Here is a 57,671-nt window from a genome sequence, read left to right as displayed (position 1 = left end):
GCATGCGATCATCCGGAAGATCGATACCTCGAAAGCGGAAAAGCTTTCGGGCGTGAAGGCGGTGATCACGGCCAAGGACCTGCCCGACCTCACCGCTGGCGATGCCGCCATGTACGACATCCTCGACAATTGCATGGCGCGCAGCAAGGCGCTCTATGACGGCCATGCGGTGGCCGCGGTCGCCGCTGTCGACGCCCGCACGGCTAGGCAGGCGCTGAAGCTGATCGAGGTCGACTACGAGCTGTTGCCGCATGTCACCGATGTCGACGAGGCGATGAAGCACTCCGCACCGCTCATCAACGACGCCATCTTCACCGAAGGCCTCGAGGAAAAGCCGGTAAAACCGTCCAACGTCACCAAGCGCAGCCAGTTCGGCCATGGCGATGTCCATCAGGGTTTCGGCCTCGCCGACTTCATCGTCGAGCGCTCCTTCAGGACCGAGCAGACGCACCAAGGCTATATCGAGCCGCATGCCTGCGTGGCGAGCGTCTCGTCCGACGGCACCGCGGATCTGTGGGTCTGCACGCAGGGCCATTTCGTCTATCGCCAGCACTGTGCGCAACTGCTCGGCATGGAAGCCTCGAAGCTGCGCGTCACCTCGTCCGAGATCGGTGGCGGCTTCGGTGGCAAGACCCATGTTTGGGCCGAGCCGGTGGCACTGGCGCTGTCGCGCAAGGCGGGACGGCCGGTGAAGCTGGTGATGACGCGCGACGAGGTTTTTCGCGCCTCGGGCCCGACCAGCGCCACCTCGATCGACGTGAAAATCGGCGCCCGCAAGGATGGCACCATCACTGCTGCCGAGGCGACGCTGCGCTACACCAGCGGCCCCTACGCCGGCTCCTGGGCCGAGGTCGGCGCCATGACGGCGTTCGCCTGCTACAGGCTGGAGAACGTCAAGACGGTCGGCTACGAAGTGCTGGTCAACCGGCCGAAGACGGCGGCCTATCGCGCGCCCTCGGCGCCGATGGCGGCGTTCGCGGTGGAAAGTGCTGTCGACGAGCTGGCCAAGGAGATCGGCATGGACCCGGTCGAGTTCCGCATCAGGAACGCCGCCCAGGAAGGCACCAGATCGTCCTATGGCCCGGTCTATGGGCCGATCGGCATCGGACCGACGCTGGAGGCTGCGAAGAATCATCCGCACATGAAGGCGCCGCTCAAGAAAAACCAGGGGCGCGGCATGGCCTGTGGCTTCTGGTTCAATTTCGGCGGCCAGACCTGCACCGACTTGAACATCGGCATGGACGGCTCGGTCTCGCTTGCCGTCGGCACTGTTGATGTCGGTGGTTCTCGCGCGTCACTGTCGCTGGTGGCGGCGGAGGAGCTCGGCATCGACTACTCGCAGGTCAAGGCCATCGTCGCCGACACGTCAAGCCTGGGTTACAACGACATGACCGACGGCAGCCGCGGCACCTTCTCGTCCTCGATGGCAACGATCTCGGCCGCCCGCAACGCGATCAAGATCCTGCGCGAGCGTGCCGCGCAGATGTGGGACATTCCCGTCGACGATGTGGTCTGGGAAAAGGGCCACGCGCTCGCCAAGGGCGAGAGGTACGGCAACCTGGCAGCACTGTCGCTGAAGGAGATCGCGGTCGAGTCGGGGAAGACCGGCGGACCGATCGCGGGCCACAGCGAGCTCGTCGCCGATGGCGCGGGCGTCTCCTTCGCCACACATATCTGCGACATCGAGGTCGACCCCGAAACCGGCGCCACCCGGGTCATCCGCTATACGGTGGTGCAGGATGCCGGCAAGGCGGTGCACCCGACCTATGTGGAGGGACAGTACCAGGGCGGTGCCGCGCAAGGCATCGGCTGGGCGCTCAACGAGGAGTATATCTACGGCAAGGACGGGCGGCTGCAGAACGCCGGTTTCCTCGACTACCGCATCCCGGTCTGCTCGGACCTGCCGATGATCGACACGCAGATCCTCGAAATCCCCAACCCCAACCATCCCTATGGGGTGCGCGGCGTCGGCGAGACCTCGATCGTGCCGCCGCTGGCGGCGATCGCCAATGCGGTGTCGAACGCAGCCGGCGTGCGCATGACCCACATCCCGATGTCGCCGCCGCGCATCCTGGCGGCGATCGAGGCGGAACGGGGAGGCTAGGGCAGGGGTTCGCGCTGATGGTCGAAGTCACGCTCTGGGGCGCGCTCGGCCAGCTCGCCGGTGGCAAGAGCAAGGTCGAGATCGAGGCCAAGGACATCAGGGAGTTGTTCAGGAAGCTGGCTGAACAGTATCCCGGACTCGAACCCTTGATCGACCGCGGCATCGCCGTCGCCATCGACGGGACGATCTATCGCGACACCTGGTCAAAGGAATTGCCAAAAGGCGCCGAAATTTTCCTGCTTCCGCGCCTTGCCGGGGGATAGTCGGACAAGCATCTCGCCGTCATCGACGGCAATGCCCGGCACTCAACGGCCTCAATGGTGGCGGCTGAATGGCTGCTATGCCAGTCGGATGCGTGAAGGCGGAACGTCTGCTTCCGGCCCAAATGCGGCCGGACAGCAAAGCGCCGCATGGCGGTCGTCGAACGGGTCACGGCGGCACGAAGAGCGGACATTCGATTCGCCGGCAACAGCCACGGCATCGACCTGTGGAGCCGCAACCCGCCGCTGTCGAACCTCCGTCAGGTCCCGTTGTCGCTCCCCGTCAACCTGCCTTGGCTCCCGCGTCTGCTGCTTCGGCAATCATGGATCCATCCGTGACGATCACTCCCCCAGCGAAGGGCGTTCCAACAAAGTACGCCGCCTTTTCGGGCATGTGGGCTGGACGATTGGAGGGCACCTATGTGGCCAAAGTCGCCGTGCAGACGATTTCTCCAAACGGCAAGGTGACGGTCACCTTTGCGTGAGGCAATCTGGGCGACAACAATCCGGGAGAGGCCGCCGTTGAAGGAAGAATTGTTGGGACTACATTGAAGCTCGGGCGCCTGCCGAATGGCGCGGACATCAGTTTGATATTGTCTAATGGGACGCTGGCCGGAACCTATATGCTCGCCGGCCAGGCCTACACGGGCGCGTTCACCAAGCAATGATCAAGGAAGGATCTGATTGTTCGCGCTTTTGAGGGTTTTCATCCGCATGATCGCACTCCACTGGCGGCAAGATCATGCCGCCGATTGGGCGCAGATGAGATCAGTAAGGACGAGGCGACCCTCGCGAATGGCGACATCAACAAAGTGCCGCCTACCCGATGGTGACCTTGGCCTCAAATCCCAACGTGGCTAGAGTTCGTGGCATGCTGAACGCCATTCATCACGTCGCGCTCATCTGCACCGACTACGACCGGTCGCGACGGTTCTACGTCGAACTCCTCGGCCTCGATCTGATCAGGGAGGTCTATCGGGAGGAGCGGCAGTCATGGAAGGCGGATCTGCGGATCGGATCCGTCCAGCTGGAATTGTTCTCGTTCCCTGCACCAGCGATCCGGCCGTCCCATCCAGAGGCTACAGGCCTGAGGCATTTGGCGTTTGCCGTGACGAACCTTGATCCCGCAATTATGCGCCTGGAAGCCGCCGGCGTTGCGGTCGAGCCAATCCGGATCGACCCATATACAGACCAACGGTTTACCTTTTTCCGCGACCCAGATGGATTGCCGCTGGAACTCTACGAAGCCCCATAAGGAACGGCTTGTCGCTTTCGCGACCACGTCATCGGAGGTGGGAACGGCAGCCGATAGATGTAATCCGCCAACTCGGTTCGTCATCGGCTCCTTGCCGCTGGCCGGGAGGCCGACCGCTCGGCGCCTCATTCTCGAGTGAAGCAAACCTAGCCGCATCTAAGGACAGACATAGGTGGAGAAATGGGATCCAACAGGAAAGGCTCGCGATCGAGTTCGATGTGGCCGTCATCTGCGGACCACGGGCGCGGAAGTTTCCGCGCGTCGATCACGCGAACCCTATCCCAATCGGCGTCAATTTCCCCCGCAGCCATCACCGGAAGGCGCGGCCGAGCGTGGCCTAGACACGAACCACTTCATGGCGTTCCGCGCGCGAGCAGCTTGAAGCCTATTCGTCCCTAACTTGGGAGGATGTGAGGGCTGTTGCGGTCGCTGGCGAGCGAGACGCCTTCACCGTGACAACGGCCAAAGGCCAGACTCACCAGGGGCGTCAAGTACGCACGCGGCGATTTCTGTTGATGCGGTAGGTCGAGAAGTTCGCCGCGAGCTATGCCGCTCAGGCACTTTCGTGCGCAGCTGCCTTTTAGCCCGCGGCGAGCCTGACCTGCGGGCTGAAGATGTTAGTCTTCACCAACCATCCTTGAAGTTGGAGTTTGCGCCTTGTCATCGCGGAGGCATTTGCTGATATCCAGATTTCCTTCCTGACCCGCGAATTGCTGCTGCTCGCCAGCGCTGTGCTGAGCTTCGAGATCTGAGTCGCGTTCTCTGATGTCCAGGCGAGATCGTCGGCTGTGAACAGAGCAACTCTTCTGTTCGCGCCGACCGAAATGACCGGAATGCATTCGACGATTTCTATGCCACTGACACGTTCGTTGCCAAAGGGACGCGTCGAGAGATAGGCAAGCGTCTGCATGGCCGTGAACGCGCCAACTCTTGTTTCGCTCGAAGCGACGAAGGAGGCGAGCGTGCCGAGGCCCGATGTGCCCGCCATGCTGCTCAGAAAACCCACCGTCCGTGTCTTTTCGGTCGGCGTGAGTTTGTCGCTCAGCAGCAATCGTTTGGTTGTGTCCGCCGGGATGTTCAGCTTTTCCAGGCGCTCGCGGTTGATCGCCGCCGTTTCATCCGGCGACATGTCGAGCGTTCGCGACGTGAGTGAATCGAGCGTTCCGAGGCCCGAAATGACGGTGCCCGCTACGCCGGGAACGAAACCCAGTCCACGGTTGACGCCGAAGGACCCAGCGGCCGAATAGGATGCAACCTTGTCGAGTTCGCTAGAGAGTGGAATGAAATGAGTATAGGGATCGACGTGCAGCGCCTCGGCCAGACGCCGCTTCTCTTTCGGCCTGTCGACAAACTTCTCAAGCAAGCTCTCGTTCTCGCGCTCCGGCTGTCGCCTCTCTGGCCTGCCGAACGTGGTGACAAACTCGCCAGCCTTGGAGAGGCCGCGCCGAACCGAGCTCACCCGCCGGGTGACGTTTCTGTATGTTCCCTGTGCGCCGCCGATCGGATCCGTCACCGTATTGACGACGCCTCGGATTGGGCTGAGGACTGCGTTGCCGGCGCCGTGCACGAATTCCCCTGACAAAGAATGTTTCTTGAGCGCGTCCAGGGCGACGAGCTCCTGAACGTGATTGCGCGCGAGATCATCGCCGGTCACCGGGTAGGTGCCGAACTCTGTGGTAAAGACGTAAGTGCTATATCTTCCGTCGCTTCCGACGTTGCTTTCTACCGTGTAACCGGGGCCTTTCTGGAGCGTCCCCAGAACGGCGGTTACGAGCTTGGCTCGCGGTTGTTCGCGCTGACCTGTCGTCCTGCCGGATGGAGGTGCAGCGGCCGCCGATGTCACCGAGGCATAGTCGAAGATCTGGCCAGGAGCGTTGCTGTGAGCACAGCCTGCGAGAAGCGTGAGCAGCGCGACCGATCCGACGCTGCCAATCCTGACACGCGCTGCGGACGCGGATGGGCGAGGGCAATCATAGTTGCCCGAGGACACGAGTTTGGACATGTGATGATCCCGTTTTTTCGATGCTAGTTGAAGGCGCGCAAAGTCACGACGTGACTGGGCCGGTTACCTGAGCTCAAGGAATTCTCGACAAGGCGGCGGTAGCTGTTCGCGTTGAGCGGTCGAGACGCCGAAGGTGGGTAAAGTGTGCTGGCGGGACAGCCATTTTGACCCCGCAATTAAGATGCATTGATGTATCTAATTATAGTTCTTGTTTCGGCGCAAGATGCGAGTATGAATCTTATCTGCTATTCGCGGATTTTTCTGTCGCGCCCATCGCTTTTGGCTGTTCCGCAACTTGCAGGGTTCGCGTCGGTGAGAACGGCAAGGGCGCGACGCACCCTTGGTCGCCGCAGCTCGGCGTCGTTACTCGGCGTAGCAACTCATGGCTTCATGCTTCGGCTTGCACGCCAATAGTGGAAAGCGGACCATGCCTTTAGCCAGCTCACGCTTATAAGCGCCCATTTCAGCGAGTTCTCGCCCCATATGACCATCAGATCGCTCAGTAGCCCGACGACGAACGATCCAGAGGCGATGCCGACGCCGTTGATGCAGAACAGGGTCACCGCTGAGGCAAAGCTTCGCGCGCTTGGATCGACGGCGGATTGGATCGCCGCGAAAGTCGGCCCAAGGTAGAAGCTGCTCAGCAACACCGTCACCGCCAGCAAGACCAGGAACAGCGTGTAGTTGCTGGATAGGAGCGCCGCGATCTGCGTTACCATTGCGATTGTGAACGCCCCGCCGAGCATCTGGAGGGCATAGCGCGGATCGCGTTCGGTCAACCAACTGCTGATGAAGCCGCCCGATAGAATGCCGACCATCGCGACAATGCCGGCTACTACGCCGAAGCTTGCGCCTGTCTCGGTTGCCGAGAGGTTGAACGTTCGCATCACATAGGCTGGTCCCCACGCATTCAGCGCGCCAGCGCTGCATCCCAGCAGCGTGCCCCCAAAGACAATGTTTCGGATCATAGGGTTCTGGAAAAGGCTCCTGACATTGCCACGGGGGAGCGATTTCGCTTCCGATTGGGGCTCACGAGCCGGCTCTCGGACTGTCGTTAGTAGGAGCATGACAAGCACCATCCCGCCGCCGCCGACGCAAAGAAAGGCCGTGCGCCACCCGAACCGATCGCCGATATAACCACCCAGCGCGAACGCCGCGAAGGCGCCGATGGCAACCCCGACCGAGTAGACCGCCAGACCTTTGGCACGGGCGGGACCTTGCAGATAGTTCGCGACGATCGAATGCGCTGCCGGCGTGAGCGCGGACTCGCCGGCTGCAACACCAATGCGGGTCAAAGCGAAGGTGCCAAATCCCTTGGTGAAGCCGGCCATGGCAGTGAACATGCTCCAGACCGCGATCGCGATGCTAATGATGGCGACACGGTTTCCGCGATCGGAGAGCCTGGCGATCGGTATCGCGCAAATCGCGTAGGTCAGCGAGAAAGCAGGGCCGGTGATCAAGCCGATCTGCGTGTCGCTCAGGCCCAAGTCTTGCTTGATCGATTCAACCATGATGAAGGGCAAACGAGAGTCGATCGAGGCGAGGACCTGGCACAGCATGAGGGCGAGAACGACGTACCAGGCATAAACTCTCGACGGCGACGTGTCGGAGTCATTCACAGCGTTACGATGAGCAATGTTCATGGCGTCACCGCACGGATAGCGGTGTTGCTCGGTCGGATAGCGTCATAGTCCGACAGGTCGAGCGCGCTGTGCACAGCTCGCTCCGTGCCCTTTTGCATGGCTGATGCCCCGACCAGGGCGAGCAGAGATGCTTTGCGCTGTTCGAGTTGCTCCGGCGTTGAAGGGATCATGCCGACCTTGCCCTGATCCACGGTTGCTTGGTTCATTTCCACGAATGGCCGAAGCTTGCTGTTATATGCAGCGAACGCGTCCCGATGATCGGCGTGCAGTGCGAGCTCGCACGCGAGCACATAAGCACCGACCAGCGCGAGGCTGGAGCCCTGTCCTGTAAGGAATGAAGGCGCATAGGCGGCGTCTCCAACCAAAGCAATCCGGCCCTTGGTCCATGCCGGCATCCGAATCTGCTGAACGGCATCGAAGTAGAGATCGTCAGCGACCTGCATCGACGCGATGAGTTCCGGCAGCTTCCAACCAGCTCCGGCAAAGGCCTTCGCCGTCAAATCGCGCTGAAATGCCGGTTCGCGCCCCTCGCGACCCAGCAGGTAGGGATGCGAAAATGCCAGGAGGGTGAAGACTGATTTTGGCTTCTCCCCGACAGCATAGAGCGCAGTCAACCGACCCGGCGCGTTGACGCAGATCGCCTCGTGACTGAGGCCGAGCATATTTGGCGTTGAGAATCCGGCGAAGCAGTATCCAATCGGCCACGCGAAGTCTGCGTCCGGGCCGAAGGCAAGCTGACGAGTGTTGGAATGCACGCCATCTGCACCCACAACGATGTCGAACATTTCCCGGCCACCGTCGGTGAATGTCACTTCGACGCCATCGGCCCGATCGCTTATCGCCGCGATTGACGTGCCGAACTGGTAAGGAATCCGGTCGCGCGTGAGCGAGACGAGCAGCGACGTCAGCGTTCCACGGGGCAGTTCAACATCGCGTCCCCGTACGGCACCATGGATCCATTCCGGCTCGACCGTCGCGATCTCGCGCCCGTCTTCATCGAGGAATGTCGCCTTCTCAGAGCGGATGTGCTCCTGGAACAACTCTGCAAGCAGGCCCATCCGCTCAGCGACCTGCATGGCGCTGCCGCGAAGATCGATTGGATACCCACCCAAGCGGATAGTCTGCGACTGCTCGACCATGGTGACGGAGAACCCGAATTCGTGCAGCCAGTAGGCGAGCGCAGGCCCGGCAATACTAGCTCCCGAAATCAGGACGCTTCGGCCGTTCCCGAAGGTTTGGGGTGAATGTTCGATTGGTGTGTTCACGAGGAGAATCCTCTTCAAGGCAACCGATCGCATCGGTCTGTTGTGAATTGCTGAAATGCCGGAGCGGCCCTCGGCGTACGCCGCGCTAGCGAATGCTGCGGGCCCACAACGTGGTCAGAAGCGGGAAGCGTCGCGATTGCAAATCACGGCAGCCGCAAACGTCGGATTTCCGAGAACGCTGCTTGCTGCGCGAAAGGCGTAGATCGTGATGACGCCAGGCTCGGCGGCGAGCATAATTGCGCCGCCAGACCGCCTGTGGAGGGGAGGCGCCTGCTTGAGGATTGAGCGAACCTCATCCATTTGTGCATTGGAAAAGCCGGTCTCGCACATTCGCTCGCTTGTCACACATTCGCTCCTGCTATAAGATGCGGTAATGCATCTATTCAGGTATAAGCGATCAGGTCAAGATGCATTAATGCATCTTATTTTAGGGCTGGTTTATGGGTGAACGACGCCGAGGAGCGGATCTGGAACAAGCGCTGCTGGAGGCGGCATGGCTTGAACTGATCGAGCATGGCTATGCCGGATTGACCATCGAGCGCGTGGCGGAAAAGGCCGGGACAAGCCGTCCGGTTATTTCCCGCCGCTGGGACGGAAAAGCCCCGCTCGCGATCGCCGCGATTCGTCATCAGATGGCGAAGCATCCGTTGGAGGTCCCGGACCGGGGAAACGTGCGGACGGAACTTCTGGAGTTTCTCGAGCGAGCGTCGGAGCGCGCCGCCGGAATTGCGGCCGCGTTCACATTGTTCATGAGCGAATATTTGTCTGAAACCTCGTCTAGTCCCGAGGCGCTGCATCTCGCCATCATCCGAGGCGAAGCGGAATCGCTTTCGGTGATCCTGAAGCGCGGTGTGGAACGTGGGGAGGTTGATCAGAAAAAACTGATCCCGCCCGTGAGCTCTCTGCTCGGCGATCTCTTCCGGCACCATGCCATCATGAACTTCTCGGCACCACCACCCGCGTTGCGGAAGGCCTGGGTCGACTCCGTGATCCTGCCGCTTATCAGAGCCGGATAGGACGTTGCTCGCAGCGTGCGTCCCCAGGCGTCCTTGTCGGCATGGGCCGCATCCAGGGCCGCCTCGATGTGCTGGGCATTCGAGCGCGCCACCTCGCACAGCAGCTGACCGTTCACCGGGGAGTGGTTCTCGAAGTAGCGGCCGGAGCGCGGTTCGGTCCATTTGCCGCCGATGAAATTGCCGTAAAGCTTGTCGAAGGGCACCTTGACTGGGCGTGAGAATTCCACCTTGTTCATGTGTCTTCCTCCTAAAGCTGACGTCGCGGGATGCGACGCTTCGGAGGAGACTTGCGATTTATGCTGCCAATGTCACCGCCGCGGAGACAGTGAGCGGGCGGAATGCGAAGCGAGCTTCGACCCAAACCATTCCTGGATATTCGAGGATACGGGGCCGACGAGCCGATCGGCGATTTCGGCCCGACCATCCTTGCTCCCGACGTTGGCGTTGACCAGAACGTCGAGAGGCGAGACTGTCGCATCTCTAATTTGCTCAAACGTCGCATTACTAAATTGCTGCTACATAGATAAGTCGCATAACATCAATTGTGGAACTTTTAAACGAACGTCTAAGTAACGGCTAATATATATGCCGTAACACATGGCTGGACTGATTTGGGTATGGCAGTCAAGAGCCCCACTTGAAATACCTTGTTAAGAAATTATATTTGCGAACGCGCTACAGCGCCGTTACTAATAACGGGGATCGCAATGAATCATTGGAGAACAAGGGTGGAAGCCGAAATCCAGTACCACAGTAAGACCAGTGCAGAGCGGCAAGCCGCATGGCGTAAGCGCCAGAAGCACAACGGTCTTGTCCAAGCGGCAGGGTGGGTGCACGAGCACCAACTACCGGCGCTGCTACAGCTGATCGAGATGCTGAGGGCAGCGCCGGGCTTGGAAGTAGGTTCGCCACGGAATACCATGTCCGGGCGACTGCATAAGTTGAGGTAGAGCGATGCTAGAACACCACCTGAGAAAACTAGTGTTTTGGATCATGGCGATCATAGTGGCGTTCGCATGGGTGGGGCAGGCCCCACCGCACTAGCACCATGGCACGAAGCGTTTTGATGAACCGCCGCCACCAAGTGAGCGGCGGTCTTTTTTTGGCTCAGGCCTTTTTTTGCACCGCAGGAGATCGTCGCGCGATTTTTTGACATCGACGGGTTTTTTACCCGGCAACGGATCAGGGTGCTTTTTTGATGGGGCCAGAGCCGAGATATTGAGCCGCGAATGGCGGCGTTTGCCACTTTCGTTAGGTGCTAAGAACCCAGCCGCTACGCGACTGGCGTGCTCCGCACGCCCCACAGCCATCCGCCTGGACATTTCTTCCCGCAGGAGATTCCGCGCGGGAAGGGCGGTTTTTGGCTTGGGAGGGGAAGAGAGGGAGAGACCTACCCTTGAAGATGCGGCGGGTAGAGATTGAACCCCGCGCCGTACACGGGACTCCAGTACTTTGCCCGGATCCGGTCGCGATACTCTTCCAGTTTTTTTTCGTCCTTTAGAAGCCATTCTATTTTTCCTTCGTAGCTACGGAGAACCCTATCGCCGTACTCATCCATGAGATCGGACGGAGGGGGCGGGCGACCATCGCCCTTGAAGCCAACGATCTGGCTTTCTTCGACCAACCGCTGATTACCTTTCGGTCCGCGCAAGATTTTGCGACGGGCATAGAGCGGAGAGCAGGCGTACATAGCCGCCCATTGGTCATTAAAGGACTGACAGAACAGGTCAGCAGCAGCAGACCCCGGACGCAGCATGTAGCGCTTGGGACTACCGTCAAAAGCTTGGACGCCCGGGAAGCTGTAGTACAGGTCAAGCGGAGCAATGCCCTGAGTGACATGGAGCCGCGCGCGCTCATGGAGCCATGAAGCGCCAAGCAGCGGCTTTTTGGACATGCGGCAGAGCGCCTGTCGTTCTGGGCCGCCGAGGTCCTTATTGAGGTACTTGCAGACGTACCGGACAGCGGCGGCAGTATCTTCGGCAGAGCGACCGAGTGGTTCCCACGTCGAGAAGCCAAGCTCCCAATGTTCTTGATTGAAGCGCACCGGATCGGCGCGCGTGGACGGCTGGTGAGCCGGAACAGGACCCTGCCAGAAGATTAAGAGATGCCAGTGAGCGCGGCCCTTGGTGGAGCCGTATTCGCCCACAGCGAAATACCGGGCAGGGAAGCCATGCTTCCGCAGCCGTTTGAAATATTTCTGGACATCAGAGTAAGTCAGCAGCGCAGCACGGAGATGATCCGAGTTGCCGTTTTCATCGCGACCATAGGTCAGCGTTACGAAAAAGGGAGCGCTGGCAAACTTACTTTCCGCAATGCATCGGCCCGTCCAGTCATCGACGGAGCGGCCAAAGCATTGCGAGCAATTGCGACACCCAACAACCGTCCCGTCAGCAAGAGTTTGAGGTGCTTTGCACATGATTGACTTTCCTGAGTTGTCGGGTGTCACTAATTGCACATGGGGACAAGAAGGTGTGTGCGGTGACGGACCCTGTTTTTAGCTACTTCGAGCAAAACAGGGTCCGCACCATCGGCCAGACTGCTAGGCCACCAAGGGTGCCAAGCCAGCAGGCCGAGTTCATCGCGCAATCATATGCGCGCGCCAGTCGGCGAGTTCCCAATGGGCAGGGTCCCAATCAAAGGCGTCATTGACGCCGGGATCATCCCCGCCCCAAACGAGCTTGAAGCCCCTTTGATGGGCGATTTCAAAGCCGATATGGCCGACTATCGACCATTGCTTTGGCGTTAGACCCCAGTGCTTGAGGCCGTGGACAATATCCGTGGCACAGCCCCAGTTATGGGCGCTGTCAGGGTACCGGACTGTTGTGACGCCCCTCACGAAGGCCGACTCCTGATCGGCCTTCGTGCGCCAGACACAGTGAGGGTACATGGGCACATCGAGCACGCGGAGCCGTCTTATAAGCAGCCGCGTGAATTCGACAATGACCGGATGCGCGCCCGTCTGGTCGGCCCGCATCTGTTGTTGGCCGTAGTGGACGGACAGGCAGTATTGCTTGTCCGCCATGCCAGCGAGTGACTGGCGTAGCCCCACCTCCGGCCACGGAGGTGGAGGAGGGTATTCGTCACCAGTAACAAGGGGAGGGGCGGGCGCTACTGCCCGCCTAACCCGATGATCCGGGCGATAGGACTGTCGCGCGCCAAGACGCGCAACAGCCTCACGAACCTTATCGGCGATACTCATTCTTCCGTCTCGCCCTGAAGCGATCCGTCACCCTCAGCGCCTGTTCCTCCTGGCGCAGCATCGCCCTGTTGATCTGCCGAACCGGCCTTGCCGGCTCCCGACTTAGGTTTTTGACGTTGCGGAGCCTCGCCGCCATGTACTCCAGACTGTCGTTCATATTCACTCCTCATCGCGGCGAGTTGACCCATCATTTCAGAGCGCAGAGCCGCCTCCATACGCTTCTGATTTTGTTCGGCTTGGAACGTGACCCACTCCAGCGCCTCATTGCGCGGCGCGCGATCATGGATAGTGGTGAAGCTTTCGCCGTCGCCGTCGAACCACATTTCCTCGCGTTCCGTGGACTGCCAGTAGACGACGCGATCCACATCATCGGCGGCGATCTCGACTTCGCCATTGGCGATGAATTCGAGCGTCTCAAGACCCGCCGGCATAGTCGCGAGGAAGCGGGCAGGGCGCTTGACGACCCTGCCATCGTCGCCGGCCGTAGCCTCGACCACGAACAGCGGAGTAGCTTCCAGACAGTTGAAATAAATGCGCACACGCCTTGAGCGATCATCCGAAGCGCGCAGGACGACAGAGCCAGCAAGCGGATGCCAGTCCGCGAGATTATCGAGCTTGATAGACATATAAGTTTCTCCTAATTAATGAGATGTCCGCCAGTGACCGAAGCCACTGGCGAAAGTGAAAGGACGAGTTACGGCTTGACGATGCGGGACTGATCGACTTCCGCCAGAACCTTGGCGTAGTCGTTTGACGCTTCGATGAGGGCAGGGCCGAACTGGGTATTGCCCTGAATGATCAAATCGCCCTGCATGACGACTTCCGCGATATCCTGATTGGTCACCGCGAACGGCTTTGTGTGGATGCTGGTACACAAATAGAAATCCGGACCAAGGGTCGGATTGATCGTCTCCGACGCCCAGAAGCGTTGACGGTCCTCATCAAACGCCGCGTTCGCCTGGGGGCGATAGAACTTCCCGCCAATGTGCGGAGCGGTCGAGTTCCACTGATAGCCCATCGGCGCATAGCCGAAGGTCTGGGTTGGCGTCGCGTGGTCAATGTCCACATAGTCACAAGGGACGACCGACACCTTTTCCGGGTCCAGATAATCGCGGATGAATTTGGGCCGGTCGTTCTCGTTGTTGGTCATATACAGAAAGGCGTCTTTCTGCCTTTCAAACAACTGCTCGGGAGTGATCTCCGCCACGATCATCAGGACGCCGCCCGTGTTGATACGCGGCACCCTGATATTGAGGTCGACGAACGTAGCGCCGTTGACGACGCTGTCGGTCAGATTGCCCGAATTCGTCGCATAGCGCTTGGCCATCCCGAAGATGGTAGACGCCTCAGCCACAAGTATCGGGTCTTTCAGCGCCTGATCGGGCACCGTGATGCCATCCATCAGGATGTTGATGATGTATTCGTCGGAATGACCGGCGTATTCCTCGCGCATGCGCGCGAAGGCTTGGGTTTTCTTGGCCAGCTCGATGTTTGACAGCGATATGCTGATACCGTTCGCCGCCATTTCGGCGAAAATCTGAGGACGGTTCGCGGCACCGATTGCACCGGCGGATTGCCCCTTGATGAAGATGCCGTTCGCGCTATTCGGCGTACCGACCGGCATATCGTTCGCAGCCGAACCCGTGTAAACAATCGACCCCGAATTCGTAAAGTTACCGGCACCGATGCCGATACCCTTGACCGGCAACTGAGTGTTGACGACATTCAGCGCCACCACGCCATCGGCCTTAGCCTGATCAAAATCCGGCACCACGTGTTTGAAATTTTCGTGGTTCCAGAAGGCCGGCGCCAAGTTCGCCTGAAGGCGGGTGCGCGGAGTCAGCGACTTGGAGCGATTGGTCGCGCGATGGTTCCAGATCAGATTATAGGCCTCAGTGTAGGCCGTATTGATCGCGCCGCCGACTTTGTAATGCTTGCCCAGATAGACCATGATGTCGTTCGACTTGTAGGCAGGGCCAACCACCGTTTCGACAAACGGGATAACGGCTCCGCCGTCGATTGCCGGCTGGCCTTCATAGGCACGGTTGAGGATGTCCATGCTCCCTTGGAAGCGGTCGAAGGCGAGCGTCGGCACAATATAAGCCTTCACATCGACGCGGACGGCATTCATCAGAATTTCAACCGTCTCCTCAAGCTCGAACGAGCACCGGAGCAAGTTGCCGGGGATGGAGTCTTCACGATGCAGGCCGCAGGCGAAGATCGGAACCATCTTGCCAGCCGGCAAGGAGGTAATGCCGCGCCCCGTCTGGACACGCATGGTACGCGGAATGTCGATTGGCACGGACTGTTTGCGAGTAGCGTTCATTTGCGTTTGCCTTTCAGGCTTTTGAGGAATTTTCGGAGTTTCGCGCGGCGGCGCGCACAAGCGCCGCAGCGCATTACGAAGGGGGCAGGATTGGCGACGATGGATACAGCCGCTTACCCGCCGAGTTTCTGGAGGTAGGACGAACCGGCCTGTATGTGCCGGTTCTCAGAGGCGGGATTTTCCAACCACCGCCGAAGCCGGGTAGAGGCACCGGAGCATTAGCTTCCAAATCCCGGTAACCAACATAAACGCCGAACGCCATGTTTGCGATTTCGCTATCGCCATAGCGATCAGCGAACGCCTGACCATCAGGGACGTTTGGATCAACGACCAAACCCGTGTCCTTCGGATAGGGATTGGTCACAGACGGCGTTTCCACCTTGGGAGTACGCGCCGACCCTGCCGATGCAGGGTTCATGCCGCCCGGAGAACGGACAACGGTTGAGCCGACCGAAGACGGCACACCGCCGATAGACGCCCGCAGCCTTTGGGCCGTATCGGCCTGTAGGTTGCGGAGCGTTTCCTGCTTGATCTTGAACTCCAGATCAGCAGTAGCTTTAGACATCGGGTCATAGCTGGACACGATGTCACCGACCTTGCCGAGCGCATCAGCGATGAACGCGCCCGACGACAGGCCGGGATGGCTGGTTGCGGTGAAGCCCGCCGAGCCACCATTGCGGATGGCGGTGAGGGGATTAAACCCCGCCGCTTCCGCGTCCTGGACCATCCGGGAGTAATCAACCCGACTGGTTGTTTCCTCTTTCTTGCCTCCGCCGAGCAGCCCGCCAAGCAGCGTGGCACCGGCGGAGATAAGTGCACCAATGAACTAGGCCGCCTCCTTTGAGTGCGATACATATCGGCCCGCGATGAGATCGCAGCCGACAAGGAAGATAGCGATCAGGCCATTGACCAACTGGTCAGCCAGATCACCGTCCAGACCCTTGGCGACAAGATAAGCGCCAAGCGCCGTTCCGAGCCGCGTGACGACAGGGACCACGACCGACCGGACAAGCATATTCTTCATGCTTTCGACTCCTTTCTTTTAAAGGACGTTCGAAAGCTCCCGGAGTTTCGATTAGGCTTCAAACGAACCGATACGAGCCGTTTGTCGCATAACATCAATTATGGAACTTGAAATTCTTATTGAATAACAATGGCTTATCAAGAAGTGCACATGGGTTGTCCAGAAGAACACATGGGAAGGATCCGCAGGTTTCATGGCGCCAAGCGTTCCAGGGTTGGAGTCTTGCCCCTGACGAGACATGGTGGAGAATGAGATGGGCCGTAGCGATGTCCTGATTGTCGGCGCCGGACCGACCGGCCTTGTCCTGGCGCTGTGGCTCGCCAGGCAGAGGGTGAAAGTCCGCATCATCGACAAGACGGATGGGCCGGGCACGACGTCACGCGCGCTCGCTGTGCAGGCGCGAACGCTCGAACTTTACCGCCAGCTCGATCTGACGGAAGAGATCCTGGCAAAAGGTCACAAGGTCCCTGGGATCAACCTGTGGGTCGAAGGCCAGAAGAAGGCACGCGTCCCCTTTGAAACCATCGCCGAGGATCTCACGCCCTATGGGCCATTCATCTATCCGCAGGATCAACATGAGCGCCTGCTCATCGAGCATCTCGAGGCGCTCGGCGTGTCGGTCGAACGAAGCACCGAGCTTCTCGGTTTCAGCGAGGCCGGCGATCACATTGTTGCAACCCTGCGCCGCCCGGACGGCCAGGAAGAACCATGCGAGGCAAACTACCTCGCCGGGTGCGACGGCGCGCGCTCCATCGTTCGGCAGACGGCGGGCATCGGCTTTCCTGGCGGCACCTACCAACAGGTGTTTTACGTCGCCGACGTCGATGCTTCAGGTCCAGCGTTGGATGGCGAGTTGCATGTCGACCTGGACGAGGCCGACTTTCTCGCGGTCTTTCCGCTGAAAGGCGAAGGTCGCGCGCGGCTGATCGGAACCGTCCGCGACGAGCGGGCAGCGCAGGCTGAAACCCTGAAGTTCGAAGATGTCAGCGATCGCGCCATCCAGCACATGAAAGTGAGGGTTCAGACAGTCAACTGGTTCTCGACCTACCGCGTCCATCACCGCGTCACGGAGCATTTCCGCAAGGGACGCGTCTTCCTCCTGGGAGACGCCGCGCATATTCACAGTCCGGCCGGCGGTCAGGGCATGAACACAGGCATTGGCGACGCCATCAATCTGGCCTGGAAATTGAAAGCCGTTCTGGCCGGCCAGGCATCGGATGCTCTCCTGGATACCTACGAAACCGAGCGCCGGGCCTTTGCGCTAAAGCTTGTGGCAACCACCGACAAGGGATTCACGCTCGCGACGGCTGAAGGATGGGCGGCGGACTTCATTCGCACGCGCATCGTCCCCATAGTCGTGCCCACGCTGTTCAAATTCGAAGCGGTTCGCGGCTATCTGTTCAGCGCGGTGTCCCAGATCGTCATCAATTACCGCGACAGCGCGATCAGCGTAGGCAGGGCCGGCGACGTCAAGGGCGGCGACCGCCTTCCCTGGGCGCCGACGCCGGGCGTCGACAATTTCGACACGTTGCGGACGATCGGCTGGCAAGTCCATGTTTATGGCACTCCAAGCGCTGAGCTGGACGACTGGTGCAAGCGTCAAGGCCTCGCCCTTCATGCGTTCGCCTGGCAGGAAGCCCACGCAAAGACGGGGCTTCTTCGCGATGCGATGTATCTGCTTCGACCCGATACATATGTTGCGCTGGCGGCCGAACAGCAGGATCCCGAGGTGCTAAGCCGCTACTTCATGGATCAAGGACTGGCGCAGGGGCAGACTTGACGCTGGTCGCTCCCTCCAGGATCGGCATCATCAGCGCAAAGAGTTCCGCTTGCGACGAAAGATTGCATTTGCTGTAAAGCTGCTTGCGAAAGACCTTCACCGTCTGTGGGCTGACACCGAGATGGAGCCCGATTGACGGCGAGGAATGTCCCTGCAGAATCAGAAGCGCCACCTCTGCCTGTCGCTTGCTCAGCAAAACGCCATGGTGCGTTCGCATGGCGGCGATGAGACCATCGGTGATCGATGTCGCGCTGATATCAGTCGCGGAAGGACTCTCGGAAGCGCCCCAGTGGGCCCTCAGCAGGGACATGATCACCGGCTCATGCGATCGCAGGCATTCTTCGGCCCGCTGCGAAAAGTCCTGACCGGAAGAACTGTCCTTGCCCATGGAGATCGTAATGGTCGCATTGTCGCCGATAGGCAGAACAACGGAAATCTCATCGGTTATGCCGATGCGCCCATAATACCATTTGAAATATCGGCTGCGCCGAAACTGATCGGGCGCCACGTCAAGAAGGCGATAAAGCCCCGGCGCTCCGCGCCTGAGATGGAAATGATAAATCGGGTCAAGCAGGTATGCCGCGGCCAGATATTGCTCGGCAAGATAACGAAAGACATCTGGTCCGTAGATCTTTCGGTAGAGCACGTTGGGAACGGCGGTGCCTGAAAAGACGATGACGATCACATTGTCATAGTCGAGGCAGCGGTGAAGGTACTCCGTTAGCGCCGGATAGAATTCTCGCTTGCCGATCGCGTCGATCGCAAGCCCAAGGCTCTCGTGGACAGCATTTGTCACCAATCATACCCCGATGGGGGTATATACCCCCGCAAAACGATACCACTAGAGTAAATCAAAAAAAACAGGGGTATGATCTTTTGTCGAAAACATCACCTCAAAGGCCGAATTGCTCAGCGTTGACGCGGGGAACCCCGCAGCGATGAGACGCCCGGTCGATCACAGCGCGATGGCCGTTTCAGGCTATACTGTTCCCTGGTACGCGCCAGCCGGAGCGCCGATTGCCCTCCATGTCTCCATATCGGAGCCGGTGCGGGATGTGCGGGTTGCGCGGTTGGATACGCCGACGCCGAGGGTTATGGACTGGGCGGTGAAGACCGTCGGCGAGCGACCCGGCAGGCGCGATTTCCATCAAGGGTCGTTTCTGAGAGTTTCCGCCGCCGAGATTGCCAAAGCCGCGGGGATCGAAGGCGTAAGCTTCGAAGTCTATCTGACACGCAACGATGGTCTCAGGGTTCTGCTGGAAACAGGGTCGCTCCGCCTCGGCCTGCGGGACGGCCTGCTGACCGTCGAACATGGAGGCCGGCAGTTTCGGATCGACGAGACATTGCCAGCAAACACCTGGCTGACCGTCGGGATGTCTTCGAACGAAGGCGGGACAGCGCTTCGCATCCGGTCGGATGACGCGCTCTCGCCCCTGGATTTTTACCGCCAATTCGACCTGCCCTGGAAAGATCTGTCAGGAGATCTGCTGTTTGGGGCCAGCGCATCAAACGATATCCGGTCATTGAACGCCAAATTCTCGTCCATTGCGCTGCAGACCGAGAATGGACCTGTTGCCTGGACATTCCCCGCGCTTCTGCCGACAGCCGCACTCGCCTCGTCGGGCGCAAGTGAGGTCCTCCTGCTGGAGGCGGTCAACCAGCCGGCCTTCTGCATGACGTCGCGGCGCTGGGATGGATCGAGTTTCGAGCCGCGGCTGGTGCCATCGCACTACGACGCGGTTCATTGCCACGACGACGATATGGGACCGTTGCAATGGCCGGCATCCCACAGCCTGGATATCCCCTCCGAGGCGGAAGCCGGCGTCTACGCCTTCGATGTCGAATATGATGGCGGATCAGAGCGCATCGTCTTCTTCATTTCCTCTGCCAGCCGGCGCTCGGCCCTGCTGTTCCTCGTCCCGACCGCCACCTATCTCGCCTATGCCGACGAATTCCTGCCGGCGCATCTCTACGAATGGCTGTGCGAGGATCGCGGTCATCGCTTCGCGATCGATAACAACCTGAAATCGCTTTACGACTATCACAGCGACCTCAGCGGCGTGTCGATCTCGTCCTACAAGAAGCCGAAAGCGACGTTGCGCGACGACTACAACTATCCGCTCTGCGGCTGCCCGCACAATCTGCCCGTCGACCTGCATTTTCTCCGGTTCTGCCACAGCAACGGCATCGCCTTCGACCTCATCACCGACCACGACCTGCACGAGCGCGGCCTCGCCGGCCTGCAAGGGTACCAGGCGGTCATTACAGGCAGTCACCCGGAATACATGTCCGTCGAAATGGAGCACGCGCTGCGCACATTCGCGGCGCAGGCAGGCAGCATCGCCTATCTCGGCGGCAATGGTTTTGCCGGCAAGGTCGCGTTCAAGGATGATCTGATGGAACTGCGGCGTTCGCCACTCGAGGCTGGCCGTACCTGGGACGGACCGATCGCCGAACAGTCGCTCTCGATCACCAACGAACCGGGGGGCCACCTTCGCGCCAGCGGGCGCGGCGAATTCTCGCTGACGGGCGTTGCCATTTCGCTGATGGGGTTCGAGGGGGCACGGCCCTTCACGCGGACACCGGAAAGCCATCTGCGGGCTGCCGAATGGCTGTTCGACGGCGTGACCAACGAAACCTTCGGCGCCGGCGGAATCGTGCTCGGAGGTGCCGCGGGCTACGAAGTCGATGCCACCGATCCGCATCTGGGGACATCTCCCGACACGATCATCATCGCGCGCGCCACGGGCTTTCCCGACGGGTTCGTGCACGATGCGACGCGCTGGTACGAAGGGGGAGCGAGCGAGCGCGCAACGCGCCGCTGCGCGGAGATGACACTGCGTCCTCTTGCTTCGGGAGGGCTGATCTTTTCGGCAAGTTCGGTCGCCTGGTGCGGCGCGCTGCCAGGCGCCGGCGACATGAACGACGTCGGGAGGATCACATTGAATTTGCTGACGCATCTGGCGGCGGCAAAGAGCCGGCCGGACCCACTTCGACAACAACAAAAAGACGGGAGCCAACCCGCAGCGACACAGGGTTCAACGGCGTAATTCGTTTCAACACTTCACCAAGGGAACAAGGATCGGAATCATGGGAATCATCAGAAATCATTTCATCGGCGCGGCCATGTTGGCCGTAGCGACCGCAATGCCCTTCGCGGCGCAACCCGCGATGGCGCAGGATCTCAAGGTCGAGCCGGGCACCTTCAAGCTCGCCATCTCGCCCTGGCTCGGCTACGGCATGTGGTACGTCGCTCAGGAGAAAGGCTTCTTCAAAGCCAACGGGCTGGAGGACGTCCAGCTGATCAATTTCGTCGAAGACAAGGACATGGGCGCTGCGATCGCAGCCGGACAGGTCGACGGCGACAATGAATCGATCCAGCAGTTGCTGGCGAAGGTGCAAGCCGGCATTCCGCTCAAGGGCATACTGCTGCTCGATGCAAGCACCAAGGCCGATGCCATCCTCGTCAACGCCGACATCAAGACGGTGGCGGACCTGAAAGGCAAGCAGGTTGCCTTCGAGAGAGGCTCGACCAGCGATCTCCTGTTGAACTACGTGCTGCAGAAAAACGGCATGACCATTGATGACGTGAACGTCCTGCCGATGCCGGCGGCGAGTGCTGGAACAGCCATCATTTCCGGCACCGTTCCGGCGGCGGTGACCTACGAGCCCTACATTTCGGCGGCCGTATCGGCCGACAAGAATATCAAGGTCCTGGCCGAGGCCGGCGAGGCGCCAGGCCTGATCAGCGACGTGCTGGCGGTGCCGGACGAAATCCTCAAGACGAAACCGGGCCAAGTGCAAGCCATGCTGAAAAGCTGGGACCAGGCTCTCGAATATTACCGGGCCCATGTCGAGGAAGGTCGGGCGATCATCGCCAAGGGAGTCGGCGCCACCCCCGCGGACCTGACGACTGCCTTCGACGGAGTTTCGTACTACTCGGTCAGTGAAAGCCAAGCCGCGCTCAACGGGGTGTTCAAGTCCGAAACCTATCCTGGCATCGTAAAGGCCGCGCAGGCAGCCAAGCTGGTCGACAAGGACATCGCCTACGAGACAGCCATCGATTCCGCCGTGGCGCATTCGAAGTAACCGCTGCCGCAACGCCGGGCGGGCCGTCGCGGCCCGCCCTTTTCACACAATCCCGCCCTTTTCACACAATCAAGGGAAGCCCAGCGTATGGCCGTTGCCGACGTTCAAGTCGCTCTGACCTTCGATTTCGACGCCTATTCGACATGGATCGGCAGCCACAATGCGACGTCGCCGAGCATGCTGTCGCGCGGAGAATTCGATCCGATCGGAGCGCGCCGCGTTCTGAAGGTGCTGGAGCAGGCCGGCATCCCGGCAACCTTCTTTGTCCCCGGCCATTCCGCTCTCGCATTCCCGCCGGTGGTCCGCGCCTTTCGCGATGCCGGCCACGAGATCGGCCATCACGGCTGGGTCCATGAAAACCCGGTCCTGCTGACGCGCGAGGAGGAGCGCACGGTCTTGCTGAGAGGCCTGGAGGCGCTGGACAAGGTCGCGGGCGTCAGGCCATGCGGATATCGTTCGCCTGCCTGGGACAACAGCCCGTCCACCATCGAACTGCTGCTCGAACTCGGCTTCGAGTATGAAAGCTCGATGATGGGGAACGACCACGAACCCTATTGGTGCCGTATCGGCGATTCGTGGTCGACCACGGAAGAATTCCGCTTTGGCATCCCGGTCGATCTTGTTGAGCTGCCCGTTGCATGGCACCTCGACGACTTCCCGCAGTTCGAGTTTCTGGCGACGGACAAGGGTTACCTGGCTGGCGGCCGCGCCCCGTCGACGGCGCTTGAGATCTGGAAGGCCGAATTCGACTTCCTGTATCAGAGGATTGGCAGCGGGGTGATGGTGGTGACCATGCACCCGCAGATCATCGGACGCGGCCATCGGCTGCTGATGCTCGAGCAATTCATCAGCCATGTCGCATCGCATGAGCGCGCCGGCTTCACCACCTGCCGGGACCATGTGCGGCAATGGCGGACGGGCCGCTCGCCGTCGCTGCCAGCCGACGCGGGCGACAACAGGCTGTCCCGATGAAGACGGCAATCCTCACCGGTGCGGCTGGCGGGATCGGCGCGGCCATCGCGACGCTGCTGGCATCAAACGGCGCCACCGTCATTGCTCTCGACAGGTCGTTCACCGGCGTCAGCGAACAGGCCACCGATGCCGGCCATATCCTGTCGACATCGTTCGATGTTTCCAGCGAAGCGGATTGGAGCAGGATCTCGCGCATGGTTGCCGAACGGTTCGGCCATATAGACGCCCTGGTCAACAATGCGGCGATCTTCAATCCGGTCCCCTTCCTGGAAGAAAGCGTGGCCGGATTCCAGGCCGTCACCGGCGTCAACCAGATCGGCACGTTCCTGGGGATGCGTGCCGCCGCGGCTCTGATGCCGGCGCAAGGCGGCGCGATCGTCAACGTCTGTTCGACAGGCGGGCTGAGAGGGTTCAGCGGTGCATTCGCCTATTCGACCTCGAAATGGGCGATACGAGGCATGACCAAGGTCGCGGCGCGTGAACTTGCCAACCGCAACATCCGTGTCAACGCCGTGCATCCCGGGTTGGTCGACACACCGATGCTTGGTGAAAACACGGCGCAAAACCTGACGAAGATGACGGCGTCAGTGCCACTGAACCGGCTCGCCAGGCCCGACGAGATCGCCAGGCTTGTCGCGTTTCTGGCCTCGCCCGGCAGTGAATACATCACCGGCTCCGAATTCACGATCGATGGCGGGCAGACGATCTAGGTCCGCCCGCGACAGAAAGCTCAGCGATGGAACGACGATTTCAGGGAAAGACCGCAATCGTGACCGGGGCCGGCAACGGCATCGGCCTCGCAACCGCCAGGCGTTTGCAGGCGGAAGGCGCCGAGGTGCTTTCCGTCGACTGGAATACGGATTATCTGGCGAATGTCGCAGATCCTACGCTGACGATCGATCTCGCCGACGACGATGCGCCGGCCCGGGTCGTGGAGGCCGCCAGGACGCATTTCAAGACCGTCGACATGCTCGTCAACAATGCCGGCGTTGCTGGTCCCAAAGCACTGGCGGAAAGCGACGACGAGCTGATCGACCACGTCATGGGCATCAACATCCGCGCGGTGATGCGCCTGACGCGCGACATGCTCCCGCATATCACGAGACCGGACGGCTGCATCGTCAATGTCTGCTCGGTGTTCGGCGAAGTCGGCTTTCCCAACACTGCCGCGTATGCGGCATCCAAGGGCGCGCTGTCGCAGCTCACGCGTCAGCTGGCGTCCGACCTGTCGGCGGATGGCATCCGCGTCAACGGCGTGGCGCCGGGCGTCATCAACACACCGATCGTCGCCGAGCGGATCGCTTCGGATGCCTGGTACCGGCGGGCGATGATCGAAACCACTCCCATCAGGCGCGTTGGAACGCCAGAGGATGTCGCCGGCGGCATCCTGTTCCTATGCAGCAACGACGCCCAATTCATCACCGGGCATATTCTCAACATCGACGGCGGCTGGCTTGCCGCACGCGTCGCCTCCTGAAGGCGATCGATCGCAACGCGAAGGATTTAGTATGTCACCTGTAGCAATTCACGAGTTGAGCAAGATGTCGTCCGATGCCCGGGTGCGATTGCTCGAGCGCACCGAGACGGATCTCGCAAGCTACATCAAGAAGGTCGAGCCCATCATCGAGGCGGTGCGGACAAAGGGCGATAGCGCCTTGACCGAATGCGCCGCGCGGTTCGATGGCGTGACCATGGACAGTTCCGCATTGAGAGTGCCCGAAAGTCAGATCGCCAATGCAGAGCAGGAACTCGATTCGGAGATCGTTGCGGCCATACGGCTTTCAGTGGCGCAGGTGACGCGCTTTCACCAGGCGCAAATGCCCGACCAGCTCTGGCTTAGCGAAGAGACCCAGGGAGCGCTGATCGGCGACCGCTGGACATCGATCGATTCCGTCGCTTGCTACGTGCCGCGCGGTAAGGGGTTCTTCCCGTCAAGCGCGATCATGACCGCGGTGCCCGCCAAGGTGGCCGGCGTCGCACGCGTGATCATCGTGACGCCGCCGGGGCCAGACGGCTCGGCCGACGCGGCAACGCGGTTTATCGCGTCCCTGATCGGGGTCGATGAAATCTATCTGTGCGGTGGCGCACAGGCGGTGGCCGCGGTCGCCTATGGCACCGAGACCGTGCCGAGATGCGCCAAGATCGTTGGGCCTGGCAGTCCCTGGGTCAGCGCCGCGCGCCAGCTTCTGTCGAACCGGATCGATCCGGGCAGCCCGGCCGGTCCAAGCGAATTGCTTGTCTATGCCGACAGTACCGTTCCGGCGGCACTTGCCGCGCTGGAACTCACCGTTGAATCGGAACATGGCCCCGATTCATCCGCCTTTGTGGTCACGGCCGACCCTGCGCTGGCGAAAGCCATCGCCGCCGCCGTGCCGGATTTCTGGTCGATGATGGGAGACTATCGCGCTGATTTTTCCCGCACCGTGCTGGGCGGCCAGAACGGCGGCATCGTGCTGGCGCCCTCGGTCGAGGCAGCCTTCGACTTCATCAACGATTATGCCGCCGAGCATCTCTCGGTGCTGTCGACCTCCGCTTTCGAGCTGCTACCAAGGATCAGGAACGCAGGTGAAATCCTGCTTGGTCCGCATTCGGCAATTCCGATTGCAAATTTCGTGCTTGGGCCGAGCCATGTCCTGCCGACCGGCGGCCGGGCCAACACCGCGTCGCCGCTGGCGGTCTTCGATTTCATGAAACGCTCGTCAATAGCCTATCTTTCCAAGGCGGCCTATGAACGGCTGGCGCCCGCTGCCCGCACTTTCGCCCGTTACGAGGGCTTTGCGGCGCATGCGAATTCGGTCTCCGAAATACGCGACCGTATCCTGTCGAACAGCAGCCCTTCCAGAGGCCCGTGAGCGAGATGACGATGACCACGCAGACAGACAAAGCGGTCCCGAAGCAGACGACGCAACATCGCGGCCGGCACAAGTCGATGCTGAACATGGCCGCGGAGATTTCCGGCCCGAGATACCTGCTTATCGCCATCTGCGCTTTCGTGCTCTTCATCGCGGCGTGGTTCCTGGCGACCGGGCTTGGCATGGCAAGGCCCATCTTCCTGCCTTCGCCTTTCGCCGTCGTCGCCAAGCTGGCGACGCTGGCCGCCGATGGCACGCTGGCAAGCGATATCGGCAACAGCGTCTACCGCATCATGGTCGGCTTTCTCATTGCGTCGGTGATGGCGCTGGCGACCGCGATCCTGATCGGCGCCTATCGTTTCTGGGAAGCGGCGATCGAGCCGTTCCTCGACTTCGTTCGCTACATGCCTGTCGTGGCGTTCGTCCCGCTGACCATCCTGTGGAGCGGCACCGGTGATACCCAGAAATTCCTGATCATCTGGATCGGCACCTATTTCCAGCAGGCGCTGATGTTCAAGGACAACATCAAGCGCGTTCCTTCCGACTTCGTCGGATTCGGACGGACCTTGGGCATGAGCGACTTGCGCGTGCTGATGCGCATTGTCGTGCCCTCGGCGATGCCGCAGATCTGGGACACGCTTCGCATCTCGCTCGGCTGGGCGTGGACCTGGGTGACGCTGGCCGAACTGGTGGCCGCGAATTCAGGGCTCGGGTACCGCATCACCGTTGCCCAGCGCTACCTGCAGACCGACATGGCCATCGGCTACATCCTGGTGCTTGGCATCCTCGGCCTCGCGACCGACCAGGTCATGCGTTTCCTTGGCCGGCATTTCTTCAAGTACGAGAGAAAGTCCTGACATGCAGACGCTGCCCAAGCTCAAGATCTCGCATCTCGACAAATCCTTCTCGGCGGGACGGTCGCGGATCAAGGTGCTCGATGACATCAATCTCGAAGTCGGCGACAACGAGTTCGTGTCGCTTGTGGGCGCATCCGGCTGCGGCAAGAGCACGCTGCTGTCGATCATCGCCGGCCTGCAGGATTTCGAGCAAGGCGAGATGCTCGTCGACGGCACGCCGATCACCGGGCCGGGCCGCGACCGTGGCGTCGTCTTCCAGTCCTACACCTTGCTGCCATGGCTGACCGCGCTGCAGAATGTCGAATTCGCGCTGCGCGAGACCGGACATGGCGCAAAGGACATCACCGAGGTGGCGCGCCAGCACCTCGACCTGGTGAAGCTTTCCCGCTTTGCCGACCGCTTTCCGAGCCAGCTCTCCGGCGGCATGAAGCAGCGGGTGGCCATCGCTCGCGCCCTGTCATACCGCCCGAAAATGCTGCTGATGGACGAGCCGTTCGGGGCGCTTGATGCCCTCACCCGCGGCCAGATGCAGGAACTGCTTATGCAGATCTGGCAGGAGCATCGCCTCACCGTGATTTTCGTCACGCACGACGTCGAGGAGGCCGTCTACCTGTCCGATCGCATTTTCGTCATGGGTCTCAACCCTGGGCGGATCAAGGAGTGCATTACCGTGCCTTCCGCCAGGCCGAGGCCGACCGGAATACAGCATGACCGCGATGTCCTGGAGCTTCAGGCAAGAGTGCTGAAGTCCATTCGCGAGGAAACCAGCCGCGTCGAGTTTGAGTGAGCGCGATAACCTTCATCAGGCAAGGTGCGGGACAGTCAGCTATCGCGTCGACGCTTGGCTGCCACCAACGATCATGGCGCTACGCGGCGATGCGTGCGAACCGCTTCCGGTACTCGGCGGGCGTGACTCCGACCTGGCGGGTGAACGCACGGCGCAGCGTATCGGCGTCGGCGAACCCGCAATGCGCGGCAACCTGTTTCGGCGGTTCATGGCCCATTTCCAGCAGCTGGCGAGCCGCGTTCACACGGACCTCCTCGACCCACGTCGCCGGCGTGATTCCGACCTCGCTTCGAAACAGCCGCGCAAAATGGCGTGGGCTTAGCTCCATCCGCTTGCCGAGGCTGGCGACGCTGTGGTCGAGCGCGGGATTGGCCGCCACCCAACGCTGAAGCTCCTGGAGTGCCGCGCGGCCCGCCGGCACGGCTTCGCCCTTGCGGCTGAACTGCATCTGTCCGCCCGGGCGCTTGAAGAACATGACGAGCTGGCTCGCGACCTTCATCGCGATCTCGTGCCCGAGATCCTCTTCCACCAGAGCCAGCGCCAGATCGAGGCCCGCTGTCACGCCCGCCGCTGTCCTGAGCTGGCCGTCGCTGACATGGATCGCGTCCTGATCGACAATGACCGTCGGGTATCTGAGCGCCAGCTGCTCCGCGACCGCCCAGTGGGTCGTCACCCTGCGGCCGTCGAGCAGGCCGGCGGCGGCCAGGAAGAACGCGCCGCTGCAAACAGATCCGAAGCGTCGCGCGGCTGGTGCCCTGCGTCGCAGCCAGTCGACAACCAAACCGTCAGCCGGCACCTCTGCCGCATTCGGGCATCCGGCAACGAGAAGCGTGTCGATCGCCTCCCCGATATCGCGGTCGATGATCCCATCAGGCATCAGCCGCACGCCTGACGAGCTTTTGATCGGCCCTGGCTCCCCCGCCGCCACCAGCAGCCGATACGTCGCATAGCCGGCCTGCACGTTTGCCTCAGCGAACACGTCAAGGGGACCGGACACGTCGAGAAGCTGCACACCGGGAAGTGCCACGATCACAACCGTCTTTGCCTCCACATTCATGTTCGCGTCCGTCTTGGCCCGGATTTGTCTGTATTCGTCGTGTTACGACAATTGCAGACAATGTAGCCCGGATTTACCGTCCTGACGAGCAAAAACCGCAGGAGAAACGCATGATAAAGATCGTCGAAACGGCCGCCATACCCGACAGCAAGCTGGCGCGCGCGATAACCGAGTATATCCGCGACACCGAAACCGACCTGCTCTTCAACCATTCGAGCCGGGTCTACCATTTCGGCGCGCTCGCTGGGGTGCACCGGGGGCTGAAATTCGACCGTGAACTGCTCTACGCCGGCGCGATGTTCCATGACATCGGCCTGATGCCGAGCCACAGCAGCCAGCACGAGCGGTTCGAGGTCGACGGCGCGCATGCCGCCCGCGATTTCCTGCGCAGCCACGGCATCCCCGAGGCGGACGCCTATACGGTCTGGACCGCGATCGCGCTGCACACCACGCCGGGCGTGCCTGTCCACATGCATCCCGTCGTCGCGCTGGTGACCGCCGGCGTCGAGATGGACGTGCTCGGTCTCACCTACAAGGACTATTCGGACGGCGAGCGCGATGCGGTGGTGAAAGCCTTCCCGCGCACGCCGCGGTTCAAGGAAGACATCATCCAGGCTTTCTACGACGGCATCAAGCACAAGCCGGACACCTCCTTCGGCAACGTCAAGGCAGACGTCATCGCCGACAAGGAGCCGCATTTCCACCGCGGCAACTTCTGCAGCGTCATCCGCTGCTCCTACTGGCACGGCTGATCCCCCCTGAACCCCAACCGCGCAGCCCGCCCGCAGGCGAGCATTTCGAGGGTCTCGTGGAGGCAGACCAAGGCTCGCAATTATGAGACGGACGGCGCCACGTCTCAACTCAGGGCGCGGTCTGGTTTGTCCCTCGTTTCCCGGACGGGGTCATTCAACCCATCCTGGGCAGGATGCCGACAAGCACCGCCGCCGCCACACGGATATCATTGTCTATCGAAACCCGGACAGCAGGGCCATTGCCTTGCTCCAGAGCAGCGACGATCTTGCTGTGCGCATCGTTCGACCGCGCGATATAGCTGTCGGCTTCCATCAGAAGCGTGAGGTAAGGCCCTGCCCTGCCCCACAGATCACGGATCAGGTTCAGCAGGATCGGCGCGCCGGCTTGCCGATAGATGATAAAATGGAAGTGCTCGTTGAGCGTCAGGTAGGCTCTGGCGTCTCCGCTCTCGACAGCCTTCCGCATGCCGGCAAGCGCCGCGCTGATCTCTGTCAGCGCGCCTTCCGTCATCCTGCTCGCGGCCATCTCGCCCGCCAGTCCTTCCACGGCAATGCGAATCCGCGTCAATTCCTCGAAGGTCGAGGCCGAGAGCAGGGGCACGATGATCGAGCGGTTGTTCTTCATCTCGAGAAGCCGCTCCGCGACAAGCCGTTGAAGCGCCTCCCGGATCGGCGTCGTGGAGGTTCCGAACGTCTCGGCCAGCTTGCGGATGACCAACACCTGGCCAGGGCTGAACCTGCCCGAAATCAGCTCCTGCTTGAGCGCGCCATAGGCCCGGTCGTTCAGGGTTTGATGCTCGAGCTTCAGCATGCGCGCGCGCTCAGGTCACCAGTTCGACAAGGCGCGATCGAGCGTCTCGGCCAGTTGCTCGGCATTGTCCCTGGCAAAGGGCAGAGGCGGCCTGATCTTCAGAACATTGCCGCGCGGACCGCACGACGAGATCAGCACGCCATCCTCGCGCATGGCTTCCACGACCGCTGACGTCTTGCTTGCGGCCAAGGCGTCATCACCCTCCGCCGTCAGTTCGACGCCGAAATAGAGGCCGTTATGCCTGACGTCACCGACCATGCCCTGCCGGGCCTGCACGGCGCGCAGCAGTTCCCCCGTATAGGCGCCCACGTCACGCGCGTTCTCGATCAGCCCCTCGCCTTCGATCACCTCGAGAACGGCGATACCGACGGCGGCAGCGACCGGATTGCCGCCGAATGTGTTGAAGTAGCCGGTGTTCGAACCGAAGGATGAAACAAGCTGCGGCCGCACGATCACGGCTCCCATCGGATGTCCGTCGCCGATCGGCTTGCCCATCGTGACGATATCGGGCTCGATGCCATAATTGGCGAAACCCCACATGCCCTGGCCAAGCCGCCCGAAGCCGGACTGGACCTCGTCGGCAATGACGATGCCGCCCGCCTTTCTGACGTGATCCGCCGCCTCGCGCATCACGGTCGCATCGGGAAAGAAGATGCCGTCGCTGGAAAAGGCCGAGTCGAGAAGCAGCGCCGCGGGACGGATATTCTGCGCGCGCATGTCCTCGATGGCGGCGGCGACATTCCCCGCGAAATCATGCGCGGCGCGGCCATGGTCGCGAAACGTGTCCGGCGCTGCCACCGTCCGATGGTGGGCGGGCACGCCCTTTGCCCCGACAGCCGCCGGCGACAGCTGCGCGGTCGCGATCGTGGCGCCGTGATAGGCGAAGTCGGTGATGATCACGCCGGTGCCGCCGCTGGAATGCTGGGCAATGCGGATGGCGAGGTCGTTGGCCTCGCTGCCGGTGCAGGTGAACATGGCGTGGCCGAGATGGGCCGGAACGGTGCCGAGCAGCTTTTCCGCGTAGTCGAGAATGATCTCGCTGAGGTAGCGGGTGTGCGTGTTGAGCGTGGCGGCCTGCCCCGACAGCGCCTCGACGACGCGCGGATGGCAGTGCCCGACCGAGGCGACATTGTTGTATGCATCGAGGAATTTGCGCCCTCCTGCATCGTAGAGCCAGACGCCGCTACCGCGCACCAGGTGGATCGGGTTGCGGTAGAAGGCGCGGTAGGTAGGCCCGAGCAGCCTGGCGCGGCGTTCAAGCAAAGCGCGCTCGGATGCCGTCACACTGGCATCGGTGAACGCATTTACGGGGTACGGCGAGGACTGGGACACGAGCATCTACTCCGAATTGGAATGGTCGAGAAAATAGCGGCGGGCGTCATCGGACGACAGGCCGTCGAGCCTTTCGAGCGACGCCCAGACCTCGGTGATGAGGCGCAGGACATAGTCGCGCTTGGCCGGGAACCGTTCCGCCTGCCAGCTGGCGATGTTGGCGATGAGCGCAAGCCGGGCACGGATCAGGTCGAACAGGATGCCGATCTCTTCCGCCTCGAGCGGCTGCACCGATTGATAGCCGGCGACAAAGCGCGCTGCCGGTGCCAGCGGATGACCTTCAGCAGGCCAGCGGTACACGGCGCCGATGGCAAGGTCGCAGATCAGCGGCGAGTGGATCATGTCGCCGAAATCGAGGATGCCGGTCACGACCTCCGGCCGCGAAGCGTCCATCACCACATTGTAGGAATTCATGTCGTTGTGGACGATCTGCGCGCGCAGCTTCGGGATGATGGGCGCCGCATGCTCCTCGAAGGCGTCGATGACGCGCTCGACCATGGCGCGGTGACGGGCATCGGCGATATCGGCCATCATCGGCCGCGTCTTGGCGACCTTGCGGATATCCCAGAGCAGGTCGCTGCCGGCGGCCGGATGGAAGAAGCCGCGCAGTGCCAGGCCGAGGCGAGCAAGGAAGATGCCGAGATTGCGGTCCTGCGCCGCTGACGTCGGCGAGCGCGAAAGCAACTGGCCGGGCAGATAGGTCACCAGCCGGATGATGCGCGGCGCCGAGCCATCGACGCTAACAGCGAACTGCGCTTCGCCGCCAAGGCTTTTGCGCACCGAGGGAACCGGCAAAGTGGGGTCGACCGCCAGGATATGGTCGAGCGCCTTGTTCTGGAAATCGGTGAAGCCGGCCTCCTCCGCCGGATGTGAGATCTTCAGGACGAACTCGCCCTCGCCGTCCGTCTGGATGTGAAAATTGTGGTCGCGTTCGCCAGGCAATGGATGCGCGGTGCCTGTCAGCCCGTAGTGCTGGCGCAGGATGCCAAGCGCGTCGGCAATCGAAACGTCAGGCGCGTCCTCGGCGAGCGTTTCGCCGAAAGCATCGGGCACGACCGCGTTCACGGCCTGGCCTCCGGATCGATGGGTTCAAGACCGCACCAGTCGGCGATGAACAGAGCGATGGTCTGGGTGACCTTGCGCACCGAGTCGAGATCGACGGCCTCGTCATAGCCGTGCGGCATGCGGCAGATCGGGCCGTAGACGATGGCCGGCGTGTCGGCATAGAGGCCGAAGAAGCGCGCATCCGTCGTTGCCGAGGTGACATGCTCCTGCAGCGGCTCGCCCCAGACGGCGGTATGACTACGTCGCAACACGGCTTCCATCTCGTCGGCACCCTCCAGCACATAGCCCTCGGCCATGAAGCCATTGTAGGTCAACTTGGGCGGGCGATTGGCCAGGAAAGGGTCGGCGCGCGCCGCATCGGCGATGCAGGCCTCGAGTTCGGCCCTGGCATCCTCGAGCTTCTGCCCGGGATAGGTGGCGACACGCATCTCGAAGACACAGCGCGCCGGAACGCTCGATGTCCACTCGCCGCCTTCGATCTTGCCGAGATTGAAGCGGATGGGATGCGGGTGATCGCAAAAATGCTTGTCGTCGACCTTGCGCGCATTCCAGACGATTTCGAGCTGCTTCAGCGCCTGGATGATGACGAAGGCTTTTTCGATGGCATTGGCGCCAGCGGAGAAGGCACCCGACGCATGCTGCGGATCACCGTCGACCTCGACCCTGAACCAGATCGGCCCGACCTGCGCCCGCATCAGCCTCGGCTCCAGCGGTTCGGGAATGAAGGCAGCGTCGGCCCGGTAGCCGCGCTGCAGGCAAGCGAGCGCGCCATTGCCGGTGCACTCTTCCTCGACGACCGACTGCAGGAACACATTCGCGGCCGGCTGATAGCCAAGGCTGCGCAAGGCCGTCAGCGCATAGAGGCATGCCGACAGGCCGGCCTTCATGTCGCCAGCGCCGCGGCCATGCATCCAGCCGTCCTCGATCGCCGGATCATAGGGGTCGCGGACCCAGCGGTCGAGCGGTCCCGTCGGCACGACATCGATATGGCCGTTGAGGATCAGCGAGCGACCGGTCGCGTTTCTCGGCTTGTGGGTAGCGACGACATTGAAGGCATCGTCATAGGAAACCGCCACGGGCGAAAAACCCGGCAGGTCGCGGATCGCGTCAACGTCGACACGCCACATGTCGACCGCGTAGCTGTCGGCCTCATATGCGGCAGCCATGAAAGACTGCGCTGCATGTTCCTCACCGCGCTGCGAGGGAAAGCGCACGAGGTTAGCCAGGAACACAAGCTGTTGCGCGAAGCCGTCATCGACCGCGCTTAAAATCGCCTTGTCCGCAATCCGCTCAGGCATCGTATTTCACTTTCATCTGGATGGTGTATCATATCTCATATGCCATTTTCATGAAACGCAAGAGACAGCGCTGGCAAAAATCCGGTCCAGGCCTGTTCGTCTCTTGTCAGCATATTCGGCATGTTGGCATCAGTGGCCACAAGCCGTTACTGCTATCGGCAGACATCAAGAGGAATGCGTTGATCACCGAAGACACGATGCCTGTCGAAATCACCGATCTCGCCGTCGGCTACCGGCGCCTGCCAGCGGGTAAGCTCGCCAATGCGGTGACGTGGATGGAGGCGCGCGCGCCGCAACCCGGTCTGGCGCGGCCATTGACCATGAGCCGGATCATGATGCCCGACTGCGATTCCTATCGGGAGATATTCCTGCAAATCGGCGCACCGTGGCTGTGGGACCGTGTGTCCGAAATGTCGGACGCCGAGATATCGGAGCATTTCGCCGACCCCCGCCAGCATCTCTATTACGGCCATGATGAAAGCGGCGTCCATCTCGGCATGGTCGAATTCTTCGTCGCCGACAGCAACGAGATCGAGATTACTTATTTCGGCCTGTTCCCGTCACTGACCGGTCGGGGCTTCGGCAAGCGGCTGATGGCCGGTGCGCTCGATATTGCATGGCGTCTCAACCCAGGCCGTATCTGGCTGCACACGAGCAGCTTCGACCACCACAGTGTCATCGGCTTTTACAGCGCCTGCGGCTTCGTGCCTTTCGCCACCGGGTTCGAGATCGTCGACGATCCCCGATTGAAGGGAACCTTGCCGCGCGATGCCGCGCCGCAAATTCCGCTTATCGAAACGGAGTGGAGCGCTTTCGAGCCCTCTGAGAACCGCTGGGTTGCGCAGAGCTAGATGAGAACACCTCCGCAACCGCACGCGTCTCACCGCCGATGGGTCCGCCGCGACACCATCCTGTCGACGCTGAAGCGGCACGTCGATACGCGGATCGTGCTGTTCGCCGCGCCCGCGGGCTTCGGCAAGTCGACGACGATGGCGCAATGGGCCGCGGAAGTCGGGCGTCTGGGCCGGCTAACCGCATGGCTGTCCTGCGAGGTAACAGACAATGACGAGGGCGCCTTCCTCTCGCACCTAGTCGGAGCGCTGCGCCATCTGGTCCAGAACCCGGCCGAACTCGACCTGGCCTTCCAGTCGAGCCCGATTCCGCAGCTCGATGTCGTGCTCGCGGCACTTGTCGCGGGGCTTGCGGCGCGCGACGCCGACATCACCCTGTTCTTCGACGACTATCACGCCATCGAGGCACCGGCGGTAAAGCGGTTCACGGAGCGCCTGACCCGGCAGGCATCCGCCAACGTCGCCTTCGTCATCGGTTCGCGCAGCTTGCCCGATCTGCAACTCGGCAAGCTCAGGGTGCTTGGCGACGTCTTCGAAATCGGCCCAGACGATCTGCGCTTTGCCTCTTCGGAAGCCGAGGCCTTCTTCAACGAGAAGCTAGGCTTGAGCGTCAGCAGCGGCACGGTCGAAACCTTGTGCTCCCGCACCGAAGGGTGGGCCGCCGGCCTGCAACTGGCCTCGCTGTCGCTCGGTGCCGCGCATGCGGCGGAGACCGTCATCGGCAATTTCACCGGCGCCAACCGCAATGTCGCCGACTTCCTGATGGGGGAAGTGTTCCTGCAACTGCCGCCGGCGATCGCGAAATTCCTGCTCCACAGTTCGATCTTCGAACGCTTCAGCGCCGAGGCCTGCCGAGCGGTGATGCGGGCAGCGGACGCCGAGGCGGCGATCACCGAAATCGAGACCCGCAATCTGTTCTTGGTGCCGCTCGACGAGGAGCGCCGCTGGTTCCGCTACCATCATCTGTTCCGCGACTTCCTCAGCCGCGAAATGGAGCGCCGTGAGCCCGAGATGATCGCACCGCTGCATCTGGCCGCCGCCGAATGGTTCGGCGAACGCAGGATGCTGACCGAGGCCATCGGGCATGCGCTTGCCGCCGGCGACCAGGCCCGCGCGGCGGTGTTCGTCGAAAACAATGCGCTCGAGTTGATCGCCCAATGCCAGCTGCTTTATGTGCGCCAGTTGCTGGCGCTGCTGCCCAGGAAACTGATCGACCAGCGCATCCGGCTGCAATTGGTCGTGCTATGGCTGGCGGTGCACAGCAGCCAGCCGGAGATTGCCGGGCAAACGCTTGCCAATGCGCGCAAGCTGGTCGAAACCGGACCGACTGACGGCAAGGATCCCGGCACGCTGACCGGTACCACAATCGAGGCCGAACTCGCCGTCCTCGCCGCCGCCGTCCACAGCACGCTGGAACAGTTCGAGCAGGCGCGCGACTCCGCACTCGCGGCCTTGCGCGTCATCGCGCCTGACGCCTGGTTCATGGAGGGCGCAACGGCCAATGTCATCGGCTACAATCTCTATGCTCTGGGTGACCTCGAAGGCGCGCGCGCGGCGGTGGACGCGGCGCGCAAGGCGCATGAGAGAAGCGGCAGCCTGCTCGGCGTCACCATCGCTAATTGCTACATGGCCGTCATCGAGCGCTCGGCCGGTCGTTTGCCGGCCGCGGAACGGTTGTTGCGCAACGCGATCATCGAAGCCAGGGCGCGGATCGGTGCAAACTCCTATGCCGAGGCCCTGGCCGGAACGCTGCTTGCCGAACTTGCCTATGAAACCAATGCGTCAGGCGAAGCGCTGACGCTGGTCGAGAATCTCGGACCGCTGATCGAGGGCGCGGCGGTCATCGTCTATCCCTTGGCCAGCGTGCCCACCTATGCCCGCGTGCTGCAGCTGACCGGTCGCACCGAAGCCGCGCTAGACATGCTTGAGCGCGTCTATGAGCGGGTGCGCGGCACGGTGTACCGCCGCCTGGCATCGATGATCATGCATGACCGTATACGCGTGCTTCTGGACCAGAACCGCAACGCCGAGGCGCGCGCGCTTCTGACTGAGCATCGCAGCGAAGAGGCGGAGGCTTCGCTGATCATCACCACCGCCAACGAGTTCGAGTTTTTTGCCGAGGGCCGCTTGCTGACGGCCGAGAAATCCCATGCCAATGCGGCCAGGGTCTTCGACGCGCTTGCGGAGCGCACAAAAAACAGTGGGCGCATGCGCCGCCACATCCTGGCGCTTATCCTGCGCGCCAAGGCAACCAGCGCCGGCCATGACCAACGCGAGGCCGATCGCTATCTGCTCGACGCGCTGCGCCTTGCGCAGCCGTCGGGCTTCATCCGCTCCTTCATTGACGAGGGGAGGCCTGTTGTCGAAGGGCTGATGCGGCTGCGCGCGGCTCAGGCAAAAACCGATCCGGCACTCTCGGCCTATGCGACGCGCATCATCGACGCCGCGCAGACGATGCCTGTGGCGACGCGCAAACGGGCAGCACCAGCCGAGAAAGAACAACTCACCCAGCGCGAGTCCGAACTGCTGCGATATCTCACCGAGGGCATGTCCAACCGTGATATCGCGCTTGCCCTGTCGGTGAGCGAGACCACCGTGAAGTGGCATCTGAAGAACATTTTCGGCAAGCTGGCGGTAACGAACCGCGTCCAGGCAGTGCGCGCCGCGCAAGGCGCCACTGGCGTCCCTACCCCTCCGAAAGGAGGGGCGTAGATACCAGGCACAGCCCCTCTTTCGGGTCGGGCCATGTGATCGTTAGCCTGCTAGCGTCGCTTGGTTTCTAAAGCGCATCGCGTTGAAACGGATTCATGCGACGCGCTTTAGATCTTTTGTTTTTATGCATGTCGTTCTCCCAAAACCGAGGTCACTTTTGGGCGACATGCATTAGAGGACGCTGCGGATGGCGACAGGTTACGTTTTTCACGAACAGCTGATGTGGCATGACACCGGCTCCAGCGCCGACATGATGCCTCCCGGCCGTTTCGTGGAACCCGGCCGACACCTGGAATCGCCGGGATCGAAGCGTCGGCTGAACAACCTCATCCAGGTCAGCGGCCTGGCGCGCCATCTGGTGCCGATCATTCCCGAGCCCGTCTCGATCGAAGACCTGCTTCGCGTGCACACTCAACGCCATGTCGACGATATCCGCACCCTCAGCGAACGCGGTTCCGGCTTTGCCGGACCGCAGGCCCCGATCGGCCTCAACAGTTTCGACATCGCCCTGCTTTCGGCTGGGACCACCTACGCCGCCATGCGTGCCGTGCTGACCGGCCGCGTCGACAACGCCTATGCGCTGGCGCGGCCACCGGGGCACCATGCGGAGCCCGACCAGGCCATGGGCAACTGCCTGTTCTCCAACATCGGCGTGTCCGTACGCCGGCTGCAGCATGAAGGGCTGCTCGGCCGCGCGGCGGTAGTCGACTGGGACGTGCATCACGGCAACGGCACCGAGACAGTGTTTTATTCCGACCCGTCGGTGCTGACCATTTCCGTGCACCAGGACAATCTCTACCCGACCGGCCGCGGCGCGCTGGGCGACAACGGCAAGGGCGAAGGCGAAGGCTACAATATCAACATACCCTTGCCCGCCGGCAGCGGCACCGGCGCCTATGAAGCGACCTTCGACCGCATCGTCGCCCCCGCGCTGCGCGCCTACAAGCCGGACCTCGTCATCGTCGCTTCGGGTTTCGATGCATCCGGCTTCGATCCGCTCGGCCGCATGATGCTCAACAGCGAATGCTTCCGGCGACTTGCCGCGCGCATGGTGGCGCTGGCGGCCGAGACATCGCAGGGACGCCTGATGATGACCCATGAAGGCGGCTATTCGGAGGGCTATGTACCGTTCTGCGGCCATGCCGTCATCGAGACGCTGGCCAATCACCGCACCGAAGTGGTCGACCCATTGTCGGACCATATCGACGAATGGGCCGGGCAGGAGTTGCAGCCGCATCAGGCTGATGTGATCGATGCCGCCGAGGGCCTGCTCGCGGGCTTGCGCCAACGCCTCGCCAGCGCGGCCTGACGCGATGGATTTTCTGGTCACCACACTCCTCAATGCGCTGACGCTGATCAGCATCCTGATGCTGGTCGGGCTCGGGCTGGCGATCAGCTTCGGGCTGATGAACGTGACCAACCTGGCGCATGGCGAGTTCGTCACCGTCGGCGCCTTCGCGGTCTATTTCGTCCAGAGCATGGGTGGTTCCTTCTGGTTGGGGCTGGCGGCCGCCCCCATCGCCGGCGCCGTGGTCGGCTGCATCCTCGAGTTCGCCATCATACGCCATCTCTATTCGCGGCCGGTCTCGACCGTGCTCGCCACCTGGGGCGTCAGCCTGATCCTGCAGCAAGGGCTGGAGCTGACCTTCGGTCTCGGCGCCAAGCCGGTGACGCCGCCGATCGAGGGCACGTTCGATCTCTTCTTCACCGTCTATCCGGCCTACCGGCTGATCCTGATCGGGATAGCCATGCTGACCTTGCTGGGCGTCATCCTGCTGATCGGCAGGACATCGTTCGGGCTCGACATCCGCACCGTGATCCAGAACCGCGAAATGGCCGAAGGCGTCGGCATCAACACGCGGCGCACTTATGCCATCGCCTTCACCTTCGGCGCTGCCATCGCCGGCCTCGCCGGCGGGCTGGTCGCGCCGCTGGCGATCGTGCTGCCGCAAATGGGGGTGAACTATCTCGCGAACGCCTTCTTCGTCGTCATTGTCGGCGGTGTCGGCTCGATCGGCGGCCTCGTTGCCGGCAGCGTCTTCGTGGGCGGGCTGACCAGTGTGCTGAACTACCAGATCTCGCCATCGCTGGCGCAGGCGATCGTGCTGCTCGCCGCCATCGTTGCCGTGCGGCTGCGACCCAACGGTCTTTTCAACGGAGCGTCGCGATGATCGCCCGGGACCGCAACTGGCTGCTGATCTTCGCCGTCTGCGTGGCACTCGCCGTCATCTATCCCTTCTTCGCCGACGGCTATCAGCTCACGGTGATCCGCGACGCGCTGATCTTCGGCCTGTTTGCGGCCAGCCTCGACTTCTTCTGGGGCCGCACCGGCATCCTGTGTTTCGGCCACGCTGCCTTCTTCGGCATCGGCGGCTACATCATGGCGCTGGTCACGCTTAACGACGCCATACCCTTCGGCAGCCTGCTCGGCATCATGGGGGCGGTGGCAGGTGCAGCCTTCGTCGCCGCCATCATCGGCTATTTCCTGTTCTTCGGCGGCATTCGCGGCAGCTATTTCACCATCGTGACGCTGGCCATGGGCGTCATCTGCCAGCAGGCCGCGGTCTCCTGGAGCTCGGTCACTGGCGGCGACAGCGGCCTGATCGGCATCCCGCCGATCGCGTTCGATGTTGGCGGACTGCATGTCGATCTCAGCCAGGACCTGCCTTCCTATATCTTCGTCGCGGCCATCGTCGCGATGGTGGTGCTGGCGCTGTGGTCGATCAGCCGCGGCCGCTGGGGCACGGTGCTCACCGCCATCCAGGACAATGAAGTCCGGGCGGCAGCCCTTGGCCACAACGCGCCACTGCGGCTGCTCGTCACCTTCGTTCTTTCAGCCGCCATCGCCGGACTTGCCGGCGCCCTCTATGTCTGCATGGCCGGGTTGGTGGCGCCCGACCTTTCCGGGCTGCTGCTGTCGACGGAAGTCATCGTGTGGGTGGCGGTCGGCGGGCGCGGCACGCTGCTTGGGCCGGTGCTGGGCGCCATCTTCATCCAGCGCGCGCAGCAGACCATCAGCAGCTTCAACCCGAGCCTGTGGCCACTGCTGCTCGGTTGCGTGTTCGTCATCATCGTCTTTGTCCTGCCGGACGGCATCCTGTCGATCTACGCGCGGCTGAAGAGCCTGTTCAAGGGCCGGAGGCGCGCGCAATGAGCGACGTCCTGCTCCACGCCGAAAATGTCGGCATCCGCTTTGGCGGGTTGCAGGCGCTGGAGGCGTTGAATCTCACCGTGCGCGACAAGGAGCTTTGCTGCATCATCGGGCCGAACGGTGCCGGCAAGAGCACCTTCCTCAACGTGTTGACCGGCACGCTTCGCCCGACCAGCGGCAGCGTGCGTTTTCTCGGCCGCGACATAGCTGGCCTGCCGCTGCATCGCATTGCCCGGCTCGGCATCGCTCGCAAGTTCCAGATCCCGTCGATCTTCCCCAGCCTCTCGGTGGAAGACAATCTCAAGGTGGCGCGGTGGGGCGTGCCCGCGCCTGTCCGCCCGCTCAGTGAGTTGCTGGAACTCGTCGCGCTCACCAACCGTGCCGCCACGCTGGCCGGCGAACTCGCGCACGGCCAGAAGCAATGGCTGGAAATCGGCATGGCGCTGGCGATCGAGCCAAGGCTACTGCTGCTCGATGAGCCGACGGCCGGCATGACGCCGCAGGAGACGCTGGCGACCGCCGAGATGCTGCTGCGGCTCAAGGGCGAATTCTCGATCGTCGCGGTCGAACACGACATCCGCTTCGTACGCGCGCTGAACTGCGAGACATTGGTGCTGCATCAGGGGCGCCGGCTAAGAAGCGGCCCTTTCCATGACATCGAGACCGACGAGATGGTCCGCGACGTCTATCTGGGGAGGCGCTGACCATGCTGCGGACAGTGTCGATCTCGGCCGGCTATGGCCTGCTCCCGGTGCTGAACGGCATCGACCTCAGTGTCGCGCCCGGTGAAGTCGTGGGCCTGCTCGGCCGCAACGGCGCCGGCAAGACAACGCTGCTGCGTGTCATCGCCGGCGCCCTGAGGGCGAGCGGCGGCGCTGTGGTTCTCGGTGACAAGGATCTGACGAATGCGCCGGCCTTCCGCCGCGCGCGGGCGGGCATCGCGCATGTGCCGCAGGGCCGTGGCATTTTCAACCAGCTCACCGTGCGGCAAAACCTGGAGGTCGGCACCCGCGCCGCCAGGGACCGTGGCGATGGCGGCATCCCCGCCGACATCTTCGGCTATTTCCCGATCCTGCGCGAACGCGAAGCGCAAATCGCCGGCACGCTTTCGGGCGGCCAGCAGCAGATGCTGGCGATCGGCCGCGCGCTGTGCGGTCTGCCATCGGTGCTGCTGCTCGACGAGCCCTCGGAAGGCATCCAGCCGAACATCGTGCAGTCGATCGCCGAACTCGTGCCGCGCATCGCCGGCGAGCGCGGCATCGCGATCATTCTCGTGGAACAGAATCTCGATCTCGTTCTCAAGGCGGCGGACCGCTGCCTGGTGATGGAGAAGGGCAGGATCGTGCATGAAGGCACGCCAGAGGCGTTCGCCGACGAGAGCCTGCTCAAGGACTTGTTGGCTCTATAAGGCGCGCCTGAAGCGCGCCTGGAATCTACTGGCTTTGTAAGGCGTGCATGGGGCGCGCTTGGGAATGGAAGGGAACACAACAATGATAAGCAGGCGAACTGTTTTGAAATCAGGCGGCGCTGCCGCCGCTTTTGCCATGGTCGGCGCGCCGTCAATCCTGCGCGCCGCCGACACCGTCAAGGTCGGCCTGTCGATCCCGATTACCGGACTGCAGGCGATCCTCGGCGAGACGCTGCTCAATTGCTACAAGCTCGCCGCCGCCGAACTGAACGCCGCCAACGGCATTGGCGGGCGCCAGGTCGAACTGTTCATCGAAGACAACCAGACCACGACCAAGGGCTCCATCGACAAGGCGCGCAAGCTGCTGAATGAAGACAAGGTCGACGTGATCATGGGCACGATCATCTCGCCGGAGCGCAGCGCCACCCTGTCGGTGACCTCGAAGGCCAAGAAGCTGTTCTTCTATCCGACCAACTTCGAGGGCGGCGAATGCAACCGCTACTTCGTCGCCACCGGTCCGATCCCGATGCAGCAGGTCGACCCGATGATGCCGTGGGTAGCCGACAACCTCGGCAAGACGATCTACATCATGGCCTCGGACTATGCCTGGCCGCAGAAGATGACCGAGGCAATCACGGCGGCCTATGAGAAGGCCGGCGGCAAGATCGTTGGTGCGGACTACTATCCGTTCGGCACCACGGATTTCGGCCCTGCCTTCCAGAAGATCAAGTCGCTGAAGCCCGATGTCGTCTGGTCGATGGTCGTCGGCAATGACGCCGTCACCCAGCTCAAGCAGTATCGCAGCTTCGACATCAAGCAGCCGCTGATCGCCCCGCTCGACGAGGTCTTCAACAAGGACGCCCTGCCGCCCGGCGTGGCTGCCGGCACCTATGCGCCGCAGCCTTACTGGATGGCGCTCGACAATCCGGTCAACAAGAAGTTCATCTCGAGCTTCCGCGAAAAGTTCGGCCAGGAAAAGATGGTCAACGGCATCGGCGAGGCCGGCTATAACGGGCTGCACATCTACGCGCTGGCCGCCGAGAAGGCTGGATCGCTGAAGGACGACGATGTGCTGAAGGCACTGCCGACCATCGAGTTCGACGCGCCGCAAGGCAAGATCCGCGTCGACGCCTCCAACAACCACACGCTCTGCCATTCCTATGTCGGCAAGGCGGCGGCCGATGGCATTGGCTACGAGATCGCCAAGGATTTCGGCACCATCGCGCCGGTGACGCCTTACTGCAAACTCTAGTTACAATGGCTGCGCCGCTCACCCGGCGCAGCCGCTCCCATGTGGATCCTATCCAAGCTCGTGGATCGCGACGCCCGGCACCACCGTCCTGGCGATCTCGCACAAATGCTGGTGATGCGTGAGGTAGATCACCTGGCCAGCATTCGCCATCTCTCCAAACAGTCTGAAAACCTCTTCGGAGCGGACATGGTCGAAGGTTTCCATGATGTCATCCGCGATAAACGGTACGGAAGGCCGGAACTGTGCGAACTCATGGTATCCGGCGAGCCTCAACGCCAAATAGAGCTGGAAGCGAGCGCCCTTTGACAGCGCGTCGGCGACCTTCGACTGCCCGTCGCGCTGCAATGCGATGAGCACTTCGCCGCCCTTCACCGGTTGGGTGGTCAGACCCGAGTACTGGCCGCGCGTCATCAGCGCGAACGCGTCGGATGCCCGTGCCATCATCCCGGAGCGGTGACGCTCGCGGTAGACGCGCAGGGCGTTGCCGGCGGACATTATTCCCAGTTTAAGCTCGATGTAGCGGATGGCCTTTTCCTCGATATCCAGAAGGACAGTGCGCCTTTCGGCGTCGATGCGGGCAACGGCACTGTCGCCGCCAATGGCGTCCAACTTGTCGGCCGCGCGCGTCTGCCGAATGAGCTGTTGCTTTATCGCTTCGTCGAGGTCGAGCAGCCGTTGTTCACTTTCGGCCTTTTCGACTGCGAGGCCGTCGAAATCGAGAGCATCAAGGATCGAGCGCGCCTTTTCGAAACCGTCCACCGCGAGCTCGGCCGCCACCTGCTCCTCGAGTTCGGCGATCGCGGTGCGCAGGCGATCCCTGTCGCGCAGCAGCTCGTCGCGCTCCACCACTTCGGGCAAGGTGGCAACACCGAAGACGTCCAAGACGTCGTTCCTGCGGCGCTCATGGGCCGACATTTCAGCGTCGAGACCCTCGCGGGCATTCCGCAGGCGTTGCAGGTCGTTGACGAGGTTTGCCTTCATCTCGCGCGTACGATCGGCACGCTCCAGGCGCTCGGCAAGCCGGATCGCCAACTGTTCGGGTTCTTCACCGTCAACCGGCTCGTCCGCTTCGGCGGCAACGGCGGTGAGCTCGACAATAAAGCTGTCCCTGTCCGCCTGCATCTTCTCGATGCGCAGTTGCATGGCGTCCCGCTCCTGCAGGCTTCTGGACAACTCGGCCAATTGGTCGAGGACCATGCCGACGCCAGGCGCGGAAAGCCCGTTCTCCAGCCATGTGCCCTTGAGCGCCTCGGCAATGCCGGCCAGCCATTCCTCCTCGCGCCGCTCCGCCACCTCCCCGGCCCTTCGCCTTGTGGCCAGCTCTTCCTCCCTAGCGCCCACTGTCTTGAGCGCCTCGGCATGCTGGGCATCCACCTTGCGCTGCCGGTCGAGGAACAGTTCGGCGACGGCCATGATCGTCTCCAGGCTGTCGTGGGGCTCAGCGCCGATGCCGACGCTCTCCAGCGCTCCGCTCAGCTCCCGTCGTATCCGCTCGCCCTCATCGGCCGCCCGCCCGGCCTTCTTGCGGGCAAGCTCGATCTCTTCCCAGGCTGCAAGCGCATCGGTGCGGCCAGAAGTAAGGTCCTCGATGCGTTCGATCAGGCGCTCCAGAGACACTTCTTGACAGTCTCCGAGCAGACCCCTTGCCGCTGCGCGCAGGTCCGACAGGGCTGCGTCCACGTCGATGTCGACCCGTGCACATTGCTCGCGCAGACGCGCGATGTCGGCTGCGACTTCAGCGAGGCCGCGTGTTGTCGCCCGGATCTCGGCAAGCTCCGACGCGCTGGCCAACCGGCCCGCGCCGGCACTGTCGTCGCGCTCCAACGCCGCGGCGAAATCATCAGCGGTTTCGCCGGTAAGCACACCGCGATGGCGTGCCCAGGCCTCATCCCGCGATCGCCGGATCGCGGCCGCCGCTTCATCATCGGCCACATCGACCGAGGCGCGAAGCGCGCCGAGACGTGCCGCGAGCAACTCTTGATTGCCCTCGTATTCGGCGAGACGTTCGGACAGGACGGCTCTCTTCCTGCCTAGCTCCGCCGACAGCGTCTTCCAGGCGCCGATCTGCCCGGTGCCCGGAACGGAAATCCTGCCTAACGCCTGCGCGTCGCCGGACCATGGGTGCAAGCGGCCGAGTGCCGCCTCCCATCGCACCAGGCCCCCGTCTTCCGCCTCGCGTGCCGCCTTGATCTCGCTGGCGTGCCCGCTCGACCTCGCCTTCGACAAGGCCGCACCCAGCCTCGCCCTGGCGGGCTCGGGCACGGCCCGTTCCTCGCCGACCCGCTCCCGCGCCGTCTGGAGCGCATCAAGCGCCGCCGCGGCCTCGTCGCGGGCGACGCGCAGGCTGGTCGCTATCCCGGATCGCTGCTCGACCATGGTGCGGACAGCGCCAACAGTGGCGGCGGGCAAAAGCAGCGCGGTGGGATCTCGTTCGGCGGACCGTCCGAGCGCTGCAAGGCAGGTCGCCACGGCGTTGTTGAGGATTTGCTGCTCCATCTTGCGATTGGGCAAGTCGAGGCCAGCCGAGACATGGCGCACTTTGCTCTCCGCCAGGCCACGAACGCGCTCGGAAATCGCAAGGATCACTTCGTCTACATCGACGGAGGCGATTTTCGTCGTCAGGCGGTCGACCTCGTCGATGTTGCCGGCCAGCCGCGTTCTCAGGCTGGCGTCGTCGTCGATCAGCCCAGCGACGCTGCCCGTCCAGGTGCGAGATGGTGAAGCGATGTCCGGCAGTTCCGCCAGCTGGGCTGCCTTGCGCCGGATATCCGCGAGGATCGGGCGCGCACGAAGGTATTTGGCAATGGTATCGAGCCGTGCCGACAGCACCGATCGTTCGGTGATGTTGCGATCGTATTTTTCCGCCGCGTCCAAGCGGTCGGCTTCAAGGCTTTCGTAGGTCGATGCCAAGGTATCGATCTGATCCCGATGCGACTTGAGGTCAGCCAGGCGCTTCTTGAGCAGCGCAAGCTCGGTTCCGTGCGCCTGCTTGCGATACAGCCCGTCCGCTTCGGCCTCGAGCGCGCTCAAAATATCACTCGCATGCCCAAGACCGGCGCTGGCCGTGAACAGCAACTTGCCCAGGTCGCCACGCGATTCCAGGATCGACTTGCCGCCTGCTTCCAGCGTCTCGTCGTCCAGCGAGAACATGGTCGCATAGGCGTCACGCGACAGGCCGGCGAGATGAGCGGTAATAGCCACCTCGCTCACCGGTTGGCCTGTCGCGTTCAACAGTGAGTTATTCCGTTGCTTGGTGCGCGTGAACGTGTGCTCCGCTCCGTCGAATTCGAGCACCCCGCCGATGCGCATGGCGCCATACTCGTGCAGGAAATTGTAGCGGCTCCGTTCCTCGATGCCGAACAGAAGGTCCAGATAGCCGGAAAGCGCTGTAGACTTGCCGGCCTCGTTCAGGCCGAACACGATGTGAAGGTCGGGTCCGGACTCCGGTTTGGGGCCGAAGTCGATCGTCCTGTCGGTGAACTTTCCATAGCGGATGAGGTCAAGGCGCCGCAGCCTCATTGCGAGCCGCCTGCCTTGAGGCGGGCCGTGACTAGGTCGGCGCCGTTGGCAAGCACCCTGTCGAGAAACAGGTCCAGGCCAGCCTCGTCCCTTCCGGCAAAGTCGCGCCCGTCGGCTGGAAGATCCGCGATCATCTTCTGGACAAGCGCCCTCGCCTCGGCACGAAAAGCTTCCGAGCTGGCGTCGGCGCGCATGGATTGAGCGAGCTCAAGAACCGGGTCCGCGATGCCCTCGGCTGTTTCCGTCCCGGGCGCAGCAAGGTCAAGTTCGAGCTTCTCCACCCATGTGTCGCCCACCTGTTCCGCGGCCTGCTCTGCTTCCGCCAACAGCAGGTCCCGGTCGCGGATCAGCGCCCATGACAGGGGCGACGCCCCGGTCAGTCCGAGGCGTACCACGGCATGGCGCGACCTGACGGAGCCACGGATTTCCTCGAGCGCGGAGCGGACGCGCCCGATGACGTCGGACCATTCCACCGTCCCGGTCAGGTCGACACTCGCCCGCTCGAATTGCGCGACACTGGTCAGCCTTTCCTCGATCTCGACGGAGCGGTCGTCTGTTATCGTCACCAAGGTGACGGATTTCTCGCCGGCCTCGTTGATGTCCCTGCCCTGCGGGATTCCCGGCATCACCACCGTGCTTGCTCCAGGATGGACCTGGCGAACATGGATGTGCCCGAGCGCCCAGTAGTCAAAACCGTGGCCGTGCAGGTCGGTAACGCTGCAGGGCGCGTAGACATCATGACCCGGCGATCCGGCGAGGCTGGTGTGCATGATGCCGACATTGACGGCGCCTTCGCGGGCAGCCGGATATCTGGGCAGCAGGCTGTCCGGCGCCTTGGGGCTGGCGAAGCTCAAGCCATGGAACATGACGTCCAGTCCGCCGGCCGTTTGCAGTACTGACTGTGGACGGCCAGTGAAGATCGTCACCGTGTCGGGAAACACCAGCTGCTTCGATATCCGCGACAGGGCGTCATGATTGCCGCGGATCTTGAAAACCCTGATACCGGCCTGGTGCAGACGCGTCATCTGTGCCGCCAGGAACCGCGCCGTTTTCATCGAGGTCTGGTCGCCATCGTAGAGATCGCCGGCAATGACCAGCGCATCGACACGTTCCGCAAGGCAAAGGTCCACGATCGAGACAAACGTCTGCCGACTGGCGTCACCGACGAGCTCGGCAAGGTCGCGGTTTCGCAGCGCCAGCGAACGCAGCGGCGAGTCTAGGTGAATATCGGCCGTGTGTACGAATCGAAATGCCATGAGTAGTCTCCACCCACGAACATAGAGGGTGTTCGATCAAGGTTCGATAGGTGGATTTCGCGACACGTGGTGCTGGCTATCCTGAGCACAGGCTGCTGTCTGTGAGCACGCATGCCGAAACGTCGAACCGGAGGCAGCGATGAGACGGACCACTGCTTCTCTTGTCGCTCGACTTGCCTGGCGAAGTCCTTTTCAAAATCCCTCTGACGGGAGGGAGGCGGCGCCGGCCAAGCGGATATCAGGCCGGCCACACTCCGTGCATGGCCGATCCGTCAGAACAGGTTCATGTCGCGATCCCGCCCAGCCCAGGCGCCCGCGAGGCGATACACCGTCGATCTGGAAAATGGAAACCTGTCACCAGCGGCGGCGGAAGCACCGGCGGTACCGACGACCACGTCGCCAGTAGGTATGGCAAACGTGTCTCCAGCCGCGCCTGTGCCTCCGATGCCGGTATCTGACCGGCTCCGCAATGGGTTGCGCGGTATCTTGCTCGACAATGGTGTCAGATGGCCCGTCCAGCTCGTCGAGAATGCCGGTCTCGACGCTGGGAACGCCAGCCAAGGCATTTTGGGGCTGGATCACTTTCAACAAGGTGGCCGCGCCCGCCAAACCAATCAGTCCCGTCAGAAACAATCGCCGATCCATGCAAACCTCCTATTCGACCAATGCGACAACAGGGAAATAGAGCGGTCAGGCGAGGCGACCATAGGCACGGATCGAGACTGGGCGATCCAGCCATGCTGGCGTGCCATGACCGGACTTGAGGGCTTCAGCCGTTGGACACACAAAGACCGAAAAGCTTCTGATGATATCAACCGCAGTAACGAAGTGTAATCGGGTTGCCTGTTAGAAAAAGGTTGGAATCGTGCAAGCAATCCCTGATCGCTCCAGTCCGGGTCGATCGATGACCTGCCCATTGGACATTGCCATGAACAACCATCTGATGCTGTCGCGGCGCTTTGCGCCGCTCTTCTGGACGCAGTTTCTTTCCGCCTTCAATGACAATTTCCTGAAGAACACGCTGGTGTTCCTGATCCTGTTCACCCTTGCCGCGGACAAGGCAGCATCACTGGTCACACTGGCGGGTGCGGTCTTCATGGCCCCCTTCCTTCTGCTTTCCGCACTCGGTGGTGAGATCGCAGACCGCTTCGACAAGGCGCTTGTCGCCCGTCGGCTTAAATTTGCGGAGATCGCCGCTGCCGCTGTCTCTGTCATCGGTATCGCGCTGTCGTCGATCCCGGTGCTGATGACGGCGTTGCTCATGTTCGGCATCATCTCGGCGCTGTTCGGCCCGATCAAATACGGCATCCTGCCCGATCATCTCGAGCGCAGGGAATTGCCCCGCGCTAATGCCTGGATCGAATCGGCAACCTTCGCCGCCATCCTCGGCGGCACCATCGCCGGCGGCGTCGTCTCGGCCGATGGCATAGGCGTCTGGGTCTTCGGGCCGATCATGATGATCCTCGCCGTCAGTTGCTGGCTTGCCAGCCGCTACATTCCGTCCACCGGTTCAGCAGCACCCGACCTCGTCATAGACAGGAACATCTTTCGCTCGACGTGGCGGCAGGTCAGCGGACTGCGCGGCGACAAGCGGATATGGCGCGCCGGGCTGATGACATCGTGGTTCTGGCTGATCGGGGCGATCGTCCTGTCGATCCTGCCGACCCTGGTCAAGGATTCGCTCGGCGGCAACGAGATAGCGGTAACCGCCTACCTCGCGGTGTTCGCCATCTCGATCGCCATTGGCTCCGCCATTGCCGCATGGATGTCGCAGGGACGCATCGTGCTCTTGCCCGCACCGGTCGGCACGGCGCTGCTTGCGCTGTTCGGCCTGGACCTGGCCTGGACCATCTGGAGCATGCAGCCTTCGCCCAGGGCCGAAACACTCACCATGTTCTTTGCCGGGCCAAACACGATCCGTGTCGCGATCGATCTCGCCGGCATGGCGATTGCCAGTGCCTTTCTCGTGGTGCCGACCTTCGCCGCCGTGCAGGCCTGGTCGCCCGAAGCGCGTCGCGCTCGCGTCGTCGCCGCGGTGAGTATCGTCAATGCGGGCTTCATGACGGTAGGCGGCATACTCGTCGCCGCGATTCAGGCCGCCGGCGTCTCCACGGGAGTCATCCTGTTCGGCCTCGCCGCGTTCAACGCCGTCGCCGCCTGGCTGATGCTGAAATACCTGCCGACCAATGCTTTCCGCGATTTCGTCTCCATCCTGTTTCGTGCCTTCCACCGCCTCGAAGTCGAGGGGATGGAAAACCTCAAGGCGGCCGGGCCGGCGCCGATCCTGGCGCTCAACCATGTCAGCTTTCTCGACGGCCCGCTGGCGCTGACACTGACCGACGAGGAACCGGTCTTCGCCATCGATCACACCATCGCCCAGGCTTGGTGGATGAAGCCGTTCCTGAAGCTCGCGAGAGCCCTGCCGCTCAACCCCTCCAAGCCGATGTCGACCCGCACGCTGATCAAGATCGTGCAGGGCGGCGACCCGCTGGTCATCTTTCCGGAAGGCCGCATCACCGTCACCGGCGGCCTGATGAAGGTCTATGACGGCGCCGCCATGGTGGCCGACAAGACCGGTTCGATGATCGTGCCGGTGCGCATCGAAGGGCTGGAGAAAAGCTACTTTTCGCGCCTGACGTCGCAGCATGTGCGCCGCCGCCTGTTCCCGAAGGTCAAGGTGACCATTCTGGAACCGGTCAAGCTTCAGGTGCCCGAGGAACTCAGGGGCCGCAAGCGCCGTGCCGTGGCTGGCGCCGCGCTCTACCAGGTGATGTCGGACCTCGTCTTCCGCACGCAGGACATCGACAAGACCGTGTTGGAGAAGATCATCGAGACGGCAACGGAACGTGGCATGAAACAGCTCGCCGTGCAGGACCCGGTCACCGGCTCCCTCACCTATGGCAAGCTGTTGACCGCCGCTGCCGTGCTGGGCGAGAAATTCAAGACTCTTTATGCCGGCCAGCAGACGCTCGGCATCATGCTGCCCAATGCCAACGGCTCCTGCGCGACCCTGCTTGGCGTCATGTCGGCCGGCAAGGTTCCGGCGATGATGAACTTCACCGCTGGTGCCGCCAACATCCTGTCAGCCTGCAAGACCGCCGAGGTCAAGACAGTTCTGACGTCGCGCGCGTTCATCGAACAGGCCAAGCTCGGCGCCGTCGTCGAGGAACTCGGCCGCTCGGTGAACATCGTCTGGCTCGATGATCTGCGCGCCACCATCGGCCTCAAGGACAAGCTGCTCGGCCTGTTGCGCAAGAGCACGCCGCGCGTTGCCCGCAAATCCACGGACCCGGCGGTGATCCTGTTCACGTCAGGCTCCGAAGGCACGCCCAAGGGCGTGGTGCTGACCCACCGCAACATCCTGGCCAACGCCGCCCAGGCCGCCTCGCGCATCGACTTCCATTCGGGCGACAAGGTCTTCAACGTGTTGCCGATCTTCCATTCCTTCGGCCTGACGGCCGGCACGGTGCTGCCGTTGATCTCTGGCGTGCCCGTCTATTTTTATCCGTCGCCGCTGCATTACCGTATCGTGCCGGAACTGGTTTATGCGTCGAACGCAACGATCATCTTCGGCACCGACACGTTCCTCGCTGGCTATGCGCGCACCGCGCATCCTTATGACTTCCGCTCGGTGCGCTATTGCTTTGCCGGCGCCGAACCGGTGAAGGCGTCGACGCGCCAGACCTATATGGAAAAGTTCGGCCTGCGCATCCTCGAGGGCTATGGCGTGACCGAAACCGCGCCGGTGATCTCCATCAACACGCCGATGTACAACAAGTCCGGCAGCGTCGGAAAAATCATGCCTGGCATGGAGTACCGCCTGGATCCGGTGCCTGGCGTCGACGATGGCGGACGGCTCTTCGTGCGCGGGCCTAATGTCATGGCCGGCTATCTCAGGGCCGAGAAGCCCGGCGTGCTGGAACCGCTCGAAGACGGCTGGCATGACACCGGCGACGTCGTCGCCATCGATGACGCCGGCTTCATCACCATTCGCGGCCGCGCCAAGCGTTTCGCCAAGATCGGCGGCGAGATGATATCGCTGGCCGCTATCGAGGCGCTGGCGGGCGAATTGTGGAAAGGCTCGCTCTCGGCGGTCGCCGCCGTGCCAGATGCGCGCAAGGGCGAGAAGCTGATCCTCATCACCGAAGCCGCCAACGCCACGCGCACCGAATTCCTGGCCTTCGTCAAGGCTAACGGTGGCATGGACCTGATGGTGCCGGCCGAAGTGCGCGTCGTGGCCAAAGTGCCGGTCCTCGGCTCCGGCAAGCTCGACTTCGCCGCCGTGACCAAAATGGTGCGCAGCGAAGAAGAGATGAAGATCAAGGCCGCCTGATTGGAGGCATGGGAACGGGGTTGGCGCAATCGGTCGCGCCTCTTGATCGGGAGATACCATCTTCCTGTTGCCAAACGGGTCCAACATCCACAAATTCGACGAGAACGGCTTGGCCATATAAGGTCGGCCTGTGTGAGGCCCAACAAAGGGATTTCGTGACGATGACATCCAAACTCGATCAACTGCGCAAGATCACCACGGTCGTGGCCGATACCGGCGATATCGAAGCCGTCGCCCGCTTGAAACCGGTCGATTGCACCACCAATCCGACGATCGTGCTCAAGGCGCTGGGGACGCCGATGTTTGCCGACGATGTGAAGGAAGCCGTCGCCTGGGGCAGGAAACAGGCGGGTAACAGTCAAGGCGTGGCCGCAGCGGTGGCCGATCGGCTGGCCATTTCGGTGGGGGCTGCCCTGAGCAAGCTCGTTCCCGGCCGGGTCTCCACGGAGGTGGACGCCGATCTCTCCTTCGACACGCAGGCCTCGATCGCCAAGGCGCACAGCATCATCGCCGCCTACAAGCAGCGTGGTATCGAGCATGACCGAATCCTGATCAAGCTCGCTTCCACCTGGGAGGGCATTCGAGCCGCCGAAGCGCTGCAGAAGGAAGGCATCGACTGCAATCTGACGCTGCTGTTCTCGAAGGCGCAGGCCGTTGCCTGCGCCGACGCCGGCGCCTTTCTGATCTCGCCTTTCGTCGGCCGCATCCTGGACTGGTACAAGAAGTCGACGGGCAAGGAATTCGGTGCCGAGGAAGATCCAGGTGTCCTCTCGGTCCGCGAGATCTACAACTACTACAAAGTCAACGGCATCAAGACGGTGGTCATGGGCGCCTCTTTCCGCAATGTCGGAGAGATCGAAGCCCTTGCCGGCTGCGACCGGCTGACAATCGCGCCGGCGCTGCTCGACGAGCTTTCGAAGGATGAGGGCACGCTGGTGCCGAAACTCTCGCCGGATGCCCGGAAACCCGACCCGAAGATCGCCATGGACGAGAAAACGTTCCGCTGGATGATGAACGAGGACGCGATGGCGACCGAGAAGCTAGCCGAGGGCATAAGGGCATTCGCCAAGGACCTGCAGGCCCTGCGCGGCATGGTTCAAAAGCAACTCGAACTCGCGGCCGCCTAGATTCCAGGAAAAGTGTAAACGGTTTTCCGTCCGGAATTGCGTCAAAACAAAGAGCTCTAGCGACACGTTTTCCGGGCCAGCGTCTGGGATTCCTTCTGGGATGGCAAAGGCGGGCCGAGACGCATCTGTCTCTCCTCGCCTCCTGCCCTGAGCGCGTCAACACGATTGGATCGTAGCCATGGTGCTTCCCGAAGGCGTTCTGATAAACGGGATAGCAGGCGGAGTGACACCTGAAACAGGGCGTTACACCAAGCGGCTTTCCGAGCTCGCGGGTATCTTCCAGGACAAGCAGGCGTTCCTCGAACAGGTCCGACTGAACGCCGACCCTCTCGTCTACGAGGTCTCCGAATACAGAAAGGACGGCGCCGATCTTTTCTTCGGCACCACCCATCATGCACCCCGGTGATGTTGCTGGTGAATTCTTCATGACCAGGGGCCACTTCCAATGACCCCAATGACCCCAATGACCCCAATGACCCAGGAGTTGCTGGCGTCGACATCTACAAGATGGCCGCTGACGGAAGGGCCGTCGAGCATTGGGACACGCTGCAGCTCGTCGGGAATTCGAAGAATTCGGACCCATGGGTCGCCCCGAACATTCCCAGTGCCAATTCAAACGGCATGTTCTGAAAGCACGGTGGCGGCGCGGAACCCGTCTCCGGCAGTCCCGAGCTGGGCCCTGCGTCTGGCGGTTTCCGAATGCTTCTCTTTGCTTGAGCGCCCTGGCCTCGGCGAGATTAAAGATGGCTTGGCAAGACCATAGGGAGGAAACCATGAAATCCATCGACTACGACGGGCTGATGCAAGCCAATGCCGTTCGGGTGTTCAGCGAACGAGATCCGGGGCGCCGACTGGACGCGATCCGCGAGCTCTATACCGCTGACGCGGTCCTCACGGAGCCGGAGGGGGTCTCCAAGGGGGAGGCCGCCATCGGCGATGCCGTGACCGAGTTATTGTCCAGGTTGCCGCCCGCGTTCGCCTTCACGCCTATCGGGGCCGCCATCGGACATCATGGTGTCGGCCGACTGCTCTGGAAGGCGGGGCCGCCGAATGGACCGCCGGTCGTTACCGGCATGGACATCGCGCACTTCAAAGATGGTCGCATTCAAGCGCTCTACGTCTTCCTCGATCCCGCTACTGACGCCGAACGAAAGGAATTGACGGTCGCGGGCGGAGGCAATCAGGGATAATTTTTCTTCAGCCGGGGCGCGGTTGGAAATGATCCATGGCGATCGCGCCACGAGCCCGCGCTGGACGCCGGCTGGCCCGCGGTGTCATCGTCCGCGACGGCTACCCTGCGACCCGCACGATGAGCTTGCCGAAATTCCTGCCCTCGAGAAGCCCGAGGAAAGCCTGCGGCGCGTTCTCCAGGCCATCCACGATGTCTTCCCGGTATCGGACGCGTCCGGACGCAATCCATTCGGCCATCTCGCGATAGAAGGCCGGGCGCTGATCGACGAATTCGCGCTGGATGAACCCTCTTATCGTCAGGCTGCGGTGGAGCACCTGCTGCATCAATGGCGGCAGCCGGTCGATGCCGGAATCGGCGATGACATTGTATTGCGCGATCAACCCGCAGACCGGGACGCGCGCGAACTCGTTCAGCAAGGGAAACACGGCATCCCAGACAGGACCGCCGACATTCTCGAAATAGATGTCGATGCCGTCCGGGCAGGCTGCCTTCAGCTGCTCGGCAAAATTATCGGCCTTGTGATCGACGACCGCATCAAAGCCGAGCTCCTGCCGCACGAAAGCACACTTTTCGGCGCCGCCGGCGATGCCAACGGCGCGCGCCCCCTTGATGCGCGCGATCTGGCCGACAGCCGACCCGACCGCGCCGCTGGCCGCCGCTACGACCACCCTCTCGCCAGCCTTTGGCTGGCCTATGGTGAGCAGGCCGGCATAGGCCGTGAAGCCCGGCATGCCGAGCACGCCAAGCGCCGTCGTGATGGGCGCCGGCCGAGGGATCGAGCTTGCGCAAGCCGACGCCGTCGGACAGCGCAAAACTCTGCCATCCCGAATGGGACAGGACGATATCGCCTTCCGAAAAGTCGGCATGGCGGGATCTGATGACGCGCGCGACGGTGCCCCCTTCCATCACCCCGTCAATCTCGACCGGCTTGGCATAGGATTTGGCGGCGTTCATGCGCCCGCGCATGTAGGGATCAAGCGACAGATAGAGGATCTGCAGCAGCAGTTCGCCCTCCCCCGGCTCGGCGGTTGCAACGGCCTCGATGCGGAAATCGCCGGGCTTCGGCCGGCCCTGAGGTCGCGCCGCAAGCACGATGCGGGTGTTGGTCTGGGTCGACATTGGATACCTCGCTGCTAAGGACATTCTACTCGAAGAATCGGTTGGGTGGGCGCTTCAGGCCAAGATTTTCACGCAGCGTCGCTCCCTCATATTGCCGCCTGAATATGCCGCGTCGCTGCAACTCGGGCACGACCTTCTCGACAAAGTCGTCGAGCCCGGCAGGCAGATAGGGAAACATGACGTTGAACCCGTCGGAACCCTCGGCGACCAGCCATTCCTCCATCTCGTCGGCGATGGTCTCAGGCGTGCCGACGAAGGCAAGGCCTGAATAGCCGCCCAGCCTTTGCGCCAGCTGCCGGACGGTCAGGTTCTCCTGGCGCGCCAGTTCGATGACGCGCTCGCGGCCGCTCTTGCTGGCATTGGTTTCGGGGATTTCCGGCAAGGGCGCGTCCGGATCGAAGCCGGATGCATCATGTCCGAGCGCGATCGACAGCGAGGCGATGCCGCTCTCATAGTAGACGAGGCTGTCGAGCTTCGCCCGTTTGGCCTGTGCCTCCTCGAGGCTGTCGCCGACCACGACAAAGGCGCCGGGCAGGATCTTGATGTCGTCGCGCGCGCGGCCAAGCTTCTCGGCCCGGCCCTTGACGTCGGTAAAGAAGCGTTGCCCCGCCGCCAGATCGGCATGCGCGGCGAAGATCACCTCCGCCGTTTCGGCCGCCAGTTGCCGTCCCGTCTCCGACGCGCCAGCCTGGACGATGACCGGCCAGCCCTGCACCGGCCGCGCGATGTTGAGCGGCCCGCGCACCGAGAGATGCTCGCCCTTGTGATCGAGCACATGCAGCCGATCCGGGTCGAAATAGAGCCCGCTTTCGGCGTCGCGGATGAACGCATCGTCGGCAAAGCTATCCCACAGCCCAGTCACGACATCGTAGAATTCCCGCGCTCGCTGGTAACGCTCGTCATGCTCGACATGCTCGTCGAGGCCGAAGTTCAGCGCCGCATCGGGGTTGGACGTGGTGACAATGTTCCAGCCGGCGCGCCCGCCGCTGATATGGTCGAGCGAGGCGAAGCGGCGCGCTATATGGTAGGGCGCGTCGAACGTCGTCGATGCGGTGGCGACCAACCCGATATGATCGGTGACGGCGGCGAGCGCCGACAGCAGCGTGAACGGCTCGAACGATGTGACAGTATGACTGCGCCGCAGCGCCTCGATCGGCATGTTGAGAACGGCCAGATGGTCGGCCATGAAGAAGGCATCGAACTTCGCTGCCTCCAGGGTCTGGGCGAAGCGCTTCAGATGCGCGAAATTGAAATTGGCGTCCGGGTAGGCGCCGGGATAGCGCCAGGCGCCAGTGTGCAGGCTGACCGGGCGCATGAAGGCGCCGAGCCGCAATTGTTTCTGTGTCATGCGTTGATATCTCGAATGTTGGAAATTGAACTGTTCCGAGCAAGGATCGGCCTCCATCGCGGTGCGAGGAAGGTATCCTGTTCCACGACCGGGGACTTGCGAAGCATTTCACTGCCGCATCGTCGGCCCTTCATGGCACAGGGCTGCGCCGATAGGCCTGCAAGGCGTCGAGGTTCAGCGGCGCTCCGAACGGCGCAGATATTTCTCCAGCCAGAGGCTGTAGCGCGATCCGCCGAAGCACAGCACGAAATAGATCAAGGCGGCGAACATATAGGCCTCGTCGTAATAGCCGAGCCATTGCGGGTCGGTCGCCGAGGACCGCGCCGCATTGAGCAGGTCGAAAATGCCGATGACGGCGAGCAGCGATGTCGCCAGCAGAAAGCCGATCGCCAGATTGACCATGCCGGGAATGACGAGGCGCAGCGCCTGCGGCAGGACGACGAGCTGCATCGTGCGCCAGTAGCCGAGGCCAAGCGCTGTCGCGGCTTCGCTCTGGCCGGGCGGAATTGCCTGCAGGCCGGCACGAACGACTTCGGCGACATAGGCCGACCAGAACAGCGTGATCATAATCATCGCCCGGACGTTCTTGTCGATCAGTTGGCCGTTGGGAATGGCCATCGGCAGGATCAGCATCGCCACATAAAGGATGGCAACCAT

The 57,671-nt window shown here is 62.2% G+C and carries 48 protein-coding genes and 2 pseudogenes (2 of these 50 running past the window's edge); 28 read left to right on the top strand and 22 right to left on the bottom strand.

Annotated elements, in window-relative coordinates:
* From ABVQ20_RS32135 to gloA2, 5 genes are all read left to right on the top strand, one after another.
* Positions 1–2,104 carry the 3' portion of a xanthine dehydrogenase family protein molybdopterin-binding subunit gene (locus ABVQ20_RS32135; protein WP_354463713.1) on the top strand. It extends 161 nt beyond the left edge of the window, so 2,104 of the gene's 2,265 nt are visible here — the last part of the coding sequence; the start codon falls outside the window, past its left edge; the stop codon is at positions 2,102–2,104.
* A gap of 17 nt (positions 2,105–2,121) precedes the next feature.
* Positions 2,122–2,367, top strand: a complete 246-nt coding sequence (locus ABVQ20_RS32130) for a MoaD/ThiS family protein (RefSeq protein ID WP_354463712.1) — start codon at positions 2,122–2,124, stop codon at positions 2,365–2,367.
* A gap of 147 nt (positions 2,368–2,514) precedes the next feature.
* Positions 2,515–2,703 (top strand): hypothetical protein, encoded by a 189-nt coding sequence (locus tag ABVQ20_RS32125; RefSeq protein ID WP_354463711.1) that lies wholly within the window; start codon positions 2,515–2,517, stop codon positions 2,701–2,703.
* Entirely contained in the window at positions 2,700–2,849 is a 150-nt protein-coding gene (locus tag ABVQ20_RS32120; RefSeq protein WP_354463710.1) for a hypothetical protein, read from the top strand. Before ABVQ20_RS32125 ends, ABVQ20_RS32120 begins: the two co-directional genes overlap by 4 nt.
* 386 nt (positions 2,850–3,235) lie before the next feature.
* Positions 3,236–3,619 carry an SMU1112c/YaeR family gloxylase I-like metalloprotein gene (gene gloA2 / locus ABVQ20_RS32115; RefSeq protein WP_354463709.1) on the top strand — a complete coding sequence of 128 codons (384 nt, stop codon included), beginning with the start codon at positions 3,236–3,238 and terminating at the stop codon, positions 3,617–3,619.
* A 580-nt stretch (positions 3,620–4,199) separates the two neighbouring features.
* On the opposite strand, the gene ABVQ20_RS32110 is transcribed toward gloA2, so the two are convergent.
* The 3 genes from ABVQ20_RS32110 to ABVQ20_RS32100 form a co-directional block, all read right to left on the bottom strand.
* Positions 4,200–5,621 carry a hypothetical protein gene (locus ABVQ20_RS32110; RefSeq protein ID WP_354463708.1) on the bottom strand — a complete coding sequence of 474 codons (1,422 nt, stop codon included), beginning with the start codon at positions 5,619–5,621 and terminating at the stop codon, positions 4,200–4,202.
* Positions 5,622–6,001: 380 nt separating this feature from the next.
* Positions 6,002–7,264, bottom strand: a complete 1,263-nt coding sequence (locus ABVQ20_RS32105) for a spinster family MFS transporter (protein WP_354463707.1) — start codon at positions 7,262–7,264, stop codon at positions 6,002–6,004.
* Positions 7,261–8,529 carry an FAD-dependent monooxygenase gene (locus tag ABVQ20_RS32100; RefSeq protein ID WP_354463706.1) on the bottom strand — a complete coding sequence of 423 codons (1,269 nt, stop codon included), beginning with the start codon at positions 8,527–8,529 and terminating at the stop codon, positions 7,261–7,263. The genes ABVQ20_RS32105 and ABVQ20_RS32100 overlap by 4 nt, the downstream gene beginning before the upstream one ends.
* A gap of 440 nt (positions 8,530–8,969) precedes the next feature.
* Here ABVQ20_RS32100 and ABVQ20_RS32095 point away from each other — a divergent pair, with 440 nt between their 5' ends.
* On the top strand, positions 8,970–9,545 hold the full coding sequence (locus ABVQ20_RS32095) for a TetR/AcrR family transcriptional regulator (RefSeq protein WP_354463705.1): 576 nt from the start codon (positions 8,970–8,972) through the stop codon (positions 9,543–9,545).
* Here the strand turns inward: ABVQ20_RS32095 and ABVQ20_RS32090 are convergent.
* The 7 genes and pseudogenes from ABVQ20_RS32090 to ABVQ20_RS32060 form a co-directional block, all read right to left on the bottom strand.
* A pseudogene (locus ABVQ20_RS32090) lies at positions 9,473–9,781 on the bottom strand (aldehyde dehydrogenase family protein); the annotation flags it as partial. The gene ABVQ20_RS32095 and the pseudogene ABVQ20_RS32090 sit on opposite strands and share 73 nt — an antisense overlap.
* Before the next feature lie 1,154 nt (positions 9,782–10,935).
* Complete coding sequence (locus ABVQ20_RS32085; RefSeq protein ID WP_354463704.1) at positions 10,936–11,961, bottom strand: rolling circle replication-associated protein; 1,026 nt, start codon at positions 11,959–11,961, stop codon at positions 10,936–10,938.
* 159 nt (positions 11,962–12,120) lie between these two features.
* Positions 12,121–12,567 carry a M15 family metallopeptidase domain-containing protein gene (locus ABVQ20_RS32080; RefSeq protein ID WP_354463703.1) on the bottom strand — a complete coding sequence of 149 codons (447 nt, stop codon included), beginning with the start codon at positions 12,565–12,567 and terminating at the stop codon, positions 12,121–12,123.
* A 173-nt stretch (positions 12,568–12,740) separates the two neighbouring features.
* Positions 12,741–13,370: a hypothetical protein gene (locus ABVQ20_RS32075; RefSeq protein WP_354463702.1), complete on the bottom strand. Its 630-nt coding sequence runs from the start codon at positions 13,368–13,370 to the stop codon at positions 12,741–12,743.
* Between the two features lie 68 nt (positions 13,371–13,438).
* Positions 13,439–15,070 (bottom strand): major capsid protein, encoded by a 1,632-nt coding sequence (locus tag ABVQ20_RS32070; RefSeq protein WP_354463701.1) that lies wholly within the window; start codon positions 15,068–15,070, stop codon positions 13,439–13,441.
* Positions 15,071–15,143: 73 nt separating this feature from the next.
* Positions 15,144–15,797 (bottom strand): hypothetical protein, encoded by a 654-nt coding sequence (locus ABVQ20_RS32065; protein ID WP_354463700.1) that lies wholly within the window; start codon positions 15,795–15,797, stop codon positions 15,144–15,146.
* A gap of 99 nt (positions 15,798–15,896) precedes the next feature.
* A complete protein-coding gene (locus ABVQ20_RS32060) occupies positions 15,897–16,094 on the bottom strand; it encodes a hypothetical protein (protein ID WP_354463699.1) in 198 nt (65 codons plus the stop codon).
* Positions 16,095–16,347: 253 nt separating this feature from the next.
* Here ABVQ20_RS32060 and ABVQ20_RS32055 point away from each other — a divergent pair, with 253 nt between their 5' ends.
* Positions 16,348–17,874, top strand: a complete 1,527-nt coding sequence (locus tag ABVQ20_RS32055; protein ID WP_354463698.1) for an FAD-dependent oxidoreductase — start codon at positions 16,348–16,350, stop codon at positions 17,872–17,874.
* Here the strand turns inward: ABVQ20_RS32055 and ABVQ20_RS32050 are convergent.
* Positions 17,840–18,670: a helix-turn-helix transcriptional regulator gene (locus ABVQ20_RS32050; protein WP_354463697.1), complete on the bottom strand. Its 831-nt coding sequence runs from the start codon at positions 18,668–18,670 to the stop codon at positions 17,840–17,842. The two genes, ABVQ20_RS32055 and ABVQ20_RS32050, sit on opposite strands and share 35 nt — an antisense overlap.
* A 142-nt stretch (positions 18,671–18,812) precedes the next feature.
* Here ABVQ20_RS32050 and ABVQ20_RS32045 point away from each other — a divergent pair, with 142 nt between their 5' ends.
* From ABVQ20_RS32045 to ABVQ20_RS32010, 8 genes are all read left to right on the top strand, one after another.
* Positions 18,813–20,924, top strand: coding sequence for a N,N-dimethylformamidase beta subunit family domain-containing protein (locus tag ABVQ20_RS32045; RefSeq protein ID WP_354463696.1), 2,112 nt, complete (start codon positions 18,813–18,815; stop codon positions 20,922–20,924).
* Between the two features lie 40 nt (positions 20,925–20,964).
* Positions 20,965–21,963, top strand: a complete 999-nt coding sequence (locus ABVQ20_RS32040; RefSeq protein WP_354463695.1) for an ABC transporter substrate-binding protein — start codon at positions 20,965–20,967, stop codon at positions 21,961–21,963.
* Positions 21,964–22,050: 87 nt separating this feature from the next.
* The gene (locus ABVQ20_RS32035) at positions 22,051–22,935 is read left to right on the top strand and encodes a polysaccharide deacetylase family protein (RefSeq protein WP_354463694.1); all 885 of its coding nucleotides are present in this window, start codon (positions 22,051–22,053) and stop codon (positions 22,933–22,935) included.
* A complete protein-coding gene (locus tag ABVQ20_RS32030; RefSeq protein WP_354463693.1) occupies positions 22,932–23,645 on the top strand; it encodes an SDR family NAD(P)-dependent oxidoreductase in 714 nt (237 codons plus the stop codon). The genes ABVQ20_RS32035 and ABVQ20_RS32030 overlap by 4 nt, the downstream gene beginning before the upstream one ends.
* A gap of 26 nt (positions 23,646–23,671) precedes the next feature.
* Positions 23,672–24,412 carry an SDR family NAD(P)-dependent oxidoreductase gene (locus ABVQ20_RS32025; RefSeq protein ID WP_354463692.1) on the top strand — a complete coding sequence of 247 codons (741 nt, stop codon included), beginning with the start codon at positions 23,672–23,674 and terminating at the stop codon, positions 24,410–24,412.
* Positions 24,413–24,443: 31 nt separating this feature from the next.
* Positions 24,444–25,787, top strand: a complete 1,344-nt coding sequence (hisD, locus tag ABVQ20_RS32020) for a histidinol dehydrogenase (RefSeq protein WP_354463691.1) — start codon at positions 24,444–24,446, stop codon at positions 25,785–25,787.
* A 5-nt stretch (positions 25,788–25,792) separates the two neighbouring features.
* Positions 25,793–26,644: an ABC transporter permease gene (locus ABVQ20_RS32015; RefSeq protein ID WP_435528468.1), complete on the top strand. Its 852-nt coding sequence runs from the start codon at positions 25,793–25,795 to the stop codon at positions 26,642–26,644.
* Position 26,645: 1 nt separating this feature from the next.
* Complete coding sequence (locus ABVQ20_RS32010) at positions 26,646–27,431, top strand: ABC transporter ATP-binding protein (protein WP_354463690.1); 786 nt, start codon at positions 26,646–26,648, stop codon at positions 27,429–27,431.
* 79 nt (positions 27,432–27,510) lie between these two features.
* Here ABVQ20_RS32010 and ABVQ20_RS32005 read toward each other — a convergent pair whose 3' ends face one another.
* On the bottom strand, positions 27,511–28,488 hold the full coding sequence (locus ABVQ20_RS32005; RefSeq protein ID WP_354463689.1) for a GlxA family transcriptional regulator: 978 nt from the start codon (positions 28,486–28,488) through the stop codon (positions 27,511–27,513).
* 110 nt (positions 28,489–28,598) lie between these two features.
* Here ABVQ20_RS32005 and ABVQ20_RS32000 point away from each other — a divergent pair, with 110 nt between their 5' ends.
* Positions 28,599–29,240, top strand: a complete 642-nt coding sequence (locus tag ABVQ20_RS32000) for an HD domain-containing protein (RefSeq protein ID WP_354463688.1) — start codon at positions 28,599–28,601, stop codon at positions 29,238–29,240.
* A 154-nt stretch (positions 29,241–29,394) separates the two neighbouring features.
* On the opposite strand, the gene ABVQ20_RS31995 is transcribed toward ABVQ20_RS32000, so the two are convergent.
* The 4 genes from ABVQ20_RS31995 to ABVQ20_RS31980 are packed head-to-tail and all read right to left on the bottom strand — an operon-like array spanning position 29,395 to position 33,746.
* Positions 29,395–30,051 carry a GntR family transcriptional regulator gene (locus tag ABVQ20_RS31995; protein WP_354463687.1) on the bottom strand — a complete coding sequence of 219 codons (657 nt, stop codon included), beginning with the start codon at positions 30,049–30,051 and terminating at the stop codon, positions 29,395–29,397.
* Between the two features lie 15 nt (positions 30,052–30,066).
* Complete coding sequence (locus tag ABVQ20_RS31990) at positions 30,067–31,389, bottom strand: aspartate aminotransferase family protein (RefSeq protein ID WP_354463686.1); 1,323 nt, start codon at positions 31,387–31,389, stop codon at positions 30,067–30,069.
* Positions 31,390–32,448 carry a phosphotransferase gene (locus ABVQ20_RS31985; protein ID WP_354463685.1) on the bottom strand — a complete coding sequence of 353 codons (1,059 nt, stop codon included), beginning with the start codon at positions 32,446–32,448 and terminating at the stop codon, positions 31,390–31,392. It lies immediately after the preceding gene.
* Entirely contained in the window at positions 32,445–33,746 is a 1,302-nt protein-coding gene (locus ABVQ20_RS31980; protein ID WP_354463684.1) for an ArgE/DapE family deacylase, read from the bottom strand. The genes ABVQ20_RS31985 and ABVQ20_RS31980 overlap by 4 nt, the downstream gene beginning before the upstream one ends.
* Positions 33,747–33,925: 179 nt before the next feature.
* Between ABVQ20_RS31980 and ABVQ20_RS31975 the strand changes: the two genes are divergently transcribed.
* The 8 genes from ABVQ20_RS31975 (at position 33,926) to ABVQ20_RS31940 (ending at position 43,120) form a co-directional block, all read left to right on the top strand.
* On the top strand, positions 33,926–34,597 hold the full coding sequence (locus ABVQ20_RS31975; RefSeq protein WP_354463683.1) for a GNAT family N-acetyltransferase: 672 nt from the start codon (positions 33,926–33,928) through the stop codon (positions 34,595–34,597).
* Positions 34,598–37,309: a winged helix-turn-helix domain-containing protein gene (locus ABVQ20_RS31970; RefSeq protein ID WP_354463682.1), complete on the top strand. Its 2,712-nt coding sequence runs from the start codon at positions 34,598–34,600 to the stop codon at positions 37,307–37,309.
* Between the two features lie 187 nt (positions 37,310–37,496).
* Complete coding sequence (locus tag ABVQ20_RS31965; protein ID WP_354463681.1) at positions 37,497–38,618, top strand: class II histone deacetylase; 1,122 nt, start codon at positions 37,497–37,499, stop codon at positions 38,616–38,618.
* 4 nt (positions 38,619–38,622) lie between these two features.
* On the top strand, positions 38,623–39,480 hold the full coding sequence (gene urtB, locus ABVQ20_RS31960; RefSeq protein WP_354463680.1) for an urea ABC transporter permease subunit UrtB: 858 nt from the start codon (positions 38,623–38,625) through the stop codon (positions 39,478–39,480).
* Positions 39,477–40,463, top strand: coding sequence for a branched-chain amino acid ABC transporter permease (locus tag ABVQ20_RS31955; RefSeq protein ID WP_354463679.1), 987 nt, complete (start codon positions 39,477–39,479; stop codon positions 40,461–40,463). The genes urtB and ABVQ20_RS31955 overlap by 4 nt, the downstream gene beginning before the upstream one ends.
* The gene (locus ABVQ20_RS31950) at positions 40,460–41,164 is read left to right on the top strand and encodes an ATP-binding cassette domain-containing protein (protein ID WP_354463678.1); all 705 of its coding nucleotides are present in this window, start codon (positions 40,460–40,462) and stop codon (positions 41,162–41,164) included. Before ABVQ20_RS31955 ends, ABVQ20_RS31950 begins: the two co-directional genes overlap by 4 nt.
* Before the next feature lie 2 nt (positions 41,165–41,166).
* Complete coding sequence (locus ABVQ20_RS31945; protein WP_354463677.1) at positions 41,167–41,868, top strand: ABC transporter ATP-binding protein; 702 nt, start codon at positions 41,167–41,169, stop codon at positions 41,866–41,868.
* Positions 41,869–41,950: 82 nt separating this feature from the next.
* Positions 41,951–43,120 (top strand): substrate-binding protein, encoded by a 1,170-nt coding sequence (locus tag ABVQ20_RS31940; RefSeq protein ID WP_354463676.1) that lies wholly within the window; start codon positions 41,951–41,953, stop codon positions 43,118–43,120.
* Positions 43,121–43,168: 48 nt separating this feature from the next.
* On the opposite strand, the gene ABVQ20_RS31935 is transcribed toward ABVQ20_RS31940, so the two are convergent.
* The 3 genes from ABVQ20_RS31935 to ABVQ20_RS31925 all read right to left on the bottom strand — a co-directional run bounded on the left by ABVQ20_RS31935 (position 43,169) and on the right by ABVQ20_RS31925 (position 48,540).
* Positions 43,169–46,639 carry an ATP-binding protein gene (locus tag ABVQ20_RS31935; protein WP_354463675.1) on the bottom strand — a complete coding sequence of 1,157 codons (3,471 nt, stop codon included), beginning with the start codon at positions 46,637–46,639 and terminating at the stop codon, positions 43,169–43,171.
* Positions 46,636–47,895, bottom strand: coding sequence for a metallophosphoesterase family protein (locus ABVQ20_RS31930; RefSeq protein WP_354463674.1), 1,260 nt, complete (start codon positions 47,893–47,895; stop codon positions 46,636–46,638). Before ABVQ20_RS31930 ends, ABVQ20_RS31935 begins: the two co-directional genes overlap by 4 nt.
* A gap of 354 nt (positions 47,896–48,249) precedes the next feature.
* Positions 48,250–48,540, bottom strand: coding sequence for a protamine-2 (modular protein) (locus ABVQ20_RS31925; protein ID WP_354463673.1), 291 nt, complete (start codon positions 48,538–48,540; stop codon positions 48,250–48,252).
* Between the two features lie 283 nt (positions 48,541–48,823).
* Here ABVQ20_RS31925 and ABVQ20_RS31920 point away from each other — a divergent pair, with 283 nt between their 5' ends.
* The 4 genes from ABVQ20_RS31920 to ABVQ20_RS31905 all read left to right on the top strand — a co-directional run bounded on the left by ABVQ20_RS31920 (position 48,824) and on the right by ABVQ20_RS31905 (position 54,545).
* Positions 48,824–52,228, top strand: a complete 3,405-nt coding sequence (locus tag ABVQ20_RS31920) for an acyl-[ACP]--phospholipid O-acyltransferase (protein ID WP_354463672.1) — start codon at positions 48,824–48,826, stop codon at positions 52,226–52,228.
* A gap of 161 nt (positions 52,229–52,389) precedes the next feature.
* A complete protein-coding gene (gene tal / locus ABVQ20_RS31915) occupies positions 52,390–53,355 on the top strand; it encodes a transaldolase (RefSeq protein ID WP_354463671.1) in 966 nt (321 codons plus the stop codon).
* A 178-nt stretch (positions 53,356–53,533) separates the two neighbouring features.
* Complete coding sequence (locus ABVQ20_RS31910) at positions 53,534–53,761, top strand: cupin domain-containing protein (protein ID WP_354463670.1); 228 nt, start codon at positions 53,534–53,536, stop codon at positions 53,759–53,761.
* A 367-nt stretch (positions 53,762–54,128) separates the two neighbouring features.
* Positions 54,129–54,545 carry a nuclear transport factor 2 family protein gene (locus ABVQ20_RS31905; RefSeq protein WP_354463669.1) on the top strand — a complete coding sequence of 139 codons (417 nt, stop codon included), beginning with the start codon at positions 54,129–54,131 and terminating at the stop codon, positions 54,543–54,545.
* 100 nt (positions 54,546–54,645) lie between these two features.
* On the opposite strand, the pseudogene curA reads toward ABVQ20_RS31905, so the two are convergent.
* The 3 genes and pseudogenes from curA to ABVQ20_RS31890 form a co-directional block, all read right to left on the bottom strand.
* A pseudogene (curA, locus tag ABVQ20_RS31900) lies at positions 54,646–55,666 on the bottom strand (NADPH-dependent curcumin/dihydrocurcumin reductase).
* A 25-nt stretch (positions 55,667–55,691) separates the two neighbouring features.
* Positions 55,692–57,014, bottom strand: a complete 1,323-nt coding sequence (locus tag ABVQ20_RS31895; RefSeq protein WP_354463668.1) for an LLM class flavin-dependent oxidoreductase — start codon at positions 57,012–57,014, stop codon at positions 55,692–55,694.
* 174 nt (positions 57,015–57,188) lie between these two features.
* Positions 57,189–57,671 carry the 3' portion of an amino acid ABC transporter permease gene (locus tag ABVQ20_RS31890; RefSeq protein WP_354463667.1) on the bottom strand. The gene runs 600 nt beyond the window's last position, so 483 of the gene's 1,083 nt are visible here — the last part of the coding sequence; its start codon lies beyond the right edge, outside the window; the stop codon is at positions 57,189–57,191.

It is taken from the genome of Mesorhizobium shangrilense, assembly GCF_040537815.1.
Taxonomy (GTDB): domain Bacteria; phylum Pseudomonadota; class Alphaproteobacteria; order Rhizobiales; family Rhizobiaceae; genus Mesorhizobium; species Mesorhizobium shangrilense.
This window is presented reverse-complemented; position numbering and strand designations above follow the sequence as displayed.

What these genes read in the sequence shown, in the direction of transcription:
- ABVQ20_RS32015 (WP_435528468.1), top strand. Translation starts at nt 25,793, where the DNA reads ATGACGATGACCACGCAGACAGACAAAGCGGTCCCGAAGCAGACGACG.
- urtB (WP_354463680.1), top strand. Translation starts at nt 38,623, where the DNA reads ATGGATTTTCTGGTCACCACACTCCTCAATGCGCTGACGCTGATCAGC.
- gloA2 (WP_354463709.1), top strand. Translation starts at nt 3,236, where the DNA reads ATGCTGAACGCCATTCATCACGTCGCGCTCATCTGCACCGACTACGAC.
- ABVQ20_RS31895 (WP_354463668.1), bottom strand. Translation starts at nt 57,014, where the DNA reads ATGACACAGAAACAATTGCGGCTCGGCGCCTTCATGCGCCCGGTCAGC.
- ABVQ20_RS32070 (WP_354463701.1), bottom strand. Translation starts at nt 15,070, where the DNA reads ATGAACGCTACTCGCAAACAGTCCGTGCCAATCGACATTCCGCGTACC.
- ABVQ20_RS31970 (WP_354463682.1), top strand. Translation starts at nt 34,598, where the DNA reads ATGAGAACACCTCCGCAACCGCACGCGTCTCACCGCCGATGGGTCCGC.
- ABVQ20_RS31990 (WP_354463686.1), bottom strand. Translation starts at nt 31,389, where the DNA reads ATGCTCGTGTCCCAGTCCTCGCCGTACCCCGTAAATGCGTTCACCGAT.
- ABVQ20_RS32045 (WP_354463696.1), top strand. Translation starts at nt 18,813, where the DNA reads ATGAGACGCCCGGTCGATCACAGCGCGATGGCCGTTTCAGGCTATACT.
- ABVQ20_RS31950 (WP_354463678.1), top strand. Translation starts at nt 40,460, where the DNA reads ATGAGCGACGTCCTGCTCCACGCCGAAAATGTCGGCATCCGCTTTGGC.
- ABVQ20_RS31940 (WP_354463676.1), top strand. Translation starts at nt 41,951, where the DNA reads ATGATAAGCAGGCGAACTGTTTTGAAATCAGGCGGCGCTGCCGCCGCT.
- ABVQ20_RS31980 (WP_354463684.1), bottom strand. Translation starts at nt 33,746, where the DNA reads ATGCCTGAGCGGATTGCGGACAAGGCGATTTTAAGCGCGGTCGATGAC.
- ABVQ20_RS31905 (WP_354463669.1), top strand. Translation starts at nt 54,129, where the DNA reads ATGAAATCCATCGACTACGACGGGCTGATGCAAGCCAATGCCGTTCGG.
- ABVQ20_RS32065 (WP_354463700.1), bottom strand. Translation starts at nt 15,797, where the DNA reads ATGGTCCAGGACGCGGAAGCGGCGGGGTTTAATCCCCTCACCGCCATC.
- ABVQ20_RS31910 (WP_354463670.1), top strand. Translation starts at nt 53,534, where the DNA reads ATGGTGCTTCCCGAAGGCGTTCTGATAAACGGGATAGCAGGCGGAGTG.
- ABVQ20_RS32060 (WP_354463699.1), bottom strand. Translation starts at nt 16,094, where the DNA reads ATGAAGAATATGCTTGTCCGGTCGGTCGTGGTCCCTGTCGTCACGCGG.
- ABVQ20_RS32000 (WP_354463688.1), top strand. Translation starts at nt 28,599, where the DNA reads ATGATAAAGATCGTCGAAACGGCCGCCATACCCGACAGCAAGCTGGCG.
- ABVQ20_RS31930 (WP_354463674.1), bottom strand. Translation starts at nt 47,895, where the DNA reads ATGGCATTTCGATTCGTACACACGGCCGATATTCACCTAGACTCGCCG.
- ABVQ20_RS32035 (WP_354463694.1), top strand. Translation starts at nt 22,051, where the DNA reads ATGGCCGTTGCCGACGTTCAAGTCGCTCTGACCTTCGATTTCGACGCC.
- ABVQ20_RS32110 (WP_354463708.1), bottom strand. Translation starts at nt 5,621, where the DNA reads ATGTCCAAACTCGTGTCCTCGGGCAACTATGATTGCCCTCGCCCATCC.
- ABVQ20_RS31925 (WP_354463673.1), bottom strand. Translation starts at nt 48,540, where the DNA reads ATGGATCGGCGATTGTTTCTGACGGGACTGATTGGTTTGGCGGGCGCG.
- ABVQ20_RS31935 (WP_354463675.1), bottom strand. Translation starts at nt 46,639, where the DNA reads ATGAGGCTGCGGCGCCTTGACCTCATCCGCTATGGAAAGTTCACCGAC.
- ABVQ20_RS31945 (WP_354463677.1), top strand. Translation starts at nt 41,167, where the DNA reads ATGCTGCGGACAGTGTCGATCTCGGCCGGCTATGGCCTGCTCCCGGTG.
- ABVQ20_RS32010 (WP_354463690.1), top strand. Translation starts at nt 26,646, where the DNA reads ATGCAGACGCTGCCCAAGCTCAAGATCTCGCATCTCGACAAATCCTTC.
- ABVQ20_RS31965 (WP_354463681.1), top strand. Translation starts at nt 37,497, where the DNA reads ATGGCGACAGGTTACGTTTTTCACGAACAGCTGATGTGGCATGACACC.
- ABVQ20_RS32030 (WP_354463693.1), top strand. Translation starts at nt 22,932, where the DNA reads ATGAAGACGGCAATCCTCACCGGTGCGGCTGGCGGGATCGGCGCGGCC.
- ABVQ20_RS32105 (WP_354463707.1), bottom strand. Translation starts at nt 7,264, where the DNA reads ATGAACATTGCTCATCGTAACGCTGTGAATGACTCCGACACGTCGCCG.
- ABVQ20_RS32025 (WP_354463692.1), top strand. Translation starts at nt 23,672, where the DNA reads ATGGAACGACGATTTCAGGGAAAGACCGCAATCGTGACCGGGGCCGGC.
- ABVQ20_RS32040 (WP_354463695.1), top strand. Translation starts at nt 20,965, where the DNA reads ATGGGAATCATCAGAAATCATTTCATCGGCGCGGCCATGTTGGCCGTA.
- ABVQ20_RS32075 (WP_354463702.1), bottom strand. Translation starts at nt 13,370, where the DNA reads ATGTCTATCAAGCTCGATAATCTCGCGGACTGGCATCCGCTTGCTGGC.
- ABVQ20_RS31955 (WP_354463679.1), top strand. Translation starts at nt 39,477, where the DNA reads ATGATCGCCCGGGACCGCAACTGGCTGCTGATCTTCGCCGTCTGCGTG.
- ABVQ20_RS31995 (WP_354463687.1), bottom strand. Translation starts at nt 30,051, where the DNA reads ATGCTGAAGCTCGAGCATCAAACCCTGAACGACCGGGCCTATGGCGCG.
- ABVQ20_RS32005 (WP_354463689.1), bottom strand. Translation starts at nt 28,488, where the DNA reads ATGAATGTGGAGGCAAAGACGGTTGTGATCGTGGCACTTCCCGGTGTG.
- ABVQ20_RS32130 (WP_354463712.1), top strand. Translation starts at nt 2,122, where the DNA reads ATGGTCGAAGTCACGCTCTGGGGCGCGCTCGGCCAGCTCGCCGGTGGC.
- hisD (WP_354463691.1), top strand. Translation starts at nt 24,444, where the DNA reads ATGTCACCTGTAGCAATTCACGAGTTGAGCAAGATGTCGTCCGATGCC.
- tal (WP_354463671.1), top strand. Translation starts at nt 52,390, where the DNA reads ATGACATCCAAACTCGATCAACTGCGCAAGATCACCACGGTCGTGGCC.
- ABVQ20_RS32125 (WP_354463711.1), top strand. Translation starts at nt 2,515, where the DNA reads ATGGCGGTCGTCGAACGGGTCACGGCGGCACGAAGAGCGGACATTCGA.
- ABVQ20_RS31920 (WP_354463672.1), top strand. Translation starts at nt 48,824, where the DNA reads ATGAACAACCATCTGATGCTGTCGCGGCGCTTTGCGCCGCTCTTCTGG.
- ABVQ20_RS32055 (WP_354463698.1), top strand. Translation starts at nt 16,348, where the DNA reads ATGGGCCGTAGCGATGTCCTGATTGTCGGCGCCGGACCGACCGGCCTT.
- ABVQ20_RS32080 (WP_354463703.1), bottom strand. Translation starts at nt 12,567, where the DNA reads ATGGCGGACAAGCAATACTGCCTGTCCGTCCACTACGGCCAACAACAG.
- ABVQ20_RS32095 (WP_354463705.1), top strand. Translation starts at nt 8,970, where the DNA reads ATGGGTGAACGACGCCGAGGAGCGGATCTGGAACAAGCGCTGCTGGAG.
- ABVQ20_RS32085 (WP_354463704.1), bottom strand. Translation starts at nt 11,961, where the DNA reads ATGTGCAAAGCACCTCAAACTCTTGCTGACGGGACGGTTGTTGGGTGT.